This is a genomic window from Novosphingobium indicum (genome assembly GCF_014645195.1).
GTDB classification, from domain to species: domain Bacteria; phylum Pseudomonadota; class Alphaproteobacteria; order Sphingomonadales; family Sphingomonadaceae; genus Novosphingobium; species Novosphingobium indicum.
Map to the genome: position 1 here is coordinate 224,011 of NZ_BMLK01000002.1, position 56,112 is coordinate 280,122.

General features: G+C 63.0%; 51 protein-coding genes, 1 tRNA gene and 1 pseudogene (1 of these 53 only partly in view). 25 read left to right on the forward strand and 28 right to left on the reverse strand.

Features of this window, described 5'->3' with window-relative positions; genetic code table 11:
- The first annotated feature begins 76 nt into the window (after nt 1-76).
- From IEX64_RS02825 to IEX64_RS02835, 3 genes are all read left to right on the forward strand, one after another.
- Complete coding sequence (locus IEX64_RS02825) at nt 77-271, forward strand: hypothetical protein (protein ID WP_229710031.1); 195 nt, start codon at nt 77-79, stop codon at nt 269-271.
- Between the two features lie 60 nt (nt 272-331).
- A complete protein-coding gene (locus tag IEX64_RS02830) occupies nt 332-523 on the forward strand; it encodes a hypothetical protein (protein WP_188818042.1) in 192 nt (63 codons plus the stop codon).
- A 244-nt stretch (nt 524-767) separates the two neighbouring features.
- On the forward strand, nt 768-1,088 hold the full coding sequence (locus IEX64_RS02835; RefSeq protein ID WP_188818044.1) for a hypothetical protein: 321 nt from the start codon (nt 768-770) through the stop codon (nt 1,086-1,088).
- 105 nt (nt 1,089-1,193) lie between these two features.
- Here the strand turns inward: IEX64_RS02835 and IEX64_RS02840 are convergent, their stop codons facing one another.
- Nucleotides 1,194-1,349: a hypothetical protein gene (locus IEX64_RS02840; protein ID WP_188818047.1), complete on the reverse strand. Its 156-nt coding sequence runs from the start codon at nt 1,347-1,349 to the stop codon at nt 1,194-1,196.
- On the opposite strand from IEX64_RS02840, the pseudogene IEX64_RS24680 reads away from it, so the two are divergent.
- Nucleotides 1,348-1,410 (forward strand): annotated as a pseudogene (locus IEX64_RS24680) (hypothetical protein); the annotation flags it as partial. The gene IEX64_RS02840 and the pseudogene IEX64_RS24680 overlap by 2 nt on opposite strands.
- Before the next feature lie 126 nt (nt 1,411-1,536).
- On the opposite strand, the gene IEX64_RS02845 reads toward IEX64_RS24680, so the two are convergent.
- From IEX64_RS02845 to IEX64_RS02860, 4 genes are all read right to left on the reverse strand, one after another.
- On the reverse strand, nt 1,537-2,757 hold the full coding sequence (locus IEX64_RS02845; RefSeq protein WP_188818049.1) for an NHL repeat-containing protein: 1,221 nt from the start codon (nt 2,755-2,757) through the stop codon (nt 1,537-1,539).
- Between the two features lie 18 nt (nt 2,758-2,775).
- Nucleotides 2,776-3,906: a pyridoxal phosphate-dependent aminotransferase gene (locus tag IEX64_RS02850; protein WP_188818051.1), complete on the reverse strand. Its 1,131-nt coding sequence runs from the start codon at nt 3,904-3,906 to the stop codon at nt 2,776-2,778.
- Between the two features lie 15 nt (nt 3,907-3,921).
- Nucleotides 3,922-4,800, reverse strand: coding sequence for a sulfite exporter TauE/SafE family protein (locus tag IEX64_RS02855; RefSeq protein WP_188818053.1), 879 nt, complete (start codon nt 4,798-4,800; stop codon nt 3,922-3,924).
- Nucleotides 4,801-5,184: 384 nt separating this feature from the next.
- On the reverse strand, nt 5,185-5,508 hold the full coding sequence (locus IEX64_RS02860) for a reverse transcriptase-like protein (RefSeq protein ID WP_229710032.1): 324 nt from the start codon (nt 5,506-5,508) through the stop codon (nt 5,185-5,187).
- A 404-nt stretch (nt 5,509-5,912) separates the two neighbouring features.
- Here IEX64_RS02860 and IEX64_RS02865 point away from each other — a divergent pair, with 404 nt between their 5' ends.
- From IEX64_RS02865 to mdoH, 5 genes are all read left to right on the forward strand, one after another.
- The gene (locus IEX64_RS02865) at nt 5,913-6,314 is read left to right on the forward strand and encodes a hypothetical protein (RefSeq protein WP_188818057.1); all 402 of its coding nucleotides are present in this window, start codon (nt 5,913-5,915) and stop codon (nt 6,312-6,314) included.
- A 216-nt stretch (nt 6,315-6,530) separates the two neighbouring features.
- The gene (locus IEX64_RS02870) at nt 6,531-7,604 is read left to right on the forward strand and encodes a TolC family protein (protein ID WP_188818059.1); all 1,074 of its coding nucleotides are present in this window, start codon (nt 6,531-6,533) and stop codon (nt 7,602-7,604) included.
- Nucleotides 7,597-8,766: an efflux RND transporter periplasmic adaptor subunit gene (locus tag IEX64_RS02875; protein WP_188818060.1), complete on the forward strand. Its 1,170-nt coding sequence runs from the start codon at nt 7,597-7,599 to the stop codon at nt 8,764-8,766. The genes IEX64_RS02870 and IEX64_RS02875 overlap by 8 nt, the downstream gene beginning before the upstream one ends.
- 158 nt (nt 8,767-8,924) lie before the next feature.
- Nucleotides 8,925-10,403, forward strand: coding sequence for an OpgD/OpgG family glucan biosynthesis protein (locus IEX64_RS02880; protein ID WP_188818062.1), 1,479 nt, complete (start codon nt 8,925-8,927; stop codon nt 10,401-10,403).
- Nucleotides 10,400-12,340 carry a glucans biosynthesis glucosyltransferase MdoH gene (mdoH, locus tag IEX64_RS02885; protein ID WP_229710034.1) on the forward strand — a complete coding sequence of 647 codons (1,941 nt, stop codon included), beginning with the start codon at nt 10,400-10,402 and terminating at the stop codon, nt 12,338-12,340. Before IEX64_RS02880 ends, mdoH begins: the two co-directional genes overlap by 4 nt.
- Here mdoH and IEX64_RS02890 read toward each other — a convergent pair.
- The 7 genes from IEX64_RS02890 to IEX64_RS02920 form a co-directional block, all read right to left on the reverse strand.
- Entirely contained in the window at nt 12,306-13,766 is a 1,461-nt protein-coding gene (locus tag IEX64_RS02890; RefSeq protein ID WP_373290120.1) for an efflux transporter outer membrane subunit, read from the reverse strand. The genes mdoH and IEX64_RS02890 overlap by 35 nt on opposite strands.
- Nucleotides 13,763-16,948, reverse strand: a complete 3,186-nt coding sequence (locus IEX64_RS02895) for an efflux RND transporter permease subunit (RefSeq protein WP_188818064.1) — start codon at nt 16,946-16,948, stop codon at nt 13,763-13,765. Before IEX64_RS02895 ends, IEX64_RS02890 begins: the two co-directional genes overlap by 4 nt.
- 59 nt (nt 16,949-17,007) lie before the next feature.
- Nucleotides 17,008-18,285, reverse strand: a complete 1,278-nt coding sequence (locus IEX64_RS02900) for an efflux RND transporter periplasmic adaptor subunit (protein ID WP_188818066.1) — start codon at nt 18,283-18,285, stop codon at nt 17,008-17,010.
- A complete protein-coding gene (locus tag IEX64_RS02905) occupies nt 18,282-18,689 on the reverse strand; it encodes a hypothetical protein (protein WP_188818068.1) in 408 nt (135 codons plus the stop codon). Before IEX64_RS02905 ends, IEX64_RS02900 begins: the two co-directional genes overlap by 4 nt.
- A gap of 420 nt (nt 18,690-19,109) precedes the next feature.
- Nucleotides 19,110-19,724, reverse strand: coding sequence for a TetR/AcrR family transcriptional regulator (locus IEX64_RS02910; protein ID WP_188818070.1), 615 nt, complete (start codon nt 19,722-19,724; stop codon nt 19,110-19,112).
- A 160-nt stretch (nt 19,725-19,884) separates the two neighbouring features.
- On the reverse strand, nt 19,885-20,085 hold the full coding sequence (locus IEX64_RS02915; protein ID WP_188818072.1) for a TonB-dependent receptor: 201 nt from the start codon (nt 20,083-20,085) through the stop codon (nt 19,885-19,887).
- A 216-nt stretch (nt 20,086-20,301) separates the two neighbouring features.
- Complete coding sequence (locus tag IEX64_RS02920; RefSeq protein ID WP_188818074.1) at nt 20,302-22,344, reverse strand: tetratricopeptide repeat-containing sulfotransferase family protein; 2,043 nt, start codon at nt 22,342-22,344, stop codon at nt 20,302-20,304.
- Between the two features lie 569 nt (nt 22,345-22,913).
- Between IEX64_RS02920 and IEX64_RS02925 the strand changes: the two genes are divergently transcribed.
- Nucleotides 22,914-25,514 (forward strand): TonB-dependent receptor, encoded by a 2,601-nt coding sequence (locus IEX64_RS02925; protein ID WP_188818076.1) that lies wholly within the window; start codon nt 22,914-22,916, stop codon nt 25,512-25,514.
- Nucleotides 25,515-25,619: 105 nt separating this feature from the next.
- Here the strand turns inward: IEX64_RS02925 and qhpE are convergent, their stop codons facing one another.
- From qhpE to IEX64_RS02970, 9 genes are all read right to left on the reverse strand, one after another.
- Nucleotides 25,620-26,327 carry a subtilisin-like serine protease QhpE gene (qhpE, locus tag IEX64_RS02930; protein WP_188818078.1) on the reverse strand — a complete coding sequence of 236 codons (708 nt, stop codon included), beginning with the start codon at nt 26,325-26,327 and terminating at the stop codon, nt 25,620-25,622.
- 1 nt (nt 26,328) lies between these two features.
- Complete coding sequence (locus tag IEX64_RS02935; protein WP_188818080.1) at nt 26,329-28,065, reverse strand: ABC transporter ATP-binding protein; 1,737 nt, start codon at nt 28,063-28,065, stop codon at nt 26,329-26,331.
- Nucleotides 28,062-29,111, reverse strand: a complete 1,050-nt coding sequence (locus tag IEX64_RS02940) for a hypothetical protein (protein WP_188818252.1) — start codon at nt 29,109-29,111, stop codon at nt 28,062-28,064. Before IEX64_RS02940 ends, IEX64_RS02935 begins: the two co-directional genes overlap by 4 nt.
- Nucleotides 29,060-30,145: a beta-propeller fold lactonase family protein gene (locus tag IEX64_RS02945; RefSeq protein ID WP_188818081.1), complete on the reverse strand. Its 1,086-nt coding sequence runs from the start codon at nt 30,143-30,145 to the stop codon at nt 29,060-29,062. Before IEX64_RS02945 ends, IEX64_RS02940 begins: the two co-directional genes overlap by 52 nt.
- Before the next feature lie 50 nt (nt 30,146-30,195).
- A complete protein-coding gene (qhpC, locus tag IEX64_RS02950) occupies nt 30,196-30,528 on the reverse strand; it encodes a quinohemoprotein amine dehydrogenase subunit gamma (protein WP_039286296.1) in 333 nt (110 codons plus the stop codon).
- Entirely contained in the window at nt 30,525-31,991 is a 1,467-nt protein-coding gene (gene peaB / locus IEX64_RS02955) for a quinohemoprotein amine dehydrogenase maturation protein (RefSeq protein WP_229710035.1), read from the reverse strand. Before peaB ends, qhpC begins: the two co-directional genes overlap by 4 nt.
- Nucleotides 31,988-33,727, reverse strand: coding sequence for a quinohemoprotein amine dehydrogenase subunit alpha (gene peaA, locus IEX64_RS02960; RefSeq protein WP_229710036.1), 1,740 nt, complete (start codon nt 33,725-33,727; stop codon nt 31,988-31,990). The genes peaB and peaA overlap by 4 nt, the downstream gene beginning before the upstream one ends.
- Nucleotides 33,728-34,098: 371 nt before the next feature.
- Nucleotides 34,099-35,274 (reverse strand): MFS transporter, encoded by a 1,176-nt coding sequence (locus IEX64_RS02965; protein ID WP_188818083.1) that lies wholly within the window; start codon nt 35,272-35,274, stop codon nt 34,099-34,101.
- A gap of 68 nt (nt 35,275-35,342) precedes the next feature.
- Entirely contained in the window at nt 35,343-36,005 is a 663-nt protein-coding gene (locus tag IEX64_RS02970; protein ID WP_188818085.1) for a TetR/AcrR family transcriptional regulator, read from the reverse strand.
- Between the two features lie 181 nt (nt 36,006-36,186).
- On the opposite strand from IEX64_RS02970, the gene IEX64_RS02975 reads away from it, so the two are divergent.
- The 3 genes from IEX64_RS02975 to IEX64_RS02985 are packed head-to-tail and all read left to right on the forward strand — an operon-like array spanning nt 36,187 to nt 39,373.
- On the forward strand, nt 36,187-36,639 hold the full coding sequence (locus IEX64_RS02975) for a c-type cytochrome (RefSeq protein ID WP_229710037.1): 453 nt from the start codon (nt 36,187-36,189) through the stop codon (nt 36,637-36,639).
- A gap of 59 nt (nt 36,640-36,698) precedes the next feature.
- Nucleotides 36,699-37,169: a (2Fe-2S)-binding protein gene (locus IEX64_RS02980; RefSeq protein ID WP_188818089.1), complete on the forward strand. Its 471-nt coding sequence runs from the start codon at nt 36,699-36,701 to the stop codon at nt 37,167-37,169.
- Complete coding sequence (locus IEX64_RS02985) at nt 37,166-39,373, forward strand: xanthine dehydrogenase family protein molybdopterin-binding subunit (protein ID WP_188818091.1); 2,208 nt, start codon at nt 37,166-37,168, stop codon at nt 39,371-39,373. The genes IEX64_RS02980 and IEX64_RS02985 overlap by 4 nt, the downstream gene beginning before the upstream one ends.
- Before the next feature lie 192 nt (nt 39,374-39,565).
- Here IEX64_RS02985 and IEX64_RS02990 read toward each other — a convergent pair.
- Nucleotides 39,566-39,640: transfer RNA gene (locus IEX64_RS02990), tRNA-Gln, on the reverse strand.
- A 111-nt stretch (nt 39,641-39,751) separates the two neighbouring features.
- Nucleotides 39,752-40,600, reverse strand: coding sequence for a glutathione-dependent disulfide-bond oxidoreductase (yghU, locus tag IEX64_RS02995; protein WP_188818093.1), 849 nt, complete (start codon nt 40,598-40,600; stop codon nt 39,752-39,754).
- Between the two features lie 178 nt (nt 40,601-40,778).
- Between yghU and IEX64_RS03000 the strand changes: the two genes are divergently transcribed.
- The 4 genes from IEX64_RS03000 to IEX64_RS03015 all read left to right on the forward strand — a co-directional run bounded on the left by IEX64_RS03000 (nt 40,779) and on the right by IEX64_RS03015 (nt 43,716).
- Nucleotides 40,779-41,378: a DUF7700 domain-containing protein gene (locus IEX64_RS03000; RefSeq protein WP_188818095.1), complete on the forward strand. Its 600-nt coding sequence runs from the start codon at nt 40,779-40,781 to the stop codon at nt 41,376-41,378.
- Between the two features lie 74 nt (nt 41,379-41,452).
- A complete protein-coding gene (locus IEX64_RS03005; protein WP_188818097.1) occupies nt 41,453-42,079 on the forward strand; it encodes a TetR/AcrR family transcriptional regulator in 627 nt (208 codons plus the stop codon).
- 96 nt (nt 42,080-42,175) lie between these two features.
- A complete protein-coding gene (locus IEX64_RS03010) occupies nt 42,176-43,375 on the forward strand; it encodes an aromatic ring-hydroxylating oxygenase subunit alpha (protein WP_188818099.1) in 1,200 nt (399 codons plus the stop codon).
- Entirely contained in the window at nt 43,372-43,716 is a 345-nt protein-coding gene (locus IEX64_RS03015) for a hypothetical protein (protein ID WP_188818101.1), read from the forward strand. Before IEX64_RS03010 ends, IEX64_RS03015 begins: the two co-directional genes overlap by 4 nt.
- 93 nt (nt 43,717-43,809) lie before the next feature.
- Here the strand turns inward: IEX64_RS03015 and IEX64_RS03020 are convergent, their stop codons facing one another.
- The 4 genes from IEX64_RS03020 to IEX64_RS03035 form a co-directional block, all read right to left on the reverse strand.
- Nucleotides 43,810-44,910, reverse strand: coding sequence for a branched-chain amino acid aminotransferase (locus IEX64_RS03020; protein WP_188818103.1), 1,101 nt, complete (start codon nt 44,908-44,910; stop codon nt 43,810-43,812).
- A 194-nt stretch (nt 44,911-45,104) separates the two neighbouring features.
- Nucleotides 45,105-45,764 (reverse strand): OmpA family protein, encoded by a 660-nt coding sequence (locus IEX64_RS03025; protein ID WP_188818105.1) that lies wholly within the window; start codon nt 45,762-45,764, stop codon nt 45,105-45,107.
- Entirely contained in the window at nt 45,761-47,599 is a 1,839-nt protein-coding gene (locus IEX64_RS03030; protein WP_188818107.1) for a cation:proton antiporter, read from the reverse strand. The genes IEX64_RS03025 and IEX64_RS03030 overlap by 4 nt, the downstream gene beginning before the upstream one ends.
- 529 nt (nt 47,600-48,128) lie before the next feature.
- Nucleotides 48,129-48,662 (reverse strand): hypothetical protein, encoded by a 534-nt coding sequence (locus IEX64_RS03035; protein ID WP_188818109.1) that lies wholly within the window; start codon nt 48,660-48,662, stop codon nt 48,129-48,131.
- A 67-nt stretch (nt 48,663-48,729) separates the two neighbouring features.
- Here IEX64_RS03035 and IEX64_RS03040 point away from each other — a divergent pair, with 67 nt between their 5' ends.
- The 7 genes from IEX64_RS03040 (at nt 48,730) to IEX64_RS03070 (ending at nt 54,047) form a co-directional block, all read left to right on the forward strand.
- The gene (locus IEX64_RS03040) at nt 48,730-49,512 is read left to right on the forward strand and encodes a TlyA family RNA methyltransferase (RefSeq protein ID WP_188818111.1); all 783 of its coding nucleotides are present in this window, start codon (nt 48,730-48,732) and stop codon (nt 49,510-49,512) included.
- 91 nt (nt 49,513-49,603) lie between these two features.
- Nucleotides 49,604-50,158, forward strand: a complete 555-nt coding sequence (locus IEX64_RS03045; protein ID WP_188818113.1) for a TspO/MBR family protein — start codon at nt 49,604-49,606, stop codon at nt 50,156-50,158.
- A gap of 42 nt (nt 50,159-50,200) precedes the next feature.
- Nucleotides 50,201-50,455, forward strand: a complete 255-nt coding sequence (locus IEX64_RS03050) for an accessory factor UbiK family protein (protein WP_188818115.1) — start codon at nt 50,201-50,203, stop codon at nt 50,453-50,455.
- 50 nt (nt 50,456-50,505) lie between these two features.
- On the forward strand, nt 50,506-51,111 hold the full coding sequence (gene recO, locus IEX64_RS03055; RefSeq protein ID WP_188818117.1) for a DNA repair protein RecO: 606 nt from the start codon (nt 50,506-50,508) through the stop codon (nt 51,109-51,111).
- Between the two features lie 19 nt (nt 51,112-51,130).
- Entirely contained in the window at nt 51,131-52,174 is a 1,044-nt protein-coding gene (leuB, locus tag IEX64_RS03060) for a 3-isopropylmalate dehydrogenase (RefSeq protein WP_188818244.1), read from the forward strand.
- A gap of 45 nt (nt 52,175-52,219) precedes the next feature.
- Nucleotides 52,220-53,407, forward strand: a complete 1,188-nt coding sequence (locus tag IEX64_RS03065; RefSeq protein ID WP_188818119.1) for a glycosyltransferase — start codon at nt 52,220-52,222, stop codon at nt 53,405-53,407.
- A gap of 7 nt (nt 53,408-53,414) precedes the next feature.
- Nucleotides 53,415-54,047 (forward strand): DUF2238 domain-containing protein, encoded by a 633-nt coding sequence (locus tag IEX64_RS03070; protein WP_188818121.1) that lies wholly within the window; start codon nt 53,415-53,417, stop codon nt 54,045-54,047.
- Nucleotides 54,048-54,049: 2 nt separating this feature from the next.
- On the opposite strand, the gene IEX64_RS03075 is transcribed toward IEX64_RS03070, so the two are convergent.
- Nucleotides 54,050-55,339, reverse strand: a complete 1,290-nt coding sequence (locus IEX64_RS03075) for a phospholipid carrier-dependent glycosyltransferase (protein ID WP_188818123.1) — start codon at nt 55,337-55,339, stop codon at nt 54,050-54,052.
- Nucleotides 55,340-55,434: 95 nt separating this feature from the next.
- Here IEX64_RS03075 and IEX64_RS03080 point away from each other — a divergent pair, with 95 nt between their 5' ends.
- Nucleotides 55,435-56,112, forward strand: partial view of a trans-sulfuration enzyme family protein gene (locus IEX64_RS03080; RefSeq protein ID WP_188818125.1) — the 5' portion only. Its footprint extends 531 nt past the window's final position; the window shows 678 of its 1,209 coding nt (coding positions 1-678); it begins with the start codon at nt 55,435-55,437; its stop codon lies off the right edge, out of view.

Consider the following 56,112-nt stretch of genomic DNA (forward strand, 5'->3'; position numbering starts at 1 on the left):
CCGGGCAGGCTTTGCCGGTTAATTCCGGCATGGGCTTTCGGCTGAAACTGCCTGCCACTGATAGGCCGGCACCGTTATGACGGTAGGCGGGTATTACGACATCACCACGCCTGTCGCCGCCGGTCAGTTCGCTCTCGATCATGCAGGCATTGGCCCGGACAGCCGAACGTCAAAGGCCTATCCTGCAGGCCATTCCGTGTTCGAGGACGAACAGCAACTGGCCCGCTTGGCCGATGACATGCGCACCTGGGTGACAACGCTCGGAAAATAGCTGCTGAGGTCCCTTGGGAGGGGCGGGTTTCCCATTCGGTTCCATACATTCGGAAGAGGGATGGCAATCATCGACGAAGCGAACGCCCTCAGGGCTGGCCCTGGCTGTGGTCAAATGCCCACCGCCGTGCCGCCAACGATGATCTTTTGCGCTGGCGAGATATCTGGTGCCACCGCGTTCAATCCTGCATCGAAGAGCGAGTTTTCGTTCGAGGGTGCCGTCACGACGATGAGTTTCGATGCGCTACGATGAAATAATCCTGATTTTACAAAAGTATTGATCGATTTCCGAAGCGCTCGCGGCGTGGTTTCCTGTGCACGACGCTTTCGATTCCTGGTTGATCTGTCCGATGCTTCTTTCAATTCGTCGTCGAAGACTTGTCTGAAAATGCTGCAAGTGCGGTAATTGCAATTGGCATTACCTACTAACCTAGGTTAGTAGCGCATCAGGTCCGACGATAAGGATCGGTTTGATACCTACCCATGGAGAGTTCGAAATGAAAAAGTTTGGTTCTGGAACCGTTCTCGCGGCGGTTGCCGCTCTTGCTTTGATGCCTGCTTCGGTAAACGCAGAAACGACGCAGTCGGTGCGTGAAGTCACCGAAGACGCGGCCGCACCCGTGCAGCTCAACAGTGGCATGATGCTCTACAGCTCGACCGGCCACCGCGTCGCCCCGATCTACAGCGTGACCTCGGACGGCGATCCGCAGCTCATTCTGAACGGCCGTCTCGTTACCGTTCCGGCTTCGACGCTGTCGCTGGTGGACGGCAAGGTTACGTCCAACCTGACCAAGTCTCAGATTGCCAAGGCCAGGTAAATCCAGTTTGCGAGGCAGGAGGCGTCCGGTCAGGTGTGTGTGGTGAACACATCGCTTGTCAGACGTCCCCTGCCAGCCCGTGGGTGACCGGCAGGAGTTGTCCGATTATCCGGCGTGGACCGGAAAGACACGCGCATCGCCGTAGTCCCTGATGCGATCGACGTTATTCAGGGCTTCCATATCCGCATCGGAAATCTCGAAATCGACGGCAGCGTTGTAGCGGATATGATTGAGGTTGCCCGACTGCGGCAGCGGAAGCATGCTGAGCTCTTCGCGCCGGCTCGTGGCCGGATCGCTCCTGTTCGGCGTGGGATGGGGACTTGCCGGAATCTGCCCCCGGGCCCGCCGTCGTCAACTTGGCGATGGTGCCGTCCGTGGCCTTCGTCGTGCCGATGGTCGTTGGTCTGGTGGCTTCGGCGATGTGGGCGGCGCAGGCTCGGCTAAGCTGCTATTCTGCCAGCCCGGTGAAGACGAACCGTTGCACGCGCCGGCCGGTATTGACTTCCGTCGTGTAGACATTGCCTGCGCTGTCGACGTCGACGCTGTGCAGCCAGATAAACTGTCCCGGGTACCGCCCGTTGCGGCCGAATGACCCCAGGATCTGGTGTGTTTCGCGCAGCAGGATCCACACCCGACCGTTCATCATGTCGGCGACGTAGACATAGGTCCCGTCCGGGCTGAAGGCCACGTCGCTTGCCGTGCGGGTGCCGCCGGTTTCCGGCGCGATGACGATGTCCTTGATGAACGCGATCCCGGAAGGAGTCTCGCGGAACAGTTGCAGGCGGTTGTTGCGGCGGTCGCAGACATAGACGGTATTTTCGGGTCCGCGCACCACGCAGTGGACGATGTCGCCGAAGCTCCTGGACTCAGGGTTCGCGCCGCCATCGCCAGTGCTGGTCGCTTGGCTCTGATCGAACGGCTCGTCGCGAGTGCCGCCATCGGGCGCCCCGCCATAGGCCCCCCACATCTGTTTGAACGCGAGGTCGCCCTCGTCAAACTCGACGATCCGCTTGTTGATATAGCCATCGGCCACCAGCACGCTTTCGCCGTTGCTGGCGATATCGGCCGGATTGCCGAGAAACTCTAGTGAGCCATTACCGTCCGTCGATTGCCGGCGTCCGATCTGCCGGATGAACTTACCGTCCATGGTGAAGTTGAGCACGACATGGTCGCCATTGCCGTTACCGCCCAGCCACACGGTCATGGCGTCGTCGACAAACAACCCGTGCACATTGGCCGGCCATTGCTCGTTTCCGGTCTCGACAGCCTCGGGGCCCTTGCCGGTCACGGTGCTTTCGCCCGGGGCGATGTCCGGGCCGCCCCAGTTGCGCAGCAGGTTTCCTTCCTGATCGAACTGCATCACGTGGAGCGGAGCCTTGCAGCATCCCACGGCGATAGGCGGATCGCTATCGAGCCCGGTTTCCGTCGCGTCGAGAGAATTCGGGCGCGTCAGGATCCAGATGTTGTCATTCCGGTCGACCGAGAGGCCGGGAACCTGGCCTAGAATCAGGTCATCCGGCAGTTTCGGCCAGCTCGTATCGACCTTGAACATGGGAATGGGGACATCGTCGTTGAGCCGCTCGCGAGCAACGTCGACGAGGGTGTCCGCCTGCGCGGCACTGGCCGCCATTACCGTTGCGGCCATTAGCAGAACGCGTCTCAACTTCATCTCCCTCTCTCCGTTCTGTCAGCCGGACAGTTGGCCTATGATTTCCGGCAGCGCCTTCGCATAACGTACGACGTCTTCCATCTTTCCCGTGCTGACTCGCGAGTATTGCGCCCAGGGGCCGTAGGCGCCGCGGATCGCGATGCCGCGTTCCTGCATCGCGGCTTGAACCGCATCGGCATCGGGCACCTTCACATAGACGAAATTGGTCTGTGAGGGCAGGGCGGTCAGCCCGGCGGTCTTGACCGCATCAAGGATCATCGCCCGTCCTTCGGTCACCATGAGCTTGGATTGCTCGATGAACGCCGTGTCGTTGTAGCTGGCAATAGCACCGGCGATGCCTGCCACATTGCCACCGAAACTCATGAGGTAGCCTCTGATCCGATCGGCATTTTCCTCGCTGGTGATCGCGTATCCCACGCGCATTCCGGCCATGCCGTAGATCTTCGAAAACGTGCGGCAGATGATGACGTCGTGACCGTCGCGCACCAGGCCGACGAGCGAGTTGGCGTCGGGCGTGTCGGTCAGTTCGTTGTAGGCTTCGTCGATCAGCAGCGTGGCGCCCGGTGTGACCTTGGCGGCGAAGCTGCGCAGGGCGGCACTGTCGATCAGCATGCCGGTGGGGTTGTTGGGGTTGCATATCTGGATCAGCGAGACGTCGTCGCTCATGGCGCCTGCCATGGCATCGAGATCGACGCTCATGTCCGCGGCGAGCGGAACGCGGATCGATTTTACCCCCTGCCGCTCGCCGTAGTTGACCGTCGTATCCCAGAAAAGATCGGGGCACAGGATCGCGCCTTTCTCACCCCAGGCGAGTGCGATGGCGCAAAGGATCTCGGTCGATCCGCTGCCGAGGACCACCTGCTTGGGCGAAACGCCATTTCGCTCGGCGATCATGTCCTGAAGATACCCCACCCCGCGGTCGGCGTAGTAGCAGCCCATCCTGGCCGTCTTGCTGATCGCCTCGATGGCTGAAGGGGCAGGGCCGTATGGGTTTTCGTTCCGGCTGAGCAGGGCCTGTCCAGTGAGCGGCCCGAAATGCGATGCCTCGGCAGCAGGCGCGGCGGCGACGGTGCGAGCGGCAAGCGGTATCGCGCCGATCCCTGCGGAAAGGCTGGCTCCGGCGAGAAAATTTCTGCGATTGGCAATCATGGGAGAGTCCTTCCTTCAGTATTTGGCGATCATCGTCACTCCAACCACCAAGAGGTAAATTCCGAAGACGCGGCGTAGTACGGCCGGGCGCAGCAGGTGTGCGGTCGCGACACCGAGCGGCGCAACCAGCACCGACATGAAGGTGATCACGATCGCAGCGGGCAGGTTGACATAACCGACCGACCCCCACGGCAGGTTCGGCTCGCCGAAGCCGATGAACAGGAATCCGATCGTGCCGGGCAGGGCAATGATTGCACCCATCCCGGCAGCTGTGCCGATAGCCCGGTGGATGGGGCTGCCACAGGCCGTCATCACGAGAGTCGTCAGGGTGCCGCCGCCGATGCCCAGTAGCGCGGAGACAAGGCCCAGCCCGCCAGCGATGCCTGCTCGTGGGAGGCCGGTCGGCAAGGCGACGGCCACCTTCTGGACGCGAGGGGCAGGGCGCAGGAAATAGATCGCAAAGGCGAACACGCCGAAACCGAAGATCATCGCGAGTTCGGCGCCGCTGATCCGATCCGCTACCAGCGATCCGAATATCGTGCCCAGCGCAACGAAGGGCGCCCAGCTTTTCAAGACTGAGAAGTCGACGGCGTCGCGTGCGGCGTGGCTCATGGTCGAGCGGATGGAGGTAAAGATGATCGTCGCGAGCGAGGTGCCGACCGCGACATGAGCGACCTGCACGGGATCGACACCGAGCATCGGCAACAGGAAAACCAGCGCGGGAACGACGACGAAGCCGCCGCCAATCCCGAACAGGCCGCCGGCAAAGCCCGCGCCTGCCCCGGCAAGGAGCAGTGCCGCAATCGTCAGACTAAGAGAGTTCGGATCGCCCACATCCTGAACATACCCCACAGAGGGGGCGTGCCAAGCTAATTGTTGCGCCGCAGCATCCATGCTGTGGTGCAACAATTAGCTTGGCCGGGCACGACCGCTATGGCGCAATCGTTCTGAGCGTTGGGCGTCTGTGGACCGAAAGCTGAAGCCGGCGCGAAAAGCGGTGCGGTGTTGCAGCCATTGATCTGCGCAGTGCGACAACCTGCGGTGTACAAAGCCCTACTTGGACAACGGCTTGATCTTGAGTCTGCGCGGCGTCGTCAATCTCGATGCCGGCAGCGGCAAGGACCCTAGCAGAGCAGAACGAACAGCGGCCCCCCACCGCAGCGCGATCCGCACCTGAAGCCGCTCGACCTCGACGCCTAGGAACCCGCGGCACTTGTCACGTTTCTGGAAACCCTCTGATCCCCGACTTCAGTCGGGAGGATAGGCCGGGCGAGTGGTCTATCTTGGGTGTCGAGAGGCGAGACAAATGCCCGCCAGGTTTTGTTCGCGTTTGATCCAGCGAACGCGAGCCGGCCTCTCCTTGGCTGCCAAGGCCAGAAACCGGGCGGCGTGATTGTTCGTCGCCTGACCGGTGTTCAAGACGAGGTTTGCCTCCCGAATGACAGCGAGCGCGTCACCGATCAGTTCTATGTCGGCAAGGCCCAACGACTGGGCCTGTTCCATCGCCACGAGCAGGGCCAGCCATTCGGCGTCGGTATTGGTGCCGGTCCCGAGGTCTTCGAACAGATATTCGACGCCGCGTATGACGACAGCGGCCTCCATGTGCCCCGGGTTAGGACGAGAGCCCCCATCGAAGAATACTTTCACTCTTCGGCGTGCCATTCGAATATCGATCCTTCCGCTGCCAATCGTGACCGACCGGTCGTTGGGTCCTGGAGCCTGCAATACCCGCGTCGTCCGCATCTGCCAGCAATGGCAAGAAACTTGAAACAAAGAGCATTACTGCGGTTGAGGATCATGTGGGCACATTCGTTCGACCTGCTGGGCACTGCTGAGATCGAGGGGATGCGCACCGAAGTGCGGCGGTGGCACAAGGTCAGCCCATACAGCAATACCGTGGCAGTACCAGCCAACATCCTGAGATGCCGGTTTCGTGCGGGCGCGGCCCGACCGGGGCTTGCCGGACCCCGGCGTGCCGCCAGCGGCGCCTTTCGCTGCCGGGTTCGTTGCACTTCCTGCCGCGCTCGCACCATCGTGAATTCGAGTCCGACGGGGCCGATCTCGATGTCGTCATCATGTTTCTCGATGATGAGCGGATAGACTTCAGTCTGAGCGATCGGGCCCAGCGGGAGCTGTGGGTTCCTTCGCTGGTCGAGATCATCAACATCGTCTGCCGCGAAGCGATTGCGCTGGGCTTTTCCTCTGCGGCTTTGCTGGAATACTGCAAGGAAATCCTCGTCATCAAGCTGCTGCGCGAGCCGCTGAAGGACGAGTCCGTTCCCGGGGGCGCCGCTTTCAAGCGGCGACGGGCAAGTCACCGTCGTTATTCGTCGCGGAACTCCAGCTCGCGAAGTCGCGTGACAAGCGGTCTTCCATTTACTTCGCGTCGCAGGAGCATTCATCGCTGACACCGCGATAATGCGCGCCAGTACTGTGGTTGCGTTCATCGGGATCGTTGCTATCGGCGGTACGTGCACGATTCTTCCCCCCCAGATCGTCCGCGCCGTTTCCGCTTGCCGGCTACGATGGTGCTGCTCTTTCTCTTTTGCATGGCAGGCTGTGCATCCGGCCCGACTGCACTTCCGTTCGATAGGCCAGCCCCTGAGCAGAACACAGGAAGGGCGTTGGGCCATTGGTGGCAGAAGGCCGGTGATCCCGTTCTGGCTGCGGTCATCGAGAACGGGCTGGCCCGGGACCCTGCGCTGATTTGTGAAGCCCATGCTTTGCGGCTCGCGGCAGATCGGGCGCGGGGGCATGGCGAACGGATCGACGTGCGGATCAGCCGGCTTTTCGGCAACAATGGAGCCGAGGAGGCTGAAGCGCGGCACCTGGCCGCCTTGTATCGTTATGCCGATCACCGCGCAGCCCGCGCTGCTGAAATCGCCACAGCCTACATCGAAGCGAGAAGGTTGCAGGAAGTGCTGTTTATTCGGGAGAACCTGCAAGCTCAATATGCAGACAACGCCGAGATCGCAGGCTTCCGCCGAGAGGCCGGGCTGGTCTCGGGTATCGACACCGGGCTTGCGGATTCGTTCCTCGGGTTAGGCGCATCAGGGCTGCAGTTGTTCCGGACCCGTCTGGAAGAGGCGCGGTCAACCTTGAGCCGTCTTACGAGCATCGAGGAGGCAAGAGTGTTGGAGTTGCTGGGCAATCAGGGGCGCGTTCCTGATATTGCTATCGATGCGGGTGGCCTGGAGGAGATTGATCTCGCAGAGCGCCCGGATTTGCTTGCCTTGCATTATCGGCTGTCTGCGAAGGTGATCGGGAAAGGGGGCAGTCCGCTTTCGGCGCACGTCGACAAGCAAGCCGATGGTCCTCCCGGCGATAGCTCGCGTGAGCAGGAGCGGGCGCTCTACAGAGACGCGTGGGCAAAAGCCCATACCGACGTGGAGCGTGCCCGCAGCGCTGCCAATGCCGCCGCTGCCAGACAGGTGGACTTGTCGAAAAGTATGGTGATCGCGCGCCGGACGGCAGAAGATGCGCGGCTGGCCTATCGCAATGGAACGGAGACCTTCGCCACGCTTTTCGTAGCCGAAGCGGCCTTGTTGGCCGTCGAGGAGGGGCATGTCGCTGCCCGCGCCGAGTTGGCCGTGGCAACGATACAGTCGTGGAGGGACCGAGGGGGAGGATGGAGTGCTGCAGATCTTGGCGCGGACATGCCGAAGTCCGCGGCTGGCGAGGTAATCGCTTGTGAGTGACGACGGCGGGCGCAGTCCATCGGCCCTCGATACCTTGCTGGGCGCCGCGCCCCGCAAGCGCCGCCGTCACCTTTTCGCCACAGTCGTCTTGGCCATTGCCATCCTGGCGGCAATCGTCCTCGCCGTGCGGTTCTTCGCCGGTCAGGAGAGCCCCTACCTGTTCGCGCCGGCCCAAATCGGCGATCTGGAACCCAAGCTGGCCGAACGCGGCCTTGTACAAGGGAGCCATGATCTTGCCATTTACGCGCGCACAAGCGGGACAATCGCTTCGCTGGCAGCGTCGTCGAATGGGCAGGTCCGGTATGGGCAGGAATTGGCGCGCATCGACTCCGGTCCTTTGAAGCAATTGCTAGAGGCCGATACGGCGAGCCTTGAGGCTGCAGAAGCGGATCTCGCGGCCCAAAAGGCGATTGCGGCCCAGAAAGCTGAGCTTCTGGCGCGTTTCGAACGGGTTTGGCAAAAATCCGACGGGCGCGTCCCGGCGCGCAACGAAATGTCCGCCGCTCGCAGCGAAGCACTACGCAGTCGGCAGGCAGAGCTTGCCGCCGAAGCGCGTTTGCGCGCTGCCCGACTGGCGGTGGAGGCCCGGCAGGAGCAACTTTCCAATACCGTGATCAGAGCGCCGTTCTCCAGCTTTCTTACGCTGCAAGGGGCCGAGAAGGGGCAGCAAGTCAGGGAAGGCGCGCTTCTTTTCCGGCTGACGCCGGAAGACGACACATTGATGATCACAGTGCCCTGGAAGTTCGCCGGAGCCACGGCAAAGCCGGGAACCAGGGCTGCGGTTCGCTTCGACGACCTGTCCGGTCAGACATTCGAGGCAAAACTTGCACGCATCGATGCGGGGCCTGAAGGCCCCATCGGGGTATTCGTGCTCGAAGACGCCGACGATCGGATACAGCCGGGCATGGAAGCGGCGCTGGAAATGACGCTGCCGGAGCGCCGCGGTGTATTGCTGGTTCCGGCTGCAGCGCTCGAGTTTTCGCCTTACCGTTCGCCCCAGCGAGTGCGTCCGCAGATATATCTGCTTGGCGAGGATGGCACGCCGCGACGCGTAGACGTCACTATCGGTGCCAGTGATGGAAGTCGAACCGAAATCTTCTCGAATGCGGTTGAGCCCGGCGCCCGGGTCATCATCGGTCTGCGCAGTGCCGCCGACAACTGATCCTCGGTGTGTCGCAACCATTGCCGGCTCTGAGCGTATGATCTTGGCAACGGGGAAATGTATTGGCGAGGACCAGAGCAATACCGGATCCTACTGAAAGGTCTGCAGCGACGCGGCGGAATGCCGGTTCAAGCGTAGAATCCTCGTTTCAGCAAGGTATGACGAGGCGAAAGGCGGGTGCCCTGTTTGCGGGCGCTCTCGGCTTGGCGGCCTTGCCTTCATCCCTTCGCGCAGCGAGTAGCCGTTTTGCCACGCCCCGGAGCTTTTCCTGGCAAGGACTGGTGCGGCAGGCCCGGGATCTTGCCGCCAGGGAATATTCAGCGCCGGAAAAGCCGGCCAACTTGCCAACAGACTTCGACGCGTTTGGCAAACTCGCCTATGGCCCTGCCGGATCGCTCGGCGGCAATGTGCGGCTGTTCCCGGCCGCCCGGGGTATCGCCGAACATTCCGTGGCATTGCACCTGGTGGACGGAGGGCAGGCACGGCGTCTGGTTGAGACCGACGGACTGTTCGTCGGTGGCGCATCGGCCGATCCGGCAGGCTTTCGCGTCATGGAAGCAGGGCAGGCAGGCGATTGGCTGGCGTTCCTCGGGGCATCCTACTTTCGTGCCTCCGGCTCGCGAGATCAGTACGGACTGTCGGCGCGCGGCATAGCTGTCGACACCGGAACCGGCCGGCCCGAGGAGTTTCCCGCGTTCACGGCATTCTGGATCGAGCCAGTCGATAACGATCATGTCCGCATTTTCGCTTTGCTCGATGGGCCCAGTTTGGCCGGAGCTTACGCGTTCGACTGTCGCAAGAACGGGGAGGGCGTGGAGCAGAACGTACAGGCGAGCCTGTTCTTCCGCCGCGACATCGAACGGCTCGGCATCGCGCCGGCCACTTCCATGTACTGGTACGACCAGCACGATGCGCGTTCCGACTGGCGCCGTGAAATCCATGATTCCGATGGATTGGCCATATGGTCAGGCACTGGCGAGCACATCTGGCGTCCTCTGGAAAACCCCGACGAAGCGCGCGTCACAAGCTTTCGTGCCGATCGCGTTAAGGGCTTCGGACTCATGCAGCGCGATCAGGCTTTCGATCACTTTCAGGATGACGGGGCATTCTATGACCGTCGTCCCTCCCTCTGGATAGAGCCCGACGACGATTGGGGCCCGGGCAGGGTGATGCTCTACGAGATGCCTACTGACAACGAAACGCAGGATAATATCGCCGCGTTCTGGGTGAGCAATCAGACCGCCCGGCGCGGGGAGCGGCGGGATATTGGCTACACGCTGACCTGGGCTTTCAGCGCTCCTTCTGAAGTAACCAATGCCCGGTGCGTGGACATGTTCGAGGGACCGGCGGGAAGGCCCGGGGAGCCGCCGACTGCCGGGGCTCGAAAGTATGTCTTCGACTTTGCCGGGCCAGTGCTGACGGGGCAGGGCCGGGATGCAGGGATCGATGCTGTCACCGACCTGCCCTCGGACGCGCTGCTGTCCCTGTCCGCCTACCCCGTGGCGGGGGCGGAAGCACGCTGGCGCGTCATGCTGGACGTGAAGCTCTCCGCCGTACCGCGTCCGGAAATGCGGCTGTACCTCAGGCGAGGAACCGCCGCCCTCAGCGAAACCGTTATCAAGATGGTGAAGCTATGACCCGAGTTCGAACCCACACCTTGCGCCAACTTCCGCAAGAAGCGCCGCTCGACATGCCGGTCCAGCGGCTCCACGGTTCCGCGCCCGGATCGATCGAAGTAGTCACGCAGCCGCACGGCATGCTCGTGAAGCGCCTGCTCCTCATAGCCCTGACGGCGGTTCTGGGGCTCGCGGCATCCAGCGAGCTGCGCTTCACGTTTTCGCGCGACGGGCTCGATGTTTTCGAAGTGCTTCTGCTGCTATTTTTCGTGCCGCTGTTCAGTTGGATCGCCTTTGGGTTCGTGAACTCGGCGATTGGCTTCGTGAAGCTCATCAGCGGGGAACATCCCGGCTTTTCAACCATTCCCAGCCCGGGCCAGTCTCTACGCCACCGCACTGCCGTGCTGATGCCCGTCTACAATGAAAGTGTGGAAGCCACTTTTAGCCGGGTCCGCGCCATGACGCGGTCGATCCATGAAGCCGGCGGCGCAGATTGGATCGACTTTTTCATCCTCAGCGATTCAAACGAACTTCACGGCAAGCGAGAACTGGCAGCCTGGCGCGAGGTTGCTACCGAGGCGGCGATCCCGGTCTATTACCGCCGGAGGGAAAAGAACACCGCCCGCAAGCCCGGCAACATCGCGGAATGGGTCCGGCGCTTTGGGGCGGCCTACGAATGCATGCTGGTGTTGGATGCAGACTCGGTGATGAGCGGCGACGCTATCGTCGGCATGGCGGCGATCATGGAGGAGCGCCCTTCGATAGGGCTGCTTCAGACCGTGCCGATGATCATCAATGCACGGACCCTGTTCCAGCGCTGGATGCGCTTTGCCAGCGAAGCCTACGGTCCCATCGCTTCGGCTGGCCTGCTGTGGTGGTCGGGTTCTGAGGCCAACTTCTGGGGACACAACGCCATCGTGCGCACGCGCGCTTTCGCGGAGAGCTGCGGCCTGCCCGAGCTTCCTGGCAAGGCGCCGTTCGGCGGCCATATCCTGAGCCACGACATGCTGGAGTCGGCCTTGCTGCGACGCCGGGGCTGGGCCGTACACATGGTGATGATCGGCGGATCCTATGAAGAATATCCGCCAACCATTGTCGACCATGCGATCCGCGACCGTCGCTGGATGCAGGGCAATCTGCAGCACCTTCGCCTGTTGGGCGTGTCCGGTCTGCACTGGACGAGCCGCCTGCATTTGCTGATCGGCGCCTCCGCTTATCTGACATCGCCCGGTTGGCTGCTCCTGTTGCTGGTAGCCATCGCGCAGGTTGCAAGCGGCGCAGGGGAAATTCTGGCAAGCGCTGCGCCCGCGAGCGTGCTTTGGCTGACGGTGTTGCTGCTCTTTGGTCCGAAGCTCATGGGGCTGGTCTGGGTGCTTGCGGATAAGCAGCGCCGGCGTGACTTCGGTGGCATTCGGTCCATCCTCGGGTCAGTCGCCGTCGATATACCGCTTGCCATGCTGTTTGCCCCCATCGCCATGGTCACGCAGACGAAGGCACTGTTGGGAATGCTGCTCGGCATCTCCTCAAGTTGGCACACGCAGGATCGGGAAGCCCGTCGAATACCTGCTCGTGAGGTCATCCCCGATCTGCGCGAACATCTGGCCCTGGGTGTCGCTTTTGCCGCGACCGCATGGATCGATCCCGTCCTGGCCTTGTGGCTGTCCCCGCTGACGATCGGGCTGCTCCTCTCGCCATGGATCGTCAGCGTTACGTCCGATGCCCAGTCAGATATGGCGGGCAAATCTTTGCGGATCTTCGCAGCGACGAAGCCCGATATTGCATGGCCGCCGAACGAAACGGAAATGTGCGCAATGCCGTCGGTCGGTGCCAGCAGCGACGCTGTCCGCGAGTTGGTGCCAGAGCATCTCCGACCTGCCGCTGGGGCAGGACGCATCGTTCACCGACCGCAGGTGTCAGACTTCGCTAGAGCTGTTCTCCCGCCGGGTTGGGAACCATAGGACGATCCTGCCAAGTCCCGCCCAGCGCGCGGAATAGGTCGACTTGCGCAAAGGCTACGTCGCGCGTCGCTAGCGCATAGTCGGCATCCGACTGCGCCAGTGTGCGCTGGGCGTCGAGCAGGGCCAACGCGTCGATCTGTCCGCGCCTCTGGCGCGCGAGACTGACCTTAGCGGCTCGCTCCGCCGCATCGCGCGCGGAAGCAAGGCGGTCCTTGCGCAGCAGCGCGTTGCGATAGGCGGACAGCGCCGTCTCGGTTTCCTCCAGCGCGCGCAGCACGGTACCGTCGAACGTGGCGAGGTCGGCCTGTGCATCCGCCTTGGCTCCGCCGATGCGGGCGCGGATCGCTTCCTGATTGGGGAAAGCCCACGAGATCAGCGGCCCGATCAGCCAGCGTAAGGGGCCAGCGCCGAACACGCCGGTATCGCCGAGCGCGGTGGTGCCGACCGAAGCGCCCAGCGTGATCTTGGGGTAGAGATCGGCCGTCGCCACGCCGATCCGCGCGGTATCGGCGGCAAGGCGGCGTTCTGCGGCCTTCACGTCGGGACGGCGGGCCAGCAGTGTGCGGCCGTCACCCACGGGGATCGGCTGGCCGACATCGGGTGTGGTAGTCCGTTCGCGCACCTGCGCCGGAAGGTCCTGCGGCGTGCGGCCCGTCAGCGTGGCAAGACGGAACAGCGCGGCATCGCGCGTGGCCAGTAGCGTGGGGATCGCGGCGGCCTGCTGCTCGCGAAGCTGGGTGACGCGGATCACGTCCAGCTTCTGGTTGAGCCCGTGCTCGAAACGGGCATTGGTGATCCGCACCGAACGGTCGAGCAGATCCACCGTATGCCGCGCCACGGCCAGTTGCCCGGCCGCGCTGGTGGCATCGACATAGGCGCGCACGGTATCGGCGACCACCGTCACCCGCACGGCATCGGCATCTTCCTGTGCGGCGGCATAATCGGCGCGCGAGGCTTCGATCCCGCGGCGAACGCGGCCGAACAGGTCGAGTTCGTAGCTGACGGCGAATTCGCCATCCACGGTGCGCCGCTCGCGCTCGAAGCCGGGCAGGACCTGGCTTTCGGGCACGCGGCCATACGTGCCGGTGCCGTTGAGCGCGGTTTGCGGCAAGGCGTCCGAGCGCGATCCGCGCAAGTTCGCGCGCGCTCTTGCGATGCGCGCCACGGCCACGCGGACATCGGTGTTGGCGGCCAGCGCATCCTGCACAAGGCCGTTGAGCACAGGATCGTCATAAAGGCGCCACCAGGTGTCATCGGGCGCGTTGGCCGCGATTTCCGGTGACTGGGCACCGATGAACGGCGCCTCGGCGGCGGGGGGCGCCACCGGCGCGACATCGTCGGGACCGGCAGCGCAGGCCGCGAGGCTGGCCGAAGCCAGCAGCAGCGCGGCAAGGTTGCGCGTCTTCATCTTGGTGGTTCCTTTCATTCCGCCGGTTCCAGCGCGTGGCTTTCATGCTGCGGGCGGCGCGGACTTCCCGGGAAGCGGTTCGCCAGATGGCGGCACACCACATAGAAGGTGGGAGTGAACAGCAGGCCGAAGGCGGTCACGCCGGTCATCCCGAAGAATACCGCCGTGCCCAGCGCCTGGCGCAGTTCGGCGCCCGCGCCATCGGCGATCACCAGCGGCACCACGCCCAGAATGAACGCGAAGCTGGTCATCAGGATCGGCCGCAAGCGCGTGCGCGCGGCATCGACGGCGGCCTCGACCGGGGACAACCCGCGCTCCTCTTCCGCCTGCTTGGCGAACTCGACCACGAGGATCGCGTTCTTGGCCGCCAGCGCGATCAGCACGACAAGGCCGATTTGCGTGAGGATATTGTTATCCATCCCGCGCAGGTTCACGCCCAGCATGGCGGCGAACAGGCACATCGGCACGATCAGCACGATCGCCAGCGGCAGTGTCAGGCTCTCGTACTGGGCCGCCAGTACGAGGAACACGAACAGCACTGCCATGCCGAACACGATACCCGCGGTATTGCCGGCTTCCGTCTGCTGATAGGCAATGCCGGTCCATTCGTGGCCATAGCCTGCAGGCAGGGCTTCGTCGGCGACGCGTTCCATCGTCGAAAGCGCCTGGCCGGTGGAGTAGCCCGGCGCCACGCTGCCATCGATCTCGATGGCGCGCTGCAGGTTGTAGCGCACGACGCGGTAGGGGCCGGTCTTGTCCTTGAAGGTGGCGACCGAACCGATCGGCACCATCGCGCCGGAGTCCGAGCGGGTCTTCAGGTTGGCGATGTCCGCCGTGGTGCCGCGATAGGGGGCATCCGCCTGCGCGGTAACGCGATAGGTGCGGCCCAGCAGGTTGAAGTCGTTGATGAACGCCGAGCCCAGATAGACCTGCAGCGCTTCAAATATGCGCTGCGGCGGCACGCCCAGCAGATCGGCCTTGCGCCGGTCCACATCGGCATAGACGCGCGGGGTCGCCGTATTGAACAGGGTATAGACCTGCTGCAGTTCGGGCGACTGGTTGGCTTGCGCCAGCAGCGGTCCCACGGCCTTGGCCAGTTCGCCATACCCGCGGCCTTCCTTGTCCTCCACGATCATGCGGTAGCCGCCCGGAGGGACGATGCCATTGATGGTCGGCGGGGGCAGGAGGATGGCCTGCCCCTTGTCGAAGCCCTGCAGCGCGGCCTGCGCCTTCTGCATGATGCCTTCATAGGTCACGCCGAGCTTCTTGCGTTCCTCGAAGCTCTTGAACGGGAAGTAGATGGCGGCGGCATCGGGCGTCTGGGTGCGCGAGGGGCCGTGCAGCCCTGCGAACATCACCGCGCCGCGCAGGCCTTCGATTGGCAGGATGCGCTTGGCGACCTCCTGCATGGCCTCATCCGTGCGTTCGAGCGAGGAGCCCGGTGGCAGGAAGATCGCGGTCAGGAAGTAGCCCTGATCTTGCTGCGGCACGAAGCCGGCCGGAGTTGCCCAGAACAGGCCGACAGTCGCGGCGATCAGCGCGGCATAAGTCGCCATCATCCGCAGCGGCCGCAACACGAGCCGGTGCGTCAGGCGGGCATAGGCCTCGCTCATCCGCTCGAAGCCATGGTTGAAGCGGTCGGCGGCGGTTTGAAGCCAGCGCTTCCAGCGCAGCGCATTGGCGGGCAGCGGATGCCGCTCGCGCAGCAGGATCGCCGCCAGTGCGGGCGAGAGCGTGAGCGAGAGCAGCAGCGAGATCACCGTCGCGGTTGAGATGGTGACGGCGAACTGCTTGTAGAACTGGCCGGAGATGCCCGAGATGAACAGCGTCGGCACAAACACGGCGCAGAGTACCAGCACGATCGCGACCAGCGCGCCCGAGACCTCGTCCATGGAGCGGCGGGCCGCCTCGATGGGTTTCATCCCGTGCTCGATGTAGCGTTCGACGTTCTCGACCACGACGATGGCGTCGTCGACGACGATGCCGATCGCCAGAACCAGTCCGAACAGCGAGAGGTTGTTGAGCGAATAGCCCAGCGCCGCCAGCATCACCGCCGTGCCTACCAGCGATACCGGAATGGCGATGATGGGGATGATCGCCGCGCGCCAGTTCTGCAGGAACACGAGGATGACGAGCACAACCAGCACCACCGCCTCGAACAGCGTGTGGTACACGGCGTCGATCGATTGGCCGATGAATTCGGTGGGGTTGTAGATCACCGAATATTCCAGCCCATGCGGGAACGACGTTGCCAGTTCATCCATCTGGTTGCGAACGGCCTGCGCGGCGTCGAGCGCGTTGGAGCCCGGGCGCTGCAGCACCGCGATGACTACGGTCGGCTTGCCCGAAAGGTAAGTGTTGGTGCCATAGTCCTGCGCGCCCAGCTCCACGCGGGCGACATCGCGCACGCGGATCTGGCGTCCGTCTGGATCGGTGCGGATCACGACATTGGCGAACTCCTCGGGCGTCTTGAGGCGGCCCTGCAGCTCGACGCTGACCTGATAGGCATTCCCCTGATCGTAAGGCGGCTGGCCCAGCGCGCCCGCGGAGACCTGCACGTTCTGCGCGCGCAGGGCGGAGACGATCTCGCCCGCAGTCAGGTCCAGCGCGGCGGCCTTGCCCGGATCGATCCAGATGCGCATGCCGTAGTCGCGCGCGCCGAACAGGCGCACGTCGCCCACGCCATCGAGGCGGGCGAGCTTGTCCTTCACCTGGGTGAGCGCATAGTTCGAGATGTAGTCGCGGTCGAAGGTGCTGTCGGGCGATTGCAGGTTCACCACCATCAGGAAGTCCGGCGAGGACTTGCGCGTGACGATGCCGAAGCGCTGCACCTCCTCCGGCAGGCGCGGCGTGGCGATGGCCACCCGGTTCTGCACGAGAACCTGCGCTTCATCCAGATCGGTACCGATCTTGAACGTGACGGTGATCGTCACCTTGCCGTCGCCGGTGGACTGCGAGTCCATGTAGATCATGTCGTCGACGCCGTTGATCTCCTGCTCGATCGGCGCGGCGACAGTGTCGGCCACGGTCTCGGCGGAGGCGCCGGGGTACTGCGCAGTCACCGTCACCGTCGGCGGGACGATGTCGGGATACTGGGAAACGGGAAGGCCGAAGAAGGCGAGCGCGCCCACCACGGTGATGACCACCGCGATGACGCCCGCGAAAATCGGCCGGTCGATGAAGAACCGGGAAAATCGCATGGATATGTGCCCCTGTGTGGAGGGCGCCGTCGGGGGAGGGCGCCCTCGCTACGGGTGAATCAGTTGGCCAGGGTCGCCTGTGCGGCGACTGGCTCGGAAGGTTCTGAACGTGCCGGAGCGGCGTGCGGATCGGTCTGGATCTGGCCGCGCCGCGTGGTCACCTTGGACCCGGCCACGGCGGCCTGATAGTTCGATATCACCACCCGGTCCTGTGCCGCGAGCCCGGCGCGGATCACGCGCAGACCGCCGACCATCGGGCCGAGTTCGACCGGCTTGGCCGTGACCATGCCGTCCTTGCCGACTGTCAGCACGATCTTGCGCGCCTGATCGGACTGGATCGCCTCGTCGGGCACCAGCATGGCCTTGACGGTGCCGCTTTCGGCCAGGCGCATATTGCCGAACATGCCCGGCGTCAGGAAGCCATCGGGATTGTCGAGCACGGCGCGCACGCGGATCGTGCCGGAGCGGGGATCGAGACCGTTGTCGGTGAAGTCCAGCGTGCCTTTCCAGCGATAGTCCGCTTCGTCCTGCAGGCGTACCTGCAGGGAGGCGGGTGTCTTGCTTTCCGCCCGGTCGCGCTGGGTCTTGAGGAACAGGGCTTCGGATGCATCGAACGTGAAGTAGATCGGATCGACCGCGTTGATCGTGGTCAGCAGCGTCGCATTGGCATTGTTGTCGCCGGAAACGAGGTTGCCGGCATCGACGCGGCGGTCCGAAATCCGGCCGGAGATCGGCGCGCGCACAGTGGTGAACTCCATGTCGAGCGCCCGTTCGCGGCGGCGCGCCTGAGCGGCAGCCAGCGCAGCAGTGGCCGAGCGGACGCGGGTACGCAGCTGGTCGATTTCGCTGGCGGCGATGGCCTCGTCGCCGGTCAGCCCGGCCACGCGGTCATAGTCGGATTTCGCCAGGGCCAGCGCGCTTTGCGCCGATGCGACGTCCGCTTCTGCCCCGGCCAGTGCCGCGCGGTAGGGGCGCGGGTCGACCTGAAACAGCGGCTGGCCCTTGCGGACGGTGTCGCCGTCCCGGAAGTAGATCCGGGTGATCGCGCCCGAGACGCGCGGACGCACTTCCACGGTCTTGCTGGGGGCGAAGCGGCCGATGTAATCGTCCCACTCTGTCACTTCGCGCACCAGCGGATGGGCTGCCTGAACCGAAGGCGGCGCGGGCGCTGCGGCGGCTGTTTCTCCGTGATCGAGGAGACTCCAGCTTCCGCCGGCTACCAGAACCAGCGCAAGGGCGCCCATCGCTATATGGCGGCGCCTGAAGCGCTTGCGCGGACTTTCCGGGTCGGCTTGTGCCGCGGGGGCGGTCGTTTCGAACTTTGCTGGAAAATTCATGCGGCGATCCTCTGGAACGGGGCCCGGATGCGCCCGATAATGTCTATGACGGCCCCGATTTCATCTTCGCTGAAACCTGCGGCTTGCGCTTCCTTCAGCGCGGATGCGGGCAACTGATAGCCCTTGTGCCAGGTGTGGACGGCTAGCCTGCGCAATGCCTCCAGACGTTCATTGGCGAGCATGGAAGAGGCGGGTTGCGGACCGAGGATCAGGCGGGCAAACCATCCCCTCTTGCGCGGTGCCCGCAAGCTCTTGAGGCTGTCGTTGCGCGCCAGTTCGATAACACGTCTCTCTTGCAAGGTCAGAGACGCGTTCTGCCGGAATGACTGGACAGCGGCCGAAGGATCGACACTTCGGTCGTTGCGCGCCGGGTGCGTTGCATCGCTGAAGTCGATGAATGCCATTTCTTGTGCTCCCTGAAGGTGCCCGGCGCGCGCCCCGTGGCGGGGGGATGGGGGCGAGGCGCGCGCCAAGGCGTTCCCCGGCGCAAGGGCCGCCGGAAAAGTCGTGTGCAAAGCCCGTCCGCAAGCCGCGATGCGATAGCGCACCGGGGCGGATGGTCGTTATTTCAATGTCGGAAGCTCCCTGGCGAAAAGGGAGCACCGCAGGTCAGCCGGCCGGAGCCGGTGTGGGTGGTCGGATCATCGGCTCTCCTTCAAAGGGTGAGTCGGCTGTGCATTGTGTACCGAATGGTATATAAATTTCCAGCTGACGCAGTCAAGCCGATTTCTGTACCGACCGGTAAATTTGGTCGGAAGCACCCGGTTTCAAGAGGTGAATGGCCACTGAATGAAGTTTTTTCTGCGGCTCGCAGCCGCCGCGGATCAGCGTCCGGGCCAGATCGCCAGAAAAGTATCGACGATATTCTGCATCTCGTCCCGGCTGGCGCCGCCCTGGGCCTTGACGGACAAGCCTTGCATCACGGTCGTGAGGCATTGGGCCAGTGCCTTCGGATCGACACCGTCAGGCAAATCGCCCTCGGCCTTGGCGCGTTCCAGACGTTCCACTACCGCGGCTTCCGATGACGCGCGGCGCGCAATGATATGGTCGCGAAGAGAGGGCGCCTCGGTGGAGCAGGCAACCATGCTTATGACGCCAAGACAGCCTTGTGGGTCTTTCGCGCCGCAATGAGTGTCAAGGGCACCTTCCAGCAGCTTTTGTGCGACAGCCTTGCCTGAAGGGGCTTCCAGTGCTGTTTTGACGTAGGCGAGCTTTTCCCGCTCGTAGAGGTCGAGTGCCTTCTTGAACAGCGCTTCCTTGTTGCCGAAGCAGGCATAGAGGCTGGGCTTGGTGATACCCATCGCCTCTGTCAGTTCGGCCATGGACGCACCTTCGTAACCGTGCTGCCAGAATATCTGCAGCGCGCTGGCCAGCGCCTTGTCGGGATCGAATTCCCGCGGCCTGCCTCTCGCCTTGGTGGTCGCTTCGGAGTATTTCATACCGTGTGGTATATAGGGACGCTATCGGATGTCGTCCAGCGGGCCATGAACCGGGCCATAAGCGAACCGATCGCCTGATGGGTTTAAAGGTTTGTGAAAACGCAAACGGCCAGCCCGGCATGTGCCGGGCTGGCCGCTGCTTCATTGTAACTGGTAGTCCTCAGAACTTCTTCTGGAAACCGAGCTGGAAGATCCGGCCAAGCGTGAAGGCATAGGAAGGGTCGTAGCCGTTCTGGCCCGCGTTCTTGTACACCGGCGGCTTTTCGTCGAGCACGTTCTGGACGTTGAGCGTCAGCGACAGGTCTTCGCGGTCTGCGGCTGCAACCCCGGCACCGAACCGCGGCCGAGGAACACACCGCATTCGCCGGGATTGATCGTGGTGCCCACGTGATCTGAAGGTGTTCCCGAAGTCGTTGTAATCGTCGCAGCGTCCCGAAATCGAGACATCGCCGAACGCTTCATCGCACTCGCAACTTCCCAAACTTGACATGCCGCGTAGATGACTGCCGCGAAATCCCATAGGCTAATCGCTGGCTTATTTGCGCAACAAAGCCAGATCGCCAGATCTGAACGGGAGTCAGTCGATCGCCGATTCCAGAGTATTGCTGCTGAGCGATGGCCCGAGAGCTTTCACCAATGGGCCGAGCCACCGTGCGTAGTTTTTCCATTGTTCGATGCCGTCGGTGAAGATGGGCTGGCGAACCTGTTCCGAGCTTGCCGTTCGTACCGCGCGGTCGTTTTTGTAGAATTCGAGGCAGGCCTGTTCGAAGGACACGCCGACATAGTCGAGCAAGCTTCGCACCTGGCGCTCGGTATCGGTCACCATGTCTTCGTAGACCACTCGGTGCACCGCGCCGGGCGCCGCGGCGTCGTAGGCGGTCATCAGGTCCACGTAGTCGCGGTAGTACCGGCCGATGTCGGCAAGGTCGTAGGAGAAGGTCTGGCCGCGGGCGAAGTGCTGCTTCCACCCCGAGAAGCAGCACGACAGCGGGTGGCGCCGGGCGTCGATGATCTTCGCGTTCGGGAGGATCAGCCGTATCAGGCCGACGTGCTGCCAGTTGTTGGGCATCTTGTCGATGAACAGCGGTTTGTCGGTCCGGCGGTGGACGCGCGTGCGCTCGATGTATTCCTCGCCCAGGCGCAAGCGGTCGGCCGGGGTGAGCGATGCAATCAGGGTCTGGAAATCGGCGAACTCGCCCTCGTCCAGCCGCGATTGGAGACGGCCGGCGATCATCATCATTTCCGGCAGTTCCATCGTGCCTTCCACCTGGCTGTGGCTGGCGAGGATCTGCTCGACGAGCGTCGATCCGGAACGGGGCAGGCCCACGATGAAGATCGGATCTGGCGTCGGGCAGCCGCCCATGCCCATCCGGGCGATGAACGCTGCGGAAAAGGTCCTGGCCGCGTCCGCCGCTTCGGCCGAGAAATCGTCCGCATCATGGAGGATCATCGTGCGGCGGAGGCGGTTGCCCTGATCGTAGTGGTGGAACGAGGCGGGGTAGTCCTTCGCATCCTCCAGCGCCTTGCCCAAAGAGAAATGGAGGTGGAAGATGTCTTCCTGCCTGGTCTCCGTTTCCAGCTCCAGGTCAGAGAGTGCCTGTTTCATCGTGGCCATGTCGTCCGGCCCCAGTTTCACCGTCTTGAGGTTGGCAAGGCTCCACCAGGCTTCGCCCATGCTCGGCTTGTACGTTACCGCCTGACGGTACGCGTGAACGGCCTCTGCCTGCTTGCCAAGGGTCTTCAGGACATGGCCGAGATTCTGCCAGACCTGAGGTTGATCGGGGTTCTGCGCGAGCAGGTGCTGGTAAAGTTGCTCCGCCTCTTCCTGATGGCCGAGTCGTACCAGCACCGACGCCTTGATGAGATCGTGACCGGGGCTCTTGACCGGAGACATGCCGAGCGTTTCCGCATGCTCGAGCGCCTCGGTCAGCCGATTGTTCTGGAGCAGCAGGCGCACTAGGAAATCGCGGGCGAGATCGAACCCCGGGGCCAGTTCCAGAGCGCGCTCGACCCATGTCATCGCCTCCGTCATGTCTCCGCGTCGCCAGTTGACTTCACCCAGCAGGCGGCAACCGGCCGGGTCATTCGGCAGCCGATGGAGGCGCGCTTCCAGCAGGGGAGCGCTGTCGTCCAGACGGTCTTCGTTCATCGCGACCGCCGCCTTGAGCAATTCGGGATCGCGCGAAGAGGCGTGCACGCCGGAAAGGTCGGCGCGCCATGCGTCTTCCGCGCGGCCCGCCTTTCGCAGTTCCTTTGCCAGCAGGAACCAGCCGTTTGCCACGGCCGGCTGATTTTTCGTCAGGTTTTCGAGGGCGGCAATGGCATCGCGGGTCTGGCCGGCTTCGCTTGCCGCCTGCGCCAGTTCCCAAAGAATGGCCGGGACACGCGGCTGGCTGCGGACCAATGCGGTGAGGCGCGGCAGGGCTGCGGCCGGTTTGCCCAACTTGCGCAGGGCTTGACATGCCAGAAACTCCGCTGGTGGCAGGCCGGGCGCACGTTTCAGAATGGCTTCGGCCTGTGCAAGCGCTGCTTCCGGTCGGTTTTCGAGCAGTGATGCCGCTTCGGCCAGCGCCGCTGAGGGGGCGTGCGGATCGGGTGTTCCGACGGGGGGGCTCGCCATCTTGACCGAGGCCCTTACGACCATGGTCCGCCGCAAGGGCGCGGAGCCTGATGTGCATCGCTGTCGGCAGGCGTCAATGCGATCGAGAAGCAGTCTGTTCGGGCGGCTCTTGCCAGTGCATTTCCAACCCTGCCTGACCACGAAATTCTGGAAGCGATCCCCATGCGATTCCTTATTTTGCGTTGCACCATGAACCTAGGACGACCGTTATGGTTCGTCGAGATGAACCGTGAAAAAATTTCCGAATCACGCGGAATAAGGCGCTTGACACCGCTGTTTCCAATGGCAGTATCCAAATTAGGACGGTTGTTCTGGATGCTGCATCCGCGAAGATCGCGTCTGATTCGAAGTAAGAATGTTCGGCGTTACCGGCCCTGCTGGTGGCGGACCTGGAGGTGTTCCTTCGGGGCAGGAGGTGTGTGTCTTCGTCAACTCGAAAACGAGTGTGAAGGCAGTCAGTGAGGCCACCCCGCACGAGACGGAAGGTCGAATGGGAAAGGAGAGGGTAATCCAGTAAAATAGGGGGCATTCAAGTCATGAGCATTCCTTTGAGTTCGCGAAGAGCAGGCATGGCGGCCCTGCTTGCGACGACTGCTATCATCTCACCTTTCCTGGCACCGGGAGTCGCGCACGCGCAGGAGATGACGGACTCGCCTGCCGTCGTGAGCGGCGATGCCGACAGCAGCCAAGGCGGTTTGGGCGACATCGTCGTAACCGCGACCCGCTCGGCACAGAGCGTCCAGAAAGTGCCGATCTCGATGCAGGCGCTGTCCACGGAGAAGCTCGAGCAGCGCCAGATCAAGAGCATGTCGGACTTCGCCAACCTGCTGCCTTCGGTTTCCTTCGATGGCCTTGGTCCGGGCCGTCAGAACCCCTACTTCCGAGGCATCGTGCCAGCCGGCGGCCGATATGACGCAACCGGCTATTACATCGACGACATGCCCATGATGTCGCTCAGCGCGGGCATCACCAGCGGCTTTCCGGACATTCACGTTTACGACCTCGAACGCGTCGAAGCACTCGCGGGCCCGCAAGGCACGCTTTACGGCGCCGGGTCGCTTGCCGGCACGATCCGTTTCATCACCAAGAAGCCGGTCATCGGCCAGTTCGAGTTCGGATACGATGTCGAGGTCAACAAGTACGACGCGGGCGATTTCGGTGGGGTGGCCCAAGCCTATGTGAACATCCCGGCCACCGACAATCTGGCGATCCGTGCCATGGGCTTCTACCGGCACGATGGCGGTTACATCGATAACATTCCGGGCACGCTGACGTACAACCTGGGCGACGATAATCCTCTGACCAGCTACACGATGACCAACGAGGAGTTCGTCAAGGACAACTACAACCCGCTCTATTCCTACGGTGCCCGCATTCAGGCCCTCTGGGAAGTGGCGCCGGGCTGGGATATCACGCCGCAGATCACCGCTCAGGAGCAGATCGCCTACGGGTATTTCAACTACGACGCATCCACCGAGATCACGGGTGATCACCAGAACCCCGGCGGCGATCTCGTGGTCCACGACTATGAAGAGACCCGTCAGCTCGACAGGTGGTTTCAGGCATCGCTGGCCATTCACGGCCATATCGGCGACTTCGACCTGGTTTCGTCCACCGGCTACTACAAGCGCCGAATCAAGCTGATCAACGACTACACCTACTATACCGTGGCCTACGACCAGTTCTCATATTACGAAAACTACCTGCAGTTTTTCGACCGGAATGGTCAGGTGATCAACCCGACACAGTATACGAAGGGCAATTCGTTCCAGGACAAGTTCAACCAGGAAATCCGCCTGACAACGCCGAAGAGCTGGCCTTTCGACCTGACGGTGGGCGGCTTCTATCAATGGCAGAAGACCAAGATCAACAATGACTATGCCACGCATGGTCTGGACGACATCATTGGCTACACCGCCGGCGGTTCCTATTCCGAAGGGGGGAACACCACGAGCCTCGATGGTTTCGGTATCCCGATCGAAGATGGCGGCACGATGATCACTCTTCCCGCTGCCCTGCGGCGCGAAGCTTTCTACCTGAGCGAATCTGATCTGACGTTGAAGGACTCCGCACTCTTCGCCGAGGGCCACTACGAGATCGTGCCGGACGTGACGCTCACGGCGGGCATACGCTATTTCTGGACAGAATCCGCGTTGATCGGCTGGGGCGGTATTGCCGGCAAGGCGCGCAACTCGTCTTCTGCCTGGTACTTCCCTACCATGTCGACCGGCTGTCCGGTGCCGTTCACGGATCGACTGGACTGCGTCAGTACCAACCCGCTCGCGGCCGACAAGACCAATCGGTACAAGGAAGACGGTGAGACGCACAAGCTGGCTCTGACCTGGCAGATCGATCCGAGAAAAATGGTATACTTCAACTACTCGACCGGTTTCCGTCCGGGCGGTGCGAACTCGCCGGTCAGTATTCGTGGTACCGCGGTTCCAGCCCCCTCCTACACAGCCGAAACGCTGACCAACTTCGAGTTCGGTTTCAAAACGACGTGGGCCAACATCTTCCGATTGAACGCTGCCGTCTATTACGAGCAGTGGAAGGACATTCAGTACGGGGTTCAGGTGGTCGGCGCGGCCGGCGGCGGCTTCACCGGCAATGCGGGCGACGCGCGTGTCTATGGTGTCGAATTCGACGCCGACCTCAAGCTGGGTGATGTGACCATCTCCACTTCGGGCGCTTATACCGATGCCGCACTGGACGGCAATTTCTGCGCCTATCGCATTGTCGGGGAGTCGGGCTTCGAAAAGTACGACACATGTTCCGAGGAAGAGGGTAATGTCGCCGCCAAATCCGGCACACGCCTACCGCGCCAACCGAAGTTCAAGGGCAACACCTCGGTCAGGTACGAAACCTACCTGAACGATGCGCTCTCCGGCTATATTCAGGGCGTGGCCTATTACCAGACCGGGGCAACGCAGGACCTGAACGAGACTTATGCGGAGCTGCTGGGCGATACGAGCGGCTTCACATCGTTCGATCTCTCGTTTGGCCTGAAGAAGGATGGATGGGGAGCGGAGTTCTTCATCCAGAATGTGTTCGACAAGCGCGGCTGGCTTACGAAGAACACCTTCTGCCAGATCCAGGTCTGTGAGCATTCCTCACGCGTTTATCCGATCAAACCCCGCTTCATGGGCATCCGGTTCGGACAGAAATTCTGAGTTCCTGACGGAAAGACTCTTGGGCCTGCCGTGGATTTTTCCCCGGCAGGCCTTTTTTTTGCGCAAGCGGCCCTGAAGTTCCGGGGTGAAACGGTTCGCGCCGGTTCAGGCGCGAAGGGCTGTCCGTACCGCTTCGATCCGGTCAGTACCGCTGGCTATGGTGCCAAGGTCTTCGAGCGCGCGCGCGGCAAAACCCGACATCTGCGCGGTTGCGAAGCTTATGCCGTGGATGTTGCGGCGAAGCGCCACGCCGGGGATGGGCCTTGGAAAGCCCGATGCGTAAAAGTATCTGGAGCCGTCCGGTGCAGGGCGGAATGTCTCGCGGGGGCAATCCCAATCGAGGCACACGGACAGGACGCCCTCCAGCGCTCCGGGATAGCAGGGGGTCTCTTCCACCGCGCGCGGCGCCACCACGATCGCGCCCGCATCGCGCGCCCTTGCGACGGCGGAGGCAAAGGCCGCGGCATGGCCTGGATTGGTCGAGCCCAGGCTCAGGTTGATGAAGTCCACGCCCTGCGCGGCAGCCCAGTCTATTGCCGTGATGAGGGCGTAGCCGGTGGTCTTCAGCCCCTCATGGAATACCCGGACCGGGACGCATTCGGCGTTGGGCGCCTTTTCCTGTATCGCAGCGGTTACCGCCGTGCCGTGCCCCAGCCGGTCGAGCGTCGCCTCCGGCGCCGTGTCGATCGTCCCGTCGCCGGCAATCGCCGCTCCGGGTAGCAGGCGAGAGGCATCGATGTGATCGTGCCCGGGATGGACGCCGCTGTCGATGATGGCGATGCGAATGCCGCGCCCCGTGGCTGCGTAGCTCATCTTATCCGAACTGGCTCAACATGTCCGGGCTTTGCCGGGTCTCTACCTTCCCGTCGACCAGCGAGACGGTCATGTCGGCCATTTCGGCCAGCGCCGGCTTGTGCGTGATGACGATGATCGTGGCCGACGGCAGCGCCTGCCGCAGGCCTTGCGCGACGAGGCGCTCGGTATCGTTGTCGAGGGCGGCGGTCGGCTCGTCGAGAATGAGCACCGAAGGGCGGCGCAGCAGTGCGCGGGCAAGGGCGACGCGGTGCCGCTCGCCGGCGGACAATGCAAGGCCGCGTTCGCCGGTGCGTGTGTCCAGACCTTCGGGCAACCGGGCGATCAACGGAGCGAGACCGGCGAGGCGCGCCGCTTCTGAGATTTCGCCGTCCGTTGCATCCGGGCAGGCAAAGGCGATGTTGTTGGCCAGACTATCGTTGAACAGGTGCGGTGCCTGGTCGACCAGGACTATCGCGCGCCGCAGGTCGTCGAGCTTCAGCGTGCGCAGGTCGGCGCCATCGGCGGTGATTCTGCCGTGATCGGGATCGAGGTGGCGGACCACGAGGTCGGCCATGCTCGACTTTCCGGTGCCGCTCGGGCCAAGCACGGCGCAAAATCGGCCGGCCGGAATGAACAGGTCGATGCCGTCGAGAATGGTCCTTCTATCATGGCGGAAGGTGACCTGCTCGAAGCGAAGGCCTTCGTGCAATCCGTCGAAGGGCCTGGCGTCCTCGCATTCGGTCACGTCCGGCTGGGTATCGAACAGCGTGAAGATCCGGCCGAGCGAGACGCGGGCCGATGCCAGCCCCGAAACCAGCCCCATCAGCACCTGGATCGGCGAGAAGAGGCGCGACTGATATGTCATGAACGCCACCAGCGTGCCGATTGTCATCTCGCCCGCAAAGATTTGCGCGCCGCCATAGAGAATGACGGCGGACGACGAGGCGGTCAGCAGCGTGCCGGGCAGGGCTCCCGCCGTGAACGAGGTGAGCTGCATTTTCAGCATGGCCGAAACGAAGGCGTCGTTGCGCTTGCGAAACCGGCCGATCTCGTGCCGTTCCGCATTCAGCGAAGTGACGGTGCGCATGCCCATCACGGTATCGACCAGCAGGCTGCCGAGATCGGCCCCCCTTTCGCGCATCACGCGGGTGAGTGCGGTCAGCTTTCTCTGGTAGTGAAGGAACAGGCCAATGCACACCGGCATGATGACCACGCCGATCACGAACATCACCGGATCGAGCCAGAGCATCATCACCACGCAACCGGTGAGCATGAGCACGTTGCTCAGCACCGAGAGCAGTGAATCTGCGGTCACGCGCTGGATATCGCTCACATCGCTGTTGATGCGCGACATCAGGTCGCCGAGGCGGAAGCGCGCATAGAAGCGGGGCGAGAGCCGCTGAAGGTGCTGCAGCAGGGCCGCGCGGATGTCGAACAACATGTCCGCAGACGCCGACACGTAGCGATAGCTCGAGAGCATGTTCAGGGCGAAGCCCCCCAGCGAGACGAGGATCATGGCGCCCGCGATCTGGATCAGCGCCTGCATGTCGCCGCTCAGCAGCGCCTGGTCGATCATCAGCTTCGACAGATAGGGCTGCATGAGGTTGAGCGAGGTCGACAGCAGGCTGAGGACCAGCACCAGTGCCAGCGGGCGGTAATAGGGCTTCAGGAACGGTAGCAGCCTGCGATAGCTTGACCAGCCGGCGATCTCGTCCGTGGGCGGCTGCCCGACGGTTGCGTTCACGGTCGGCCTCATGTGGCCAGTTCCCTTGGTACGAGGCGGAAGCCTTCCAGCGCATAGCGGGGCGGCGGTTCGCGTTCGAGACGGGCGCTGCACGCGGCGAAGCCTTCGGCCAGCGCCTCCTGCTGGGCGCGCCACCAGGGACCGGTCCCGCCCGAGGCATAAAATTCGGAACAGAGGCGCAAGTGCCGTCGCATGGCTGCCGTCATCATCGCCCGATAGTGTCCGAGAAGCGGCTCAGCGTCTTCTCCTTCGTGACAGGCAACGGCAATGGCCGAAACCAGGATCGCCTGCCGAACGGAAAGCGCTGTGCCATCGCCGCAGATCGGATCGAAGGCCATCGAGGCAGAGCCGCAGGCCAGAAAGCCTTCCTTGGCCATAGTACGCAGCATGCGCGGCGTGGTGTCGAACTGTGCGGTCTTGCTGGCATCGAGGGCGAGGCGCGGGGCAAGGTGGCGGCTTTGGTCGAGCAGGTGGGCGCAGGGCGCCCCGATGGCAAGCAGCCACCCGGTCTCGGCGCCGGAGGGGATCATGAACAGCCAGCCGTCTTCCACCGCTTCGACCCAGCAGGCTTGGGCATCGTCGGCTTCGAGCAGGCGCACCGGGGCGGTCTCACCAAAGCGGTCGCCGAAGCGCTCCAGTTGGTCGTCCGGGCTAGTGCGCGTGGTGGTGATCGTCCATTCGGCATCGCCGGTGGCATGGGCATTGCCGGATGGTGCAAAGTCCAGGTCTCCCGCGCCGAGCATCACGGCCTGATGGGGCAGGGCTACCGGCTCCTGCCCGCCCCAGGCGACAATGCGGCGGGTGATGCGGGGCTTGTCGGAGAATAACGAAGGCTGATCGAGGCAATCCCGAAGAAGCGCTCTTGCGGGATCGCTGAGCATGAGCGCGGGGATGGCGGCTCGCGCCTGAGGAGGCCTGCGTATGTCGGCCCCTTCCTTTGTCAGCAGGTGGTCGCAGCAGGCCGCTGCGACCCCGCCCCCGGTGATCTCTACCGTCCAGCGCACGCTCAGGGCAGGGTCAGCAGCCCGGCCATGGTTATGTCGTTCGTCAGTTCCCAATCTTTCTCGAACTTCAGCGTTTTCGCGTCATAGACGGCGATGTCGTACCCGGCGCCGTAGATATACAGCTTCTTTCCGTCGCGCGACATGCTGAAATAGAAGCGGGAGCGGCAGGGGAACTCGGCTTTGTCGAGAGCCTTGTTGGTCGCCAGCTCGAAATGCCAGAACTCGCAGCGCTGACTGCCGAGTTCGCCCATCACGGCGACGGTGTAGCCGTCCTTGCCGTCAGGCGTCACTTCGAGCCCGGCGATCTCCTTGGGAGCGGGGCCGATAGGCTGGAAGTCGAAGGTGCGCGCGGTCAGGTCGAACCGGGCGATACCGAACACCTTGTTGTGGATGTAGGGATCTTCGGAAATGAACACCGAAGTGTACTTGCCTGGCTCGCGCAGCGTTTCCAGGCCGCCACCCATGCCGACGCCCTGCATTCCGGCGAAATCGGGCTTTTGCAGGTCGATCCGGTCCACGACCTTGAGATCGGCCGTGTCGACGATCAGTACCTTCTTCTGGAAGATGTAGAGGGTCTTTCCATCGGGCGCCATGGCAAGCCGGGTGTTATAGCCGGGGCCTTCGTCCTGCGGGTCGAACGGAACTTCCTTGACGATTTCTCCGCTCTTGAGGTCAACCTTCATGAAGTGCGGCTTGCTGAAGCGGTAGAGGTCCACTTCCTTTTGGATGCGCTTCCCGACGGTGTAGAAGTAGCGGCCGCTGGGATCAGGCACGCCGCCGCTGAAGCGGTAGCGCGTCATCGGCGTGTTGAGGCTGTGGCTCGCGATGATCTTGCGGGTTGCCGTATCCATCACTTCAATGCCGCCTGTCGTCAGCGTGGTGATGTAGATACGCTTGCCGTCCGCCGAGAGCTGGAGGTTCGTGGGCAAGCCGGATTTCAGATCGACCTTCTGGACAACCTCGCCGCTGGCGTCGTCCACCATCTGGATCTGGTCGGGATAGCCGCCGAGCACGATCGTGGCAGCATGGGGGGACGCTGCGGCGGTAGTGGCGCCGAGGACCGCGAGTGCAAGGCGAAACATCTTCATGCTGAGGGCTCTTCCTCGAGAAATGCGTCAGGGCGGGTAAGGTGCGTCGATCAGGGAAAGACGAGATCCAGGTTGCGCCAGTCCTTGGTGGCAACGGCGCAGTTGCTGGCCCAGTCGGGCGAATAGTTGACGTGGTCGGGGACCTGCACTGGCCAGAAACAGGTGACGTAGCAGTCGTAGATGTCGCGCTCGACCGGCTGGCAAAGGCCGGCGGTGCCGCCACCCGCATCGACTTCCCAGCCGGGCGAGAAGGAGAGCGTACAGCCCATCGGCACATGCGGCTTGGGCGCCTGTTGCTGGAGGGCGACGACATCCTCTTCCATCAGCGAGGCGGTCTCATCGATCCGGGCGGCCTTCCGGTTGACGGGGCGAAGGTGCTTCATGAAATGCCCTTTCGTGCTGCAAAGCGTTCCAGGAATTCGGGATTGAGGACACTGACCGCGCCGTAGATGCGCAGGCAGGTGTCGGTCCATTGGCGGATCCAGTCGCAATAATGGAGATTGGCATGGCCGGTGTCGCCATAGCGCACGAAGGCCTCGTGATGGCATCCGCCGGCGCAGAGCGGGCGGGCCCAGCAGCTCTGGCACTCGTACTTGGACTCGACGTGTCCGCGCGAGAGGAAGTCCTCGCGCTTTTCGGCGTCGATGTCGGTCGAGATATGACCCAGCGTGTGGGTGTCGGCGTCGGTGAAGCGGTGGCACGGCGACAGGTCGCCAGAAGGGCTGACTCCGAGCAGGCCGAGACCGGCCCCGCAGGGGTGGGACTTGTTCACGCCCTGGATCAGTTCGCCGATCGTCTCACTGACGTTCGAGAAACCGTGCATCTGCCCGCGCAGTGCATATTCGAGCCATTCATCGGCCAGTTCGTGGAACTGGCGCAGCACTTCGTCCATGCCGTTGTCGTCGATCATGTAGTCCCGCTCGCCCGAATTGGTGACGGGGGCGAAACCGACTTCGTGGAAACCGAGGTCTTCCTTGAGGTGGCGGAAAATGCGGATCACGTCGGTCACGCCGTCGGTCAGCGTAACGCGGGCAGTGATGGCGCGGGTTCGGTGGTTGGCGATCAGCTTGCGCAGGCGCGGCTCGATGACCGCATAGCTGCCCTTGCCCGACTTGTAGACGCGGCGCTTGTCCTGAAGATCGGGCGGGCCGTCCATGCTGACGGTGACGCCGATTTCATTGTCCGAAAGGAATGCGATGATTTCGTCGGTCAGCAGCGTGGCATTGGTCGTCAGGCTGAAGCCGATGCCGCGCCCCTGCGCCTCGGCCTGCTCGCGAGCATAGGCGACAACATCGCGCAGCAGCGGGAAGTTCATCAGCGTCTCGCCGCCGAAGAAAGTGATGTGGACGGCCTGCCGGCCTGCGGACTTGCGCAGGAGGAAGTCCACCGAGGTCTTGGCCGTTTCCAGCGACATGAACTTGGGCTTGCCCTGCGGCGTGGCGATCTTGTCCGCGCCGAATTCGTAGCAGTAGGTGCAGGCCAGATTGCACTGGTTGGTGATGTTGAGCACCAGCGCTTGCAGCGGAAAGTCGGCCGGCGGCGCGCTGGGCGCGGGCGCGGGGGAGAGGCTGACCTTGTCGGACACGATCCCGAGCACGAACAGCAGTTCGCGGATCAGTTCCTCGGCATCCTGGCGGGTATATCCGCTGTCCAGCAGCGCAGCGACGAGTTCGCCATGGCTCAGGCTTTCGGTTTCCAGTCTGCGCAGGACGGCATGGGCGCCTTCGTCGAGAGCGAAGATAGCGCCGGCGGAGACCAGATACATGAACGGCTGATCGGCCGCGCTGAATTCATGCATCTCGCCCAGGCGGTAATGGCCCGAGGGAATGATGGTTATATCGTTCATTGCGAAACCTCCGGCTGATCCCAGCGCTTGTAGGCGGGCACGGTTGTGACGAGATAGGCTTGCGCGCTCATCGGCTTGCCGTCCTTGTTCTTCAGTGTCTTGGCGGTCGCGACGATCCAGACTTCGCCATAGTTGTTGCGGCTGAAGCGGCGTTCCGGATTCGGTCCCTCGACGTTCGGCGTGAAGAAGCCCGACGCGTCGAGCGTCCCGACGTACTTGATGTCGTTGTCGTAGGTGACCGTCGGGAATTCCTTCATCTCCCAGTCGACATCGACCGGCATGATGGGGAAATCGTCATCGGTGCCGGTCTTGCCGTCCGGTCCCTTCGACCAGGCGGTTGCCTCGAACTGCTCGTAGCCCTTGCCGTACTTGATGCCGCCGAGGTGCGCGAGCGCGGTCTCTGGCGTAACTTTCATGTAGTCGACCGTGCCGTAGACGGGCAGGGCCTTGGGCAGAACAGTGCCGTTCAACGCTACGTCATGAAGGCCGACAATGGCATCGGGCGAGACATCGACGGTCGCCACGGCCTCGCTCGGCGAAAGGACCGAGACCTTGCGCACGGTCACGCCGCCGCCGAAGTCGAGATCGTCTGCTGACAGGTCTGCGGGCAGCGAGGCCCCGTAGATGTGGAGTTGCGTGGCCTTGGCGCCGGTCTTCACGCCCAGCGGCGCAACCGCGGCCAGAACCGGCCCGCCGGTGACCCGGGTCATCGTCATGTCCAGACCGAATTCGTGGTAGTCACCCCAGTACCAGCGGCCCTCGGCGCTGGACTGGTCGGGTGCGAACCACATGGTTTCACGCAGCGTGCCGGTCATGGCGTCGGGGCGTGCGGGCTGGGTGCCGCCATTCGATGTGCCGCGCCAGGAATAGCCTGCGTAGACGAGGCCCTTGCCCGAACGGGTCATAGTCTGGCCCGTCTCGAGCGAGCGCAGAGTTGTGGTAGTGGTGAAGTCGTTGCCTGCCGGGGCTATCGTCATCTCGCCCACGAAGCGGCCTTGTCCGCGCAGCTTGCCCGAGAGGACCCAGGTGCCGGCAAGCTTCGGCGCCCGGATGCGCGGCCGCCAGTCGGTCCATGTCTTGCTGTGGAGGTTGGCTTCCTTGCTCAGCCAGTCGAGGGCGACTTCGCCGCGCGTGATCGGCTTTTCGGCCGAGTCCTCGGGTTCCGGATGCCCCTCGGCCGGCTGGCTCATCTGGAAGTCGGCCTGCGAGTAGAGCGCCTTGTGCAGGTTCTGCAATAAGCCCCATTCGCGGCGGCTGCGGCGCGAAGACATCGGCTGGGCAAAAGCATGGCATGACGCACAGCCGTGCTGCACAGCCTCGTTGGGAATGATCGTTTCGTCGAGGATCCGGCGCTCGGTCAGATACATGACCGGCTTGGCCTCTTCGGGCGAGAGCCCGTGCCAGGTGCCGAGGTACTTGACCACGCCGCGTGCTTCCTGCGGCGAGATGGACAGCCCGTTGAGCTTGACCATGCGCTTGATCGCCTGGGACCAGCCTTCGGGCGTCGCGCGGATCCAGGAAATGCGCGAGAGATTGCCCTTGTCGTCGGGCGCATGGCAGGTGCCGCACTTTTCGATCGTCAGCTTGTCGGTCACCGGGATGCCGGTTTCCTTCTCGGTCCAGTCCGCCGGATCGAGATCGGCCTCGCTATCGCTATTCACCTGGGCGACGACGACCGAAGCCGAAAAGACAGTTGTTGCCAGCAAGGGGGCGATCATGGCTTTGCGCTTTGTCATACAGTGCAAGGCGCCCCGCAGGAATGAACGTACCGGAGGCGGGTCGGAGGCCTCATATGCTGTGCTGCCGCACGCCTTACCGCCAATATCCTCGTGTGCACCGGCCATGATTGAACGCCCCAAAGACCAGAGAAATATGGATTTTTTGATCCGTCGGCCATGAATATAGGACGAATGTCAAAATTAGGTCAAGTGACAATTTTTGTGCAAATGCGAAATGATTTCGGTGGGTGGGTTTTGGTCCTTTGAGGTGGGCGTATTCGGCGGCTTGTCATGGCCGGGGAGCGCGTCGTGCTCGGAAGTGCAAGCACGGCTGAAGTCCGGTTGTCGTCGCCCCGGGGAGCAGCCCATGCGCCGCCGTCCGGGCATTATCAGGGCTGCTGGAGAGCTTCGCGCGGTTTCGTCCAGAGCCGCATTCTGAGCGAATGAGCCTCGGCGAAGAGCAGCATCAGGCAGGCAGCCGCGATCGCCATCACTGCGGCGACCAGCAATCCGACGTCCCCGAAAAGTCCAGTCGCCAGCGATCCTGTAAGGGGCCCCATGATCATGCCCAGCGCATGCGTGCAGGCGACAAAGCGGCGGAACAGGCTGTCCTGACTGGCTGCGCTGGCCAGGCCGGATGTGCGCACGATGATGGCGGTCGATCCGATGTTGAGCAACACGATGGCCACAATGAACATCTCAGCATTGCCGGTACTGGTTGCGGCAATCGGTGAGAGGAGGGCAAGGCCAGCCAGAACGCCCGTGAGGGGCGGCGGGACAACGGACCGTTCCCGCATGACGAGAAACGCGGTTGCCGCACCCGCAAGCGACCCGAGGGCAACGGCTTGGCCGATCACGGTTTCCGAAATGCCGGCCTTGACCGCAAGGGCGCCGGAAAAGGTCCAGATCATCATTGTCGAACAGATGAAAAGCAGGGTGGCGCTCGCCGAAGCCCAGGCGCGAAGCGTGGTGTTTTCGTGCACCTGCGCCGCGCCAGGTTTCGGGCTGTGCTGGGGCGGGGCCGTGGATCGTGTCGAGAACGCGACGAGCAACAGCGCGCCGAGTGGCGCTGCGGCCAAGGCACTCAGGGCCATGGTTGGTCCTGCCACGGTCGATATTGCGGGAAGACCGATGGCTATGCCTGTGGAAAGCATCAACTGGCAAAGGAACACGGCGCCATAGGCTCCGTGCGGCCGGTTCAAGGCCGCGTTGCTCATGGCCTGCGTGTACAGCATGCCCATCGCGCCGCCATAGAGGGCGCGCACCGTCAGCAACACCATGAATGGAGCGGTATGGGGCGTTGCCAGCGCGGCGACTGCCGCGAACCCTGCCGCCAGCGCGAAAGCGTCCCGGGGTATGCGCGTCCCCCAACGCCAGGTCAGCAGCGAGCCGATGGCCATACCCGATTGCGTGGCGGTTACGATCCAGCCGTGGAAATCCGGTGCCAGTCCATGGACCGAGGATAGCAATGTGAGGAATACGGGATCGATGCCCGGCTGCAGGCAGCCGATGCAGGCAAGCAGGACAGCGGGCAGGATCAGGCGGTCGCCGGACGATCGAAGCAATGGACACCCCCCACAGCAAAACAGCAGCGCTCACGCGCGTTGCCTGCAGGACGTCCTCCCCGATTCGTTCAGGTCAATTTTTGTGTCAGGGCGGCAATGTCACCCGGCTTTAGCGATTTGACAAGGTCGATGAACCAAGATGCTGAAATAGCCGTTATGGCAGGCATCTTGTCGTTCCACGGCTTCTGGTAGCCGAGGAACGGCGTGGTGCCTTCCATTGAGGCGCTGATGAAGAGCGACAGGGTATGCACCTCGTCCGCGCTCAATGCCGGGTTGATCCGCTGTACGTATTCGCCGATCACGTCATGGACCTTTGCATAGAAGCTATGCACCCGGTCGGCGATGAAGTCGTTGTGATTGGCCAGTGCCCAAAGCTCGGTGAACAGATTGGTGGTCCGCTTAGAGCAGATGTCATCCAGGCAAATGACGATGACAAGCCGGAGACGGTCTTCGTCCGAGAGCTCCGGCTGGCGCACGTTGACTTCCAGCTTGGTGTTATAGTTGTCCATGATGTCGTCCAGCATGACCTGAACGAGCATCTCCTTTTTGGGGAAGTGATAACTGACATTTCCCAAGCGAAGGTTGCATTCCGCTGCAATCCGGCGAACGGAAAATGCTTCCGCCCCTTCCTCGATCAGCACATTTAGCGCTGCCTTTAGAATGGCATCAACGGTTTCGGTGCCGCGCGAGTAGATTCCCGGACGCGTCGGCGCAGTGGCAGTTTCGGTCATAAGTCTTTTTACGCCTCATTCTTCCATCGGGCCACCCCTCCCTTTGGTGCAGGTTTTGGGAACCATTTCACAAAAATGCATGCGTCAAAACCTTGACGACCGTCCAGGTTCCGGTCCATGTCCGCTTTCCTGTTCCCGAGGAGCCTCAATGCTAGACGAGTTGTCCAGGCTGAAGCGTTTCGTGCTGGTCGCTGCCGGAGTGCTGCAGGCAGTGTATGCACCATCGGCACATGCGGATGGTGCCAAGGTCTATTCCTCGCGGTGTGCCGCATGCCACAAGGCGGATGGTTCCGGGGTGCCTGGCCAGTTTCCGCGCCTCAAGGTGCGCGTAGGCGAGATTGCCAGGTCGAAGGACGGGCGAAGCTACCTTATCTCGGTGTTGCTGTATGGGATTTTCGGCGCCATCACTGTCGATGGGCGACAACTTGGCGGAATGATGCCGCCGTTGGGATCGCTCAGCGATCAGGACATTGCAGATTCGCTGAACTATGCAGTGGCGCTGGACATGCCCACCAAAAAGGTCGCGGTGTTCACGGCAGCAGAGGTGAAGGGTGTGCGAGCGGCAGGGCGTTTGTCCGCTGCGAAAGTCGCCAGCGAGCGGGCGCGTCTTGTTGCCAAGGGGTTGATTCCCTGAGCTGCGATGCGCGCAGTTTGCGCGGATAAATTGGCCAATGCCGTCCATCGGAGTACCAGATGTCTATCGAGTTGACAGTCAATCGGGTGAAGCAAAGCGTTTCGGCGGATCCAGATAAGCCGCTTTTGTGGGTACTGCGCGAAGACCTTCGTCTGCCTGGCACGAAGTTCGGCTGCGGAGCGGGGCTGTGCGGCGCCTGTACCGTGCTGCTTGACGGTCAGGCTATCCGCTCCTGCCAGATGCCGGTCGGATCCGTAGGCTCTGCGGAGATCACGACGATTGAGGATGTCGCTTCGCGGCCGGCGGGCCAGCACATCGTGGCTGCATGGGAAGACCTCGACGTGCCGCAGTGCGGCTATTGTCAGGCGGGGCAGATCATGTCGGCGACCTGGCTTCTCGAACAGATGCCCGATCCGAAGGACGAGGACATCGACGCCATGATGAGCGGCAACATCTGCCGCTGTTCCACATATCTGCGAATTCGCAAGGCGATCAGGCAGGCCGCGACAGCGAAGGGAGCGGCAGCATGAACGCGCCTTCCGCTATGAGCCGCCGGTCGTTTCTTTCGGTGTCGCTGGTGGGCGGCGCTGTCTTGACCTTCGGTGCCTCACTGGCGCTGGCGGGCGAGGGCGAAAAAGAAGGCGTCGAGCCGCCGGTGCTCAATGCCTTCATCCGCATCAATGCCGACAACAGCGTCGTCATCGGTGCCAAGAACCCCGAAATCGGGCAGGGCGTGAAGACGATGCTGCCCATGCTCATCGCCGAGGAACTCGACGTTGACTGGGAGCAAGTCCACATCGAGCAGACGCTGGCCGACGAAAAGATATATGGCCGGCAGAGTGCGGGCGGAAGCCGCTCCACGCCGGTGAACTGGCTGCCGATGCGGCAGGCCGGTGCTGCTGCCCGGGCCATGCTCGCCATGGCCGCGGCGAGCGAGTGGGCTGTAGAGCCTGCGTCTTTGGCCACAGGCAGCGGAATGGTCCGGCACGCGGCCTCCGGGCGGTCCGCGACTTACGCCTCGCTGGCTGCCGTCGCCGCGAAGATCACGCCCCCCGCGCTGGACACCGTGGTGCTCAAGCCGGACGATGCCTTCAAGATCATCGGTACTTCGCGGCGCGGGGGCGATACGCCGGCCATTGTCCGCGGTAAGCCCCTGTTCGGCATCGATACCGAGCTTCCGGGAATGGTCCATGCCGCGCTCGAGGCCTGCCCGGTGTTCCAGGGGACGATCGCCTCGTTCGACGACAAGGCGGTGAAGGCGGTCAAGGGCGTGATTGCCGTGGTGCCGGTCAACACCGGCCTCGTGCCGAAGGGCAAGTTCGATGCCCTGGCGATTGTCGCTGACAGCTGGTGGACGGCGCAGCAGGCCCGCAAGCAGCTCACCGTTGAATGGGACACGGGCACGCTGCGCGCGTACTCGACCGAAGCCTATGGCAAACAGGCCAGCGCGGCTCTCGAGGGCACGCCACAAGGCGATGTTCTAAAGAAGGGCGATGTCGAGACGGCCCTTTCCGGCGCCGCCCGAACCCTCACGGCCCGTTACGACTATCCCTTCCTCGCGCATGCCACGCTGGAGCCGCAGAACTGCACAGGCCTGTTCGAGGACGGAGCCCTCACGCTCTGGGCGCCTTCGCAGGCTCCGGGCAGCGGACGTCGTCAGGTCGCCGAAATGCTCGACATCGCGCCCGACGCGATCACGATCCACATGACCCGGATCGGCGGTGGCTTTGGCCGTCGCCTGATGAGTGACTACATGGTCCAGGTCGCCCAGATCGCCCGCGCCGTGCCGGGAAAACCGGTCAAGATGCTCTACACCCGTGCCGATGATACGCGGCACGACTACTACCGTCCCGGTGGATGGCACGAGCTGACCGCCGGGCTGGACGAAGATGGCCGTCTCGTCGCGCTGAAGGATCATTTCGTGAGCTTCGGTGCCGATGGCGAACCGGTCCGCGCGGCGGAGATGGAGGAAACCGAGTTTCCGGCGCAGATCGTTCCGAATGTCCATTTCGGGGTGACGTATCTGCCGACCAATCTGCCCACCGGCTGGTTGCGCGCGCCGACCTCCAACGCCATGGGCTTCGTCTTCCAGTCTTTTCTGGACGAGGCAGCGGAAGCCGCCGGCATGGACTTGCCCGCCTTCGTGCTGCGCCTTCTGGGCGAGGATCGAGAACTGCCGAAGGTAGGCTACGCATACCAGTTCAACACCGGCCGTGCCCGCAAGGTGATCGAGGAAGTCTGCAAGGTCTCCAACTGGGAGGCCGGGCGTCCCGCGGGCGCGAGCGGCAAAGGAAGGGGCTTCGGTTTCTACTTCAGCCACGCAGGCTACTTCGCTGAAGTGGTGGACGTTGTCGTCTCTCAGGCCGGTGACATAAAGGTCGAGAAAATCTGGGTGGCCGGCGATGTCGGCAGCCACGTGATCAATCCCCTCAACGCGTTGCATCAGGTCCAGGGGGCGGCCATCGAAGGGCTGGCCCAGGCCATGATCGGTCAGAAAGTGGACCAGGCCGAAGGCGCGATTGTTCAGGAGAACTTCGACGGCTTTCCGTTGCTGCGCATAGACGTGGTGCCTCAGGACGTGGCGGTAACGTTCGTCACCTCGCAGTTCCCGCCGACCGGGCTGGGCGAACCGGCATTGCCGCCGGTCATTCCGGCGCTCGCGAATGCGATCCATGCGGCCACCGGAAAAAGGATCCGTTCACTTCCCATGGCACTGCCGGACCAAACGGCCTGAGCGCTCGCCCCGGGTTTGGAGTTGGTCCTCTTCTCTTCGTACTTGAGATGGGTCGAGCCCCAAGGCCAGTTGAGGTTTGGCGGTGTCGCGTCAGGTCCGGGCTGCGAGGGGCCGGCTTGGGACGTCCTGGAACCTGAGGTTATTGAAACTCTTGGATTTAAGCCGCTTCCGGGATGGCCTGGGAAAGAGTGCTGGCTGGGGCGGCAGGATTCGAACCTGCGCATGCCGGTACCAAAAACCGGTGCCTTACCGCTTGGCTACGCCCCAGCAGTCGAGTGCCTCGAGGGCTCCCGATAAGAGGTGCCGCGCTTAGCGGCTAATTCGGGTGCTGAAAAGGCCTTTTGCGGCAAGTTTTCAGCATACTCCCAAAGCGGTCGTCTAGTCGTCCATGACGGCATCGATGTCGGCGGCGCTGTGGCGTTCCGGTGTGAAGCCTTCGCCTTCGCGGTTCACCTTCGAACCGCGTTGCACGGCCTTGCGGGCTCCGATCACATCGACCCAGCGGGCAAGGTTCTTGTAGCTGGCCATGTCGAGGAACGTGGCGGCGTCGTCGTAGGCCTCACCCTTGACCAGACGCGAAAGCCAGGCCCAGGCGGCAATGTCCGCGATCGTATAGCTCTCGCCGGCGAGATAGGGACTCTCCGCCAGACGGCGGTCGGCCACGTCGATTATGCGCTTGGCTTCCATGGCATAGCGGTTGATCGGGTACTCATACTTTTCCGGCGCATAAGCGTAGAAGTGCCCGAACCCGCCGCCGATCATCGGCGCGGTGGACATCTGCCACATCAGCCAGGAAATGCACTCGGCCCGCGGGCCGGGCTCGGTGGGAAGGAGCGTACCGAACTTCTCGGCGAGGTGCATGAGGATCGCGCCGGATTCGAACACGCGGATCGGTTCGGGGCCGGAGCAATCGAGCAGCCCGGGGATCTTCGAGTTGGGATTGACCGATACGAACCCGGAAGAGAACTGGTCGCCCTTGGTGATCGAGATCAACCAGGCATCGTACTCCGCACCGGCATGTCCGGCCTCAAGAAGTTCCTCGAGCATTATGGTCACTTTCTGACCGTTCGGCGTACCAAGGGAATAGAGTTGCAGCGGATGTTCGCCGCGGGGCAGCTCCTTTTCGTGCGTCGGTCCGGCAATCGGGCGATTGATCTTGGCCCATTCGCCGCCGTTTTCCGCATCCCAGGTCCAGACTTTCGGCGGCGTGTAGGTGAGATCGGACATGGGGGGCTCCTTCGTTCCTGCAGTCGCCATCAGGTAGGTGCGCGGCCCGTGCGTAACAAGCATGGCGCGGCCAGAAAGGCACGGCGGCTGGACGTTCGATCAATGCGCTTTGATTGACATGCTCATGGATCGAGCGCGAAATCGGCCCAAGCAGAATGGAAACGGGAGAGAACAAGCCATGGAAGCCAGCGCAACGGCAGCGCCGCCGGCAGCCCCCCTCGGCAATCGTACGGTCGAAACGATCCGGGGGCAGCACCACAAGTTCATGCTGATCCCGATGATCGAGCATCACGCCACCTGGTTCGAGGCGGGGCCGGTTTCCATCGCGGTAGAGGCAAGGGCGCTTGGGGACAGCCCGCAGCGCATGGTGCGCGGGCCCAGCATTCACGTGTTCAGTGCCGCTCGCGACGAGGAGTACATCCGCTTCGATGTCTTTGGGAAAGTCCTGCACTATCACTACATTTTGAACGACCTGCAGCACAACGTCCTGTGGGGTTACGATCCGGATGTGAACGGGCCGATGATCCCTTGGGCGTGTGCCGCACTCCGCGACCGCCTGCCCGTCATGCTACGCCGGGCCGGTGCTGATGCCTTGGCCAGCGAGGTGGAAGAGCAGGGCTGGGATACCTCGGTGCTGGACGCGGTCGCCTCTGCGGCAACCGCCGCCCTTGCCCCGCGCGAGGACGATATGGTCCGGGCCAAGGAAGGCATGGACTGGATGTACGAGTGGAAACGCCGCCATCCGCAGTTCAACACCGTGGAAGAAGGCGAATACTGAAAACCTGTCCGCGAAACACTTGCCGGGGGCAGGGCATATCCCCATGCTGCGCGGGACAACTCGGACAGGAGCATATGGCAAAATCGCAAGGGCCGGCAGGCAGGGATGGTGCTGCCGCGAAGAAGCCAGCGCGTCGGCGCAACAAGGCATTCGATGAAACGCATGTGGCCCTGATCGAGACGGCCGTGCGGCTGGTTTCGGAAAAGGGCATGGAGGCGCTCTCGCTGTCCGAAGTCGCGCGCGAGGCGGGGGTTAATCGCACAACCATCTACTATCATTTCGAGAGCCGCGAGGCTCTGGTGGAAGCGGTTCGCGAGTGGTCCGCACGTCAACTCGCCGCGGCTTTTGCGCCGAGCAGTTCGCGCGAGGATCGCACTCGCTACATCGCGCGCTTCGTGATCGAGAATCCCGAGGTAATCGACCTTTGGGCGGCGGATTTCTTGGCGCCGGGCAAGATCGGCGATCGCTACCCGGAATGGGATGGCCTTGTCGCGGGGATGGCCGAGCAGCTGAAGTCGCAGCCGGAAACAGCGGATATCGATGCGGAGGCGTACTGCACCCTGATGCTGACCTGGGCGATGCTGGGGCCGCGCGTCTATCACAACTCGGTGCGCCCGGATCTTTCCAAAGAAGACGCGATCGAGCGCATGACACGAACCCAGGTCCGGATCCTGCAACTGCACGGAATTGAACCGGGTTAGTTTTTACAACAGGTGTGTTGTAAAATTGGGCTGGCGACGCTATAATGAGTCGCGAGGCCCGGAGTCGTGTGGAAGAACCGGGCGGGAGAGATCGCCATGAATTCACCGAACCCTACGTTCACCCCTGTCGGGCAGGACGCACTCGACTGGCTGGGTACCGATCCGGTCCCGGCGAAGCCCTATTACGACCCTGAATGGTTCGAGCTGGAGCGCGAGGCGGTGTTCCGCCGCAGCTGGCAGCAGATCGGCCATGTTTGCGAATTGCCGGAGAACGGCAGCTTCATCCGCCGCGATCTCGAAGTGCTGGGCGCCTCGCTACTGATCACGCGCGGGCAGGACGGGGAGATCCGGGCCTTCCACAATGTCTGCACCCACCGCGGCACCATTCTTGTCGATGAGGACGAGGGCAAGCGCAATACGTTCAGCTGCCCCTATCACATGTGGACGTTCGGTCTGGATGGGGACCTCATTTCAGCGCCGGACTTCGAATCCTTCCATGTCAGCAAGGCGGAATGCGCACTGCCCGCCGTGGCTTGCGAAGTCGTTGGCGGGTTGATCTTCGTGCACCTCGGCAAGCCCGAGGGCACCTTGCGCGAATGGCTTGGCCCCTACGCGACGAAGCTGGAAATGATGCCGGTCGCACGGGCGACGACGTTCTCCGAGTACGTCTATGAGATCGATGCCAACTGGAAGCTGACCTACGACAACTTCCAGGAGAACTATCACCTGCGCTTCATCCACCCCTCCGCAGCGGGGCCGGTGACGAGCCCGGACAATCCCTTTGCCTATCCGACCGCTTACGATTTCCATGGGCCGCACCGCTCGCAGCGGATCTGGACGAAACCCGACATGGACCCGCCAACCGGCGTGCAGGCCATCGCGTTCCAGCGCGGCGCGGTTCAGGCGATGGCCGACGGCATTCTCGGCACAGAGACGGCGAAGGACTATCTGGGCCTGTTCCCGAACTTCTTCCTGTTCGGCTCGCCGATGCAGCACTTTTCGCACACGGTCTATCCGATCGCTGCGGGCAAGTCGCGCGGGGTGATCCGGCTTTACTGGATCGGCGAGGACGAAACCCCCAGCGAGCGCTTCGCCCGCGAGTACTTTATGGCGACGGCGCGCGACGTTCATACCGAGGACCGCGCGGTGATCGAGCGCGGCCACAAGGGACTGGCGAGCGGTGCGCTCAAGCACATCCATTTCCAGACGCAGGAATCGCTCTGCCGCCATCTGTTCAACATGGTTGCAGAGAAGGTCGAAGCCTACCGGAGCGAGAAGGAAGGAGCCGCAGCATGAGCACGCAGACAATGCTTCCCGAGAGCTTTACGGCACTCGAACCTTTCGCCGTAGACTGGGCTTTGACCGGTTCCGCCGCGCGAGCCGCTCGCCGCGGCAGTTCAACGGCCGAGGAGCGTCAGGCTTTCTATGCGGCGGCTGCGGGCGAACTGCCCCGCGCGCTCGACTATCTCGATGGCAAGGGGTTCGACGCTTTCGATGCTGCGGATGAGCGGTTGATGGCCATGATGCTCAGCCTTGGCCATGTCGCGCTTGCGGTGGAGCAGCAAAAGGATGCCGAGCCACGCCACGCGCGTGATCGGGCGCACATGCAGATCACGAAGACGCCGGCGGGAGCCTGAGGGGCGCTCACAACCCGGCATAACAATACCTCGTCATTCCCGCCTTCGCGGGAATGACGAGGTTGTATAGAGGGAGCATTGCTCGCCGCCGGATCAGCCGATCTTGTGAACCCAGCCGTGGGTGTCTTCGGCTTCACCGCGCTGGATGGCAACAAGGCGGTTCTTGAGTTTTTGGGTGAGTTGCCCGGGGCCACCCGAGCCGATGGTGAATTCGACATCGCGGCCCGAGACCTTGCCGACGGGCGTCACGACCGCAGCGGTACCACAGGCGAACGTCTCGACCAGCTTGCCCGAAGCAGCATCCTCGCGCCACTGTTCTAGGCTGTAGCGACCTTCGACCACGTTCAGCCCCTCTTCGCGTGCCAGCGTCAGCAGGCTGTCGCGGGTGATGCCGGCAAGGATCGTGCCGGTGAGGGCCGGGGTCAGCAGGGTGCCGTCCTCGAAGGCGAAATAGAGATTCATGCCGCCCAGTTCCTCGATCCACTTGTGCTCGGCGGCATCGAGAAAGACGACCTGGTCGTGCCCGCGGTCGATGGCTTCGCCTTGCGGCACGAGGCTGGCGGCGTAGTTGCCACCGCACTTGGCTGCGCCGGTGCCGCCCGGAGCGGCACGTGTATATTCGCTCACCCAGATCGAAACGGCCGGGGCACCGGACTTGAAATAATTGCCCGCAGGGCTGGCAATGACGATGAACTTGTAGCTCTTGGCCGGGCGCACGCCGAGGAAGGCCTCGGTGGCGATCATGAAGGGACGCAGATAGAGCGAGGCGCCTTCCGCATCGGGGATCCACGCACGGTCGATCTGGACCAGACGCTCGACCGCCTCGACGAACAGGTTTTCGGGAAGGGTCGGCATGGCCAGACGCTCGGCGGACCGGTTGAACCGCGCCGCGTTCGCTTTGGGTCGGAAGAGCGCGATCGAACCGTCAGCCTGCTTGTAGGCCTTGAGCCCTTCGAAGATTTCCTGCGCGTAATGAAGAACCGCAGCAGCCGGATCGAGCGCAATAGGCTCACGCGGGCCCATCGTAGCATTGTGCCAGCCTTGTCCCTCGGTCCATTCGATCACCACCATGTGATCGGTGAAGTTGGTCCCGAAGCCCGGATTGGCGAGTACGGCTTCGCGCGTCTCGTCGCTGGCAGGTGCGGGGTGGGGCAGGGTAGTGAACTTCAGGCCGGCATCGGCGAGACTCGCCATGGAACGTGAATCCTTGCAAGGTGGTTACTGCGCGCCGTTGAACGAAAATTACGTAACCTGCAATGGAAAAGTAATTTTGCATCCCGGCCCGTTTGTCATAGCATGGTGGTTGATGGGCGCAAATGGGCGGTTTGCCTCATATCCCGGAGCGGCTCGAGGGTTCTTTCCCGATCCGGCGCTATTGGGCCATATGATCAATCTTCCGAGGTGTCGGCCGCGTCTTCCGTGTTCTCCGTCGGCTGTGCAGCGGGCTCGTCTGCGGGAGGTTCCACGCGCAGCTCCACCCGGCGGTTCTTGGCGCGGCCCTCGGGATTGTCGCTGCCGTCAAGATTGCGATTGGGAGCAACGGGACGGCTTTCGCCAAGCGGGATCACTGTCATACGATCAGCGGCCACGCCCTTTTCCTCCAGATAGTCGCGTACCGCCTCCGCCCGCTTGCGCGAGGCTTTCAGGTTGATCGTGTCGGTGCCACGGGAATCGGTGTGGCCCCAGATCGTTATCGGGCCACCGGCCTTGAAGGTCGGGCTCGCCATCAGGGTATCGATGGCGGCGAGGCCGGCATCATCGGGCTCATCGCTCTTGTCTGGGAAGCGAACGGCAATCTGCTCCGGTTCGAGCGGCGGAGGCGCGATGGGAGAGGGAGTTACCTCCGGCCGGATGATGGACTTCTTCGGTTCTGCGGTCGGTTCCGTCTGGGTGGCGCTTGCCACCGGTCCGGGAAGGGCTGTCGCCTCGGCGTCTCCGCTCGGCTGCGTATCAGGCGCTTGCGAGGTGTCGCAGCCGGCGAGCGGCACGGTCGCGGCGAACAGGGTGGCTATCAGCAATCCGGTGCGGAGTTTGGGGTCGCTGATCATGCTTTTGCCTCCTTGTTCTTTTGCGCGGCTTTCGGCTGCCCGGCTGTGCCATGGCGAGAGGGGCCATAGGAAATCATCACGTCTCCCGGCTGCGGCGTCGGGCGCGTCGCGTGCGTGAAGAAGCGGATCCTGCCATCCTTGGAGAGCAGGAACAGCATGTTCGCTTCGTTGGGCAGCGTGGCCTGCGCATCCTTGAAGTCGAACTGGTCGCTGATCCGGGTCTTGCGGAACGTCCAGCCTTCCCGCTCGCGCTGGATGATCTCCTCCACACCGATGCCGGATGTGAACACCGCGCGGCCCTGCAGCGCTTCGGGCAGGCTGCGGTGATCCTCGTCGTCGCCAGTGCCGCCGAGCTGATAGACCGAATCGCGGCCGAAATCGGGCGCAAACTCGTTGCAGACCAGAGCGTTGTAGGCCTCGTTCTGCGAGGTTGCGACGAGCACCTGGAACTGGGTGATGTCGAGCCGCTCTTCGGTGGATTCGGCCAGAATCTCGCCGTGATAGGTGGGGATGCCCGCCTGACGGGGGCCGGACAAGCGCTCCCAGCTGGTGTCGCAGATCGTGACCGGCAGATCGAGCGAGCGCACCTGCTCGGCCAGCGCGAGGCTCCACGAGTTGCTGCCTGCGAGCAGCAGACCCTTCTTTTGCGCGCCAGTGACCTTGAGCCAGCGGGCGACATGGCGAATGCTGAAACCGTGAGCGATGATCGTGGCGATCACGACGGCAAACGAGAGCGCGACGAGAATGCTGCCGTCTGCATAGCCGAGCTGGTTCAGGCGCAGGGCGAACAGGCCGGAGATGGCAACGGCCACCACACCGCGCGGGGCGATCCAGGCGAGCAGTAGCCGTTCATTCCAGGGGATCTTGCTGAAAGCGAGGCTCAGCAGCACGGTAACCGGACGGACGATGAACAGCAGAACCACCAGGAAGGCCAGGAACCGCCATTCGAACTGGCGGAGCACGTCAAGATCCAGCGATGCCGAAAGCAGCACGAAAACGCCCGATATCAGGAGAACGGTGATGTTTTCCTTGAAAGGGTGAATGTCGCGCATGCTGTCCATGCGCATGTTGGCAAGGGCGATGCCGGTGACCGTGACCGCGAGCAGGCCGGTTTCCTGCTGGATGAAGTTGGACAGCACGAACGTGCCGATCACCGCGACCAGCAGCACCGGCGCCTTAAGGTATTCCGGCACGTGTCCACGCGGAAAAGCCCAGGCAATGACCTTGGCAACGGCATAGCCGATGAAGCCGGCGATGACGGCCGCGCCGAGCAGCGAGATGATTACCGAAAGCAACGTGCCGCCTTCGTCCGACCGGCGCAGGTATTCGTACGTGAACACGGCGCAAAGCGCGCCGATGGGATCGTTGACGATGGCTTCCCACTTGAGAATGGCGCGTGGCCTGGGGGCGACGTTGCTCTGGCGCAGCAGGGGCAGAACGACCGTCGGGCCGGTCACGATGAGAATGCCGGCGAACAGCATGGCCACCGGCCAGACGAGCCCGGCGACGTAGTAGCAGGCCACTGCGCCTACCAGCCAGCCGACCGGTACGCCGATGAACACCAGACGCGATACCGCGCCTTCAGTCTTGCGCAGTTCGCGGAAATTGAGGTTGAGCCCGCCTTCGAAAAGGATCAGCGCGACCGACACCGACACGATCGGTTCGAGCAGTTCGCCGAAGGTTTCCTCCGGCATGATGAGGCCGGTTACCGGGCCGGCGAGAACGCCCGCCGCAAGCATGAGTGCGATGGCGGGCCAGCCGGTTCGCCAGGCGATCCATTGCGCGCCGATGCCGATGATACCGATCAGCGCGAATACGAGGGCGTGGTGCTCCATGAGAGCGGCATACTCCACGTGGGGGGTAAAGTTAATCGAGGGATGTAAACGATCGCCGGGCGGAAAGGTTTTCGAGGGTGCTCAAATGAGAAGGGCCGCACCGATCACTCGGTACGGCCCTTCGCATGGTCAGCGGCCGGGAAGTGCCGCCAGCGAAGCCTTTATCGCGTACTCAGAAAATCAGCGATAATGCCTCGCGACGGAAATTGCCGACCTCTCTGCTGAACCATGAGACATCGGATCACCTCCTTTCGCGCTGTTGAGCCAAGAACGCCGCATTATGCGACTGAGACTTTGGTCGTTTCCGGGCGCGTATCCCGGGTCCCGCCGTCTTGAGAAATGTGTGTCCGATTCCGCAACGCACAACAAGACTTGCAATCATTTTTTTTCCGGTCATTATCAGCACTTCCGGCCAGTTTTCCCCAGCTGCGCAGCGACTTGCAGGCACAGTTCGGGGCACCGAAGAGTGCGGCCGGAACGTTTCCCGATAGTTGGTATTGTTGGCTTTTTAGGGCCCACCCGCTGTGCGTCAGCGGCAATCCTCGATGACTCGCGAGACTTCGGTCCAGCTCGGGATGTAGAGCGGATCGCTGCCGGCGACCTCCACGGCAAAGCGGCCGCGACTGAAAGCCATATCGTCAAGCAGAGGATCGCGCGCATCCAGCGATGCGGCGACGCCTCCCGCGACCGGATTGGCGACCAGCGAGCGATTCCCCTGGGTAGTGCTGATCAGCATTTGCGCCTGCGTCGTCGTTCCGGAAGCAGCGCGCGTCAGTGTGATGGTGCGGCTTTCCCGGTTGCAATGCATCTTGAACAGGCCTCCGGCGAAAACCGCCTGAGATCCGGTGACGGGCCGACTCCAACTCCAGTCGCCCGGCGTGGCAGGCATGTCTCGCCAGTTGGCAATAGGCCGGACCGTTGCCACGGGCTTCGGCGTCGGCTGCGCCGTCGGCGAAGATACAGGCGTGGGGGCAGGCGCGGGGCGTTGCGGCACGCAGGCAGCCAGCACCAGCGCCGATGAAAGCGCCGTCAATGGCAGGAAGCGGGACAGGGGGGCGTGCATGCGCGAATTTGCCTTCATGCCCCCGGTATGGAATGACACGCGCCTTACCTCAAGTGCACAAGTCCCCATGACCGACCCATCCGCCTCTCGTCCTGTCGAAAAACACCGCGCGCCGGCAAAAGGACGCGTCGATCAGATGTTGGTCGATCGCGGTCTGGCCGAGAGCCGAACGCGTGCACAGGCCTTCATCCTCGCGGGGCTGGTCTACTCCGGCGAAACGAAGATCGCCAAGCCGGGACAGAATTTGAAAGCCGATGCCCCGCTCGAAGTGCGCGGGCGCGATCATCCCTGGGTGTCGCGCGGAGGCATCAAGCTGGCCCATGCCATCGAGCATTTCGATCTGGATCCCACAGGGGCCATTGCAATGGATGTGGGCAGCTCGACTGGCGGTTTCACCGATGTTCTGCTCAGCAAGGGCGCGACCCGTGTCTTCGCCGTCGATTCCGGAACCAATCAGCTTGCCTGGAAGCTGCGTCAGGATCCGCGCGTGACTGTGCTGGAAAAGACAAGTGCCCGAATCCTCACGCCCGAGATGATCGACGCGCCGTGCAACTGGGTGGTGTGCGATGCGAGTTTCATCGGGCTGGCCAAGGTGCTGGAAGTGCCCTTGCGCCTCGCCGCACCCGACTGCCGGCTGGTGGCCCTGATCAAGCCACAGTTCGAAGTGGGGCGCAACGAAGTGGGCAAGGGCGGTGTCGTTCGCGATCCGGCATTGCATGCCCGCGTCTGCGATGAAGTGCGCGAATGGCTTGAAAGCCATGGCTGGGAAATTCAGGGCATTGTCGAAAGCCCGATCAAGGGGCCGGAAGGCAATGTGGAGTTTCTCGTTTCGGCACGCCGCGGCAATTGACTGTTAGCAGACGATTGCAACCTTTGCCTTCGCACTGCACAAAACCGCGCCGTCCTCATGGTCTTTCCTGATTCGGGAGTTATTTCGCGGAATGAACCTGCTTGCCTCCTCCGGCCAGTTGCGTGCCAGTTTTTTGCGTTGGGCTCTGGTTTGCGTTCCCGTCATCGTCCTTCTCGGCTTCCTTTCGGGCAAAGTCGCGCAGAGCGGGCCGGATGATCCTTGGTTTGCCGCGCTGACCAAGCCCGCGGCCTATCCGCCGCCGGCGCTGTTCGGAATCGTGTGGACCATTCTCTACGTGCTGATGGGCATTGCTCTGGCGCTTGTGCTGTCGGCTCGCGGTGCGCGCGGGCGCGGAGCGGCAGCGGGAGTGTTCGCCGTACAGTTCGCGCTCAACCTCGCATGGTCGCCGGTCTTCTTCGGCATGCACCTGCTGACGGCTTCGCTGATCGTCATCGGCCTCCTCGATGTGCTGGTGATCGTCACCATCGCCCTGTTCGGGAAAGTCCGGCCGGTCGCGGCCATGCTGCTCATTCCGTATCTGGCATGGGTTCTCTTCGCGACCTATCTCAATTTCGCGTTCTGGCAGGCCAACCCCACGATGGACGGTGTCGACGGCGGCGGGGCAGTTGTTCGTTATGAAATCTGATCCCCACTTGCGCGGGCGCGCGAGCGGCTCCATCTAGCGTCCATGCAAAGCGAAAACCCCTTTATCGCCGATTTCACCAAGATGATGAACAGCGCGGCCGGCACGCTGGCCGGCATGGGTCGCGAAGCCCGCGAGAACGCGCGCGAGCGGTTCAAGGAGTTCATGGGCGACATGGACTTCGTGAGCCGCGAGGAGTTCGAGGCCGTGAAGGAAATGGCCGCGACTGCCCGCGCCGAAGCGGATGCGCTCAAGGCCCGTCTTGATGCGATCGAAGCGAAGCTGAACGCCGCCGGCTGACGCTGCAGGCGGCTCTTGCCGCCGCGGCCCCGACGTTCCAGACAGGCGCCATGCACTTTCGCGCGCCCGCCCTTGTTTGCGCCACACACGCCCATGGCGAGACCGCCGTCATCGCCCGGTTGCTGACGGCCGAGTATGGGCTTGTGGCGGCCTACATCGCCGGGGGCAGGGGGCGGCAACTGCGCCCGGTGCTGATACCCGGCAACGTGGTGGAAGCCGAAGTTCGCTCCAAGACCGAAAGCCAGCTTCCCTTTGCCCGCCTCGAACTCCTGCAGAGCCGAGGGCCGTGGCTGACTGAGCCGCTACCGGCTGCCGCCATTGCCTGGGTTACGGCGCTCACGGCAATTGCCTTGCCCGAACGGCATCCCTATCCCGCCCTGCATGAAGCCCTGACTGGCCTGATCGAAGCAGTGTGCGTAGCCCCCTCGGCCCGAGGTTGGGCCTTGCCGCTGCTTTCCTATGAAGTCCTGTTGCTGCGCGAACTGGGTTACGGCGTTCCCGTAGGGCGTCCGGACCAGTCGGACTGGACGGAAATTCTGGCAGCCTTCGATCGCATCGGGCGTGAATTGGCACGCTACCCGCTTGCCGATCGCCGCAGAGACGTTATGGCGACGCGCGTCCTGCTGCGTGAGCGGCTGAAGCGGATCGAAGGCTGATATTATGACCAAGAACTCCATGCGTATTGCGGTTTTTGCCGGCGACGGGATTGGCCCCGAAGTGACCGAACAGGCGGTGCGTGTGCTGGAGGCTCTCGGTCTCGACGGGCTGGAACTGGTCGAAGGCGATGTCGGCGGCATGGCCTATCGCAAGCACGGGCACCCGCTGCCGCCGGAAACGCTCGAGACCGCGCGGTCTGCCGATGCCATCCTGTTCGGCGCAGTCGGTGATTTCTCCTGCGATCATCTCGAACGCCATTTGCGTCCGGAGCAGGCGATTCTCGGTCTGCGCAAGGAACTGGGCCTGTTCGCCAACTTGCGTCCGGCGCGCGTCTTTCCCGGTCTCGAAGACCTGACCACGCTGCGCGAGGAAGTGGCGAGCAAGATCGATCTGCTGATCGTTCGCGAACTCAATGGCGACGTCTATTTCGGTGAAAAAGGAATGCGCACGCTTCCCGATGGTCGCCGGCAGGGCTGGGATATGATGTCCTACGCCGAAGACGAAGTGCGTCGGATTGCGCATTCCGGCTTCACCGCCGCGATGGGCCGTTCGAAGAAGTTGTGCTCGGTCGACAAGGCCAACGTTCTGGAGACCTCGCAGCTGTGGCGCGATGTGGTGATCGAAGTTTCCAAGGAATATCCCGAAGTCGAACTCAGCCACATGTACGTGGACAACGCGGCCATGCAGCTGGTTAAGAACCCGGGCCAGTTCGATGTGATCGTGACCGGCAACCTCTTCGGTGACATCCTCAGCGATCAGGCAAGCATGTGCGTGGGCTCGATCGGCCTGCTGGCATCGGCGAGCCTTGCCGAGGGAACCTATGGCCTTTACGAGCCGATCCACGGTTCCGCGCCCGATATTGCCGGCAAGGGACTGGCCAATCCGATGGCCACGATCCTGTCGGCCGCAATGTTGCTGCGCCACTCGCTTGGACTGGAAGAACAGGCCGTACGCATCGAGAATGCCGTGGCTGGCGCGCTGTCCGCAGGTGTGAAGGGCGGGGACCTCGGCGGCGCGGCCGGTACGCGTGAAATTGGCGACGCGGTGGTCGAACGCCTCTAAAACCGATAATGGTTTATTGAGGTTCACCTTGTATATGCGGGGCGCATGAACATCACCAGTTCCGAACTTGCCCAGGCCGCAGACGCCGCTGTCGATGCCGCAATCCGGCCTCTGGATCTGGCTGTCGTCCTGCCGACCTTCAACGAGCGCAAGAACGTCGCGACCATGATCGAGCGCCTTGAAAAGGCACTTGAAGGTATCGCGTGGGAAGCGATTTTCGTCGACGACAACAGCCCTGACGGTACGTCCGACGAAGCCCGGCGCCTGTCACAGGTCGATCCGCGCGTGCGTTGCATCCAGCGCATCGGGCGCCGCGGTCTTGCCAGCGCCGCGATTGAAGGCATGTGCTCTACCGGGGCGCCGGTTGTCGCCGTCATGGACGCCGATCACCAGCACGACCCGGCGCTGCTGCCGCAGATGCTGGAGGCCATCAAGTCCGGGGAATACGACCTCGCCTATGCCTCGCGCTTTGCAGAGGGCGCGAGCACTGAGGCATGGGGCCGGCCGGACCGCGTCAAGGCTTCGGGCCTTGCCAACAAGATCGCCAACAAGGTCACCGGCGTCGAACTGACCGATCCGATGAGCGGCTTTTTCATGCTGCCCACGGAAACGCTTCGTGCCGATGCGCATCGCCTGTCGGGCGTGGGTTTCAAGATCCTGCTCGATATCCTGGCCACGGTCGACCGGCCGCTACGGGTCAAGGAATTCCCCCTGAACTTCGCTGCCCGTGCGGAAGGCGAAAGCAAGCTGGATCAGACCGTCGTGTTCGAATTCCTCGTAGGTCTTTACGACAAGTGGCTGGGTCGCATCATTCCCACACGCTTTGCGCTGTTCGGCACTGTCGGTGCCCTCGGCGTACTGGTGCAGCTCGGGGCCCTGTGGGCGTTGCTCCACCTCGTTTTCGCCGAGCGCTTCGTTTACGGCAACTGGTCCGAAAGCACGACGTTCAACACCGCCAATACGCTGGCGGCGGTCATCGCGATGACTTTCAACTTCGTGCTCAACAACGAACTGACCTATTCGGACAAACGCCTGCGCGGCTTTGGCCCGATGATGCGCGGCTGGGCGCAGTTCGGTGTGACCTGCTCGCTGGGATTGCTGACCAACGTCGGTTCCGCTGCCGTGCTCAAGACCATCGGCTTCCACGACATCGTCGCGGTAGTGACGGGCATCATTCTGGGGTCGGTCTGGAACTTCGCGCTGTCGTCCAAATTCGTCTGGGGCAAGTACTGACAAGGCCATGATCGCAAAGGTCCCACGCAGCCAGCTTGTGCTGTTGGGACTGACGGCGGCAGCGGCTGTTTTCAGCCTTATCGACACGCCCTATCCGCGCCTCGCGCCGCTGCAGAACTTGCCGACCCTGGCTGTCGTGGCTGCCATCGCCGTCGCCTTGCGCCGCTGGCCCATGCCGACGAGCGCCGTGATGAGCATCTGCCTGTTCCTGCTCCTGCATACCATCGGCGGGCGCCACATCTATTCGAATGTCCCATACGAGGCTTGGGCGCAGGCGGTCGGTCTGCCGTCCCCCGACAAGGCGCTGGGGCTGACGCGCAATTCCTGGGACCGGCTGGTCCACCTCAGTTTCGGTCTATGCTGGGTCCACCCGGTCGCCACCTGGCTGGCCCGCCACAAGCGGCTGACCATGGCGCTGGCAACCTACATCGCGGTGGAGTTCGTCATCGCCGGCAGCGCGCTGTACGAAATCTTCGAATGGCTGCTGACGGTCTTGATGGCTGGTCCCGATGCGCTCGCATACAACGGTCAGCAAGGTGATCCGTGGGACCCGCAAAAGGATATGGCCTTGGCGACCCTGGGCGCCGTGCTGGCTGCGATAGCGCTTCGCTTTCGTGTCCGTCTGCGCCGCGAGCCCTGAATTCACCGCCAGCTCGGCAGCCACATCCAGAAGTTGTAGGCGTTCTTGAAGGGCAGGGGCAGCGCCGAGATGATCGGGTAGAACACCGCGAACATCGCCAGCGACAGCACGAGCGACACGGTGGCCACGGTGCGCCAGCGGTCGCGGTGCTGCCACAGGCTATCCATCCACATTCCCAGCAGGCCCATCAGGAATGCGCCCGGCAGCAGGTAATGGTAATAGAACTGCACGGGCTTGCCGTTGAGCGCCCACATGGCAAGGCATGCCGAGTAGAGCGCGATTAACGCCAGAGCGTCGAAGCGCCGCCGGAACACGCTGGCCCAAAGCCCCCAAAGCAGTGCGACAAGCCCTGCAAGCATGGAGAAGGGGTTGCCAATCATCACGATCCCGCGCTGCGATCCGTCGACCTTTGCGAACAGGAACCAGATGTCGCGCCAGTTCACGATCCACTGGTACCAGTAGCTTTGGTACGGATGCGGCTTCCTGACGCTGTCCTGCAGGCGGATCATGTATTCGTGCTGCTGGATGAAGCCGAACGGCGCGATGGGGTGGTCCCCGGGGGCGTAGAACATCGCAGGCAGGAAAGTCGCCCAGTAGACCGCAAGCGGAAACAGGCCGAGCCACAGTGTCGCTTCCAGCAGGGAGATACCCTTGATCGGACCGGCGCCCTTTCTCCCAACGATGAACAGCCCGTTCTCCCTTATTCGCAGAACAAGGAAAACGAGACCGGGCATCATCAGCGCCGGCGCGCTGCTCCATTTGGCGCCCAGCGAGAGGCCCAGGGCCATGCCCGACAGAATCAGGCGAAACCGGGCCCGTGCCGTCGTGCGGGCGTTGAGTGCGGCGGCGAATTGCCACAGACCCACCATGCAGAAGCCCGCTTCGATCATGTCGAGCATGGCGATGCGGCTCTGGACGAACCACATGCAGTTGGTCGCGAGCAGCGCGGTTGCGGCCAGCGTGGCGGGGCGGCGGCGTGAGAGGTGCCAGATCAGGCGGGAAAACGCGAAGAGGCCGAGCGTGCCGGAAAGCGCGGGGCCCATGCGCCAGCCCAGCGGCTTGTCCCCCAGGAAGTGAATGAAGGCGGCGATCACCTCCTTGCCGAACATCGGATGTTCGCGGTTTGCCGGGATCAGGTCCAGCAGCTTCAGCGCGGCGGGAACGTAGTGGATCTCGTCGAAATAGTAGCGGCCGGGGGTGCCGATACGCCAGAGCGTCAGCGCCAGAAACAGGATCGTGATGCCCAGGCACCAAACGAGCGGGTCTCGGGCATTTCTGGCTGCGTGGGGCATCGTCGAGCCGGATAGGTGGGAAACCCCGCTTCGGCAAGAGCACTTGGCGCTGCACCCGCTTGCGTTGGCCTCTGCGGCCTCTTAGAGGTTTGCCCATGAAACGTACGACCGGACAGGACCGCAGCCAGACCCTCAAATGGCGCCCCGCTACCCGCGCGATACGCGGAGGCACATGGCGTTCGGAGATGGGCGAGACCAGCGAGGCGCTCTTCCTCACCTCCGGGTACTGCTATGACGATGCCGCCACGGTTGCCGCGCGTTTCGCGGGCGAAGAGGAAGGCATGACCTATTCGCGCCTGCAGAACCCCACGGTGGCGATGCTTGAGGAACGCATTGCGCTGATGGAAGGCGCGGATGCCTGCCGCGTTCAGGCTTCTGGCATGGCGGCGATGACGGCGGCGTTGCTCTGCCAGCTTTCGGCAGGCGACCACATGGTTTCTGCGCGCGCGGCTTTCGGCTCATGCCGCTGGCTGGGCGACAACCTGCTGCCGCGCTTCGGCGTCGAGGTGACGGTGGTCGACGCAAGCGACACGGCTGCCTGGGAAGCGGCGATCCGGCCGAACACCAAGGTCTTCTTCTTCGAAACCCCTGCCAACCCGACGATGGACGTGGCCGACCTCGAAGCGATTGCCCGGATCGCCAAGGCGCATGGCATCACCACGGTTGTCGATAACGCCTTCTGTTCGCCGGTGCTGCAGCGCCCGCTCGAATTCGGCATCGACGTCGTGGCCTATTCGGCGACCAAGCTGATGGACGGGCAGGGCCGAGTGCTC

What these genes read in the sequence shown, in the direction of transcription:
- IEX64_RS03075 (WP_188818123.1), bottom strand. Translation starts at nt 55,339, where the DNA reads ATGCCCCACGCAGCCAGAAATGCCCGAGACCCGCTCGTTTGGTGCCTG.
- IEX64_RS02840 (WP_188818047.1), bottom strand. Translation starts at nt 1,349, where the DNA reads ATGCTTCCGCTGCCGCAGTCGGGCAACCTCAATCATATCCGCTACAAC.
- IEX64_RS02895 (WP_188818064.1), bottom strand. Translation starts at nt 16,948, where the DNA reads ATGCGATTTTCCCGGTTCTTCATCGACCGGCCGATTTTCGCGGGCGTC.
- IEX64_RS03025 (WP_188818105.1), bottom strand. Translation starts at nt 45,764, where the DNA reads ATGATCAGCGACCCCAAACTCCGCACCGGATTGCTGATAGCCACCCTG.
- IEX64_RS02900 (WP_188818066.1), bottom strand. Translation starts at nt 18,285, where the DNA reads ATGAATTTTCCAGCAAAGTTCGAAACGACCGCCCCCGCGGCACAAGCC.
- IEX64_RS02910 (WP_188818070.1), bottom strand. Translation starts at nt 19,724, where the DNA reads ATGAAATACTCCGAAGCGACCACCAAGGCGAGAGGCAGGCCGCGGGAA.
- IEX64_RS02970 (WP_188818085.1), bottom strand. Translation starts at nt 36,005, where the DNA reads ATGACCGAAACTGCCACTGCGCCGACGCGTCCGGGAATCTACTCGCGC.
- peaA (WP_229710036.1), bottom strand. Translation starts at nt 33,727, where the DNA reads ATGACAAAGCGCAAAGCCATGATCGCCCCCTTGCTGGCAACAACTGTC.
- IEX64_RS02825 (WP_229710031.1), top strand. Translation starts at nt 77, where the DNA reads ATGACGGTAGGCGGGTATTACGACATCACCACGCCTGTCGCCGCCGGT.
- IEX64_RS02980 (WP_188818089.1), top strand. Translation starts at nt 36,699, where the DNA reads ATGTCTATCGAGTTGACAGTCAATCGGGTGAAGCAAAGCGTTTCGGCG.
- IEX64_RS03030 (WP_188818107.1), bottom strand. Translation starts at nt 47,599, where the DNA reads ATGGAGCACCACGCCCTCGTATTCGCGCTGATCGGTATCATCGGCATC.
- IEX64_RS02835 (WP_188818044.1), top strand. Translation starts at nt 768, where the DNA reads ATGAAAAAGTTTGGTTCTGGAACCGTTCTCGCGGCGGTTGCCGCTCTT.
- IEX64_RS02830 (WP_188818042.1), top strand. Translation starts at nt 332, where the DNA reads ATGGCAATCATCGACGAAGCGAACGCCCTCAGGGCTGGCCCTGGCTGT.
- qhpE (WP_188818078.1), bottom strand. Translation starts at nt 26,327, where the DNA reads ATGAGCTACGCAGCCACGGGGCGCGGCATTCGCATCGCCATCATCGAC.
- IEX64_RS02860 (WP_229710032.1), bottom strand. Translation starts at nt 5,508, where the DNA reads ATGGAGGCCGCTGTCGTCATACGCGGCGTCGAATATCTGTTCGAAGAC.
- IEX64_RS03045 (WP_188818113.1), top strand. Translation starts at nt 49,604, where the DNA reads ATGAACCTGCTTGCCTCCTCCGGCCAGTTGCGTGCCAGTTTTTTGCGT.
- IEX64_RS02905 (WP_188818068.1), bottom strand. Translation starts at nt 18,689, where the DNA reads ATGGCATTCATCGACTTCAGCGATGCAACGCACCCGGCGCGCAACGAC.
- IEX64_RS03040 (WP_188818111.1), top strand. Translation starts at nt 48,730, where the DNA reads ATGACCGACCCATCCGCCTCTCGTCCTGTCGAAAAACACCGCGCGCCG.
- IEX64_RS02880 (WP_188818062.1), top strand. Translation starts at nt 8,925, where the DNA reads ATGACGAGGCGAAAGGCGGGTGCCCTGTTTGCGGGCGCTCTCGGCTTG.
- IEX64_RS03065 (WP_188818119.1), top strand. Translation starts at nt 52,220, where the DNA reads ATGAACATCACCAGTTCCGAACTTGCCCAGGCCGCAGACGCCGCTGTC.
- IEX64_RS03000 (WP_188818095.1), top strand. Translation starts at nt 40,779, where the DNA reads ATGGAAGCCAGCGCAACGGCAGCGCCGCCGGCAGCCCCCCTCGGCAAT.
- recO (WP_188818117.1), top strand. Translation starts at nt 50,506, where the DNA reads ATGCACTTTCGCGCGCCCGCCCTTGTTTGCGCCACACACGCCCATGGC.
- IEX64_RS02945 (WP_188818081.1), bottom strand. Translation starts at nt 30,145, where the DNA reads ATGAAGATGTTTCGCCTTGCACTCGCGGTCCTCGGCGCCACTACCGCC.
- IEX64_RS03005 (WP_188818097.1), top strand. Translation starts at nt 41,453, where the DNA reads ATGGCAAAATCGCAAGGGCCGGCAGGCAGGGATGGTGCTGCCGCGAAG.
- mdoH (WP_229710034.1), top strand. Translation starts at nt 10,400, where the DNA reads ATGACCCGAGTTCGAACCCACACCTTGCGCCAACTTCCGCAAGAAGCG.
- peaB (WP_229710035.1), bottom strand. Translation starts at nt 31,991, where the DNA reads ATGAACGATATAACCATCATTCCCTCGGGCCATTACCGCCTGGGCGAG.
- qhpC (WP_039286296.1), bottom strand. Translation starts at nt 30,528, where the DNA reads ATGAAGCACCTTCGCCCCGTCAACCGGAAGGCCGCCCGGATCGATGAG.
- IEX64_RS03070 (WP_188818121.1), top strand. Translation starts at nt 53,415, where the DNA reads ATGATCGCAAAGGTCCCACGCAGCCAGCTTGTGCTGTTGGGACTGACG.
- IEX64_RS03010 (WP_188818099.1), top strand. Translation starts at nt 42,176, where the DNA reads ATGAATTCACCGAACCCTACGTTCACCCCTGTCGGGCAGGACGCACTC.
- IEX64_RS02855 (WP_188818053.1), bottom strand. Translation starts at nt 4,800, where the DNA reads ATGGATGCTGCGGCGCAACAATTAGCTTGGCACGCCCCCTCTGTGGGG.
- IEX64_RS02925 (WP_188818076.1), top strand. Translation starts at nt 22,914, where the DNA reads ATGGCGGCCCTGCTTGCGACGACTGCTATCATCTCACCTTTCCTGGCA.
- IEX64_RS03015 (WP_188818101.1), top strand. Translation starts at nt 43,372, where the DNA reads ATGAGCACGCAGACAATGCTTCCCGAGAGCTTTACGGCACTCGAACCT.
- IEX64_RS02890 (WP_373290120.1), bottom strand. Translation starts at nt 13,766, where the DNA reads ATGAAAGGAACCACCAAGATGAAGACGCGCAACCTTGCCGCGCTGCTG.
- IEX64_RS02985 (WP_188818091.1), top strand. Translation starts at nt 37,166, where the DNA reads ATGAACGCGCCTTCCGCTATGAGCCGCCGGTCGTTTCTTTCGGTGTCG.
- IEX64_RS02920 (WP_188818074.1), bottom strand. Translation starts at nt 22,344, where the DNA reads ATGGCGAGCCCCCCCGTCGGAACACCCGATCCGCACGCCCCCTCAGCG.
- IEX64_RS02935 (WP_188818080.1), bottom strand. Translation starts at nt 28,065, where the DNA reads ATGAGGCCGACCGTGAACGCAACCGTCGGGCAGCCGCCCACGGACGAG.
- IEX64_RS03020 (WP_188818103.1), bottom strand. Translation starts at nt 44,910, where the DNA reads ATGGCGAGTCTCGCCGATGCCGGCCTGAAGTTCACTACCCTGCCCCAC.
- yghU (WP_188818093.1), bottom strand. Translation starts at nt 40,600, where the DNA reads ATGTCCGATCTCACCTACACGCCGCCGAAAGTCTGGACCTGGGATGCG.
- IEX64_RS03050 (WP_188818115.1), top strand. Translation starts at nt 50,201, where the DNA reads ATGCAAAGCGAAAACCCCTTTATCGCCGATTTCACCAAGATGATGAAC.
- IEX64_RS02915 (WP_188818072.1), bottom strand. Translation starts at nt 20,085, where the DNA reads ATGCGGTGTGTTCCTCGGCCGCGGTTCGGTGCCGGGGTTGCAGCCGCA.
- IEX64_RS02845 (WP_188818049.1), bottom strand. Translation starts at nt 2,757, where the DNA reads ATGAAGTTGAGACGCGTTCTGCTAATGGCCGCAACGGTAATGGCGGCC.
- IEX64_RS03035 (WP_188818109.1), bottom strand. Translation starts at nt 48,662, where the DNA reads ATGCACGCCCCCCTGTCCCGCTTCCTGCCATTGACGGCGCTTTCATCG.
- leuB (WP_188818244.1), top strand. Translation starts at nt 51,131, where the DNA reads ATGCGTATTGCGGTTTTTGCCGGCGACGGGATTGGCCCCGAAGTGACC.
- IEX64_RS02850 (WP_188818051.1), bottom strand. Translation starts at nt 3,906, where the DNA reads ATGATTGCCAATCGCAGAAATTTTCTCGCCGGAGCCAGCCTTTCCGCA.